Consider the following 47761-nt stretch of genomic DNA (forward strand, 5'->3'; position numbering starts at 1 on the left):
GCCGCACGCTATTCGACCCCGATCGTGCTTTCGCGGCACCCCTCGAGCTCGCGGCCTGAGCGCCTACTTGACCTACCAACGACATGAGATGTCTTTGACTATTCGGCGATGCTGTGGTCCCGGGTGGGCACCAGGGTTCCATCGACTACCAGCACGGCGTCTTGGGCGAACCGGCGCCGATGCTGGAATGCGATGAGCGGGCCGCCAAGATCACTTACGGGACAGCCCTTGCTCGAGGCTCTGGTACGCCACTGGTCAGCTGAAGCCGACTTCGGTGAAGACGCAGCCTCCACGCTCCGCATGGGACATTGCCTGTTGCGAGATGAGAGTCGGAGCCTGCCGGAAGTACTGGCGGTAGCCGGACGCGCGGAACTTCAACTCGAATGCATGCCCCTCGATGTGCCAGAGCGGCTGGTCTTGCCGGCCGTCGTCGGGTACCAGGCGGTGCAGGCTGTCGATCTCCAGGTCCGGAATCCAACCTCCCTTGAAGGCGAGGTCCCCTTCGAGGTCCCAGACGTCTTCGAAGACGAGCGTCGCCGGGGAAACCCAGAAGGAGAAATGCGTCTCCGGCGGGACCGGATTGACCCAGCGGACGATGTAGTCGAGGTCAAGGACGAGATGCGGCAGGATCTTCCCGGTCGCCTGCACAGACAGGCCGTGGACGGTGGCGTCGTGCCAGCCCATCTCCTCGAAGTCGGCATCGCTCCAGACACTCTTGGAGAGACCTGATTCCTGGTGGCCGCTGTTGTCCATATTCGTATCCAACCAGACCCTTGCGGAAGCCCGGTCATGGGCTGGAGGTGTACGAGAGCGGGCGGGAAATCAGGCCGTGTCGCTGGTCGGCCCAGGGTGAGTCGCGGAGCATGACTCCGACCATCGCCCTCGAATCATGGTCTCCGAATGGCCGGGCGGCGATGGGCGGTGATCCACGAGAACGTGCGCTCTACCGCCCACCCCTCGGCTGGTGGGGCAGGGTGCGAAGTCCTTCGGCAGCTGCCGCCAGGCACGCCCAGTCCGCACGAGGTAGAGGATCGCGTCCAGGATCCGCCGCCGCACGTGCTACTCCCCCCTTCGGCCCCGCCCGCCCGTAGTACCGGCACTTCGGGAGCCGCCGACAAATGCCGGCGGGGCGGACGGGCGGATCAGCGGAGTCCGGCGAAGAGATCGTTCTCGGGTATGGCCGCGTCGGTGGTGTCCTTGACGCGTACGAAGGTCTCCATGCCCATCAGCTCGCCGAACCTCTCCTTGCCCATCTTGAGGAAGAAGATGTTCTCGCCCTGGCTGGCGTGCGCGGCCAGCGCGTCGAACTTCTGACCGCTGAACGCGGTGGTGTCCACCCACGTGGTGATCTCATCGTCGGGGAGGCCGATCTCGGCCATCGCTGCCGCCTCGGCGGGGTCCGGCTCCGGCATGTCCTCGTGGAACTCGCGCATGATCTCCCCGAACCGCTGCATCCCCGAGCGGGGCATGGTCGTCCAGTACACCTTCGGTGTCAGCTCGGTCATCTCCAGCGCCGCCATCGTGATGCGGTGGGCCTGGATGTGGTCGGGGTGGCCGTAGAAGCCGTTCTCGTCGTAGGTGACGACCACATCGGGTCGGTAGTGCCGCATGAGTTCCGCGAGTCGGGCCGCGCCTTCCTGCACGGGGGTCTGCCAGAAGGATCCGGGGGCGTTGTTGCCCGGCCAGCCCATCATCCCGGAGTCGGCATAGTCCAGCATCTCCAGATCGCCGACCTTGAGGACGTCACAGCTCGCCTCGAGTTCTTGACGGCGCATCAAGGCGACCGCCGCCGGATCGTGCCCGGGATCGCCCGGCTTGACCCCTCCCGGTCCATCACCGCAACCGCCGTCGGTACAGGTCACGAGAACCGTGCGGATGCCTTCCGCCGCGTACCGGGCGAGGACCCCTCCGGTCCCGGTGGCCTCGTCGTCGGGGTGGGCGTGCACTGCCATGAGCGTCAAAGGCCGGTCAGTCATGAAACAGTCCTCCTGCAGGAATACGTCTTGGTCCAAGTGTGCGGCGGGGGTACGACAATCCTGGGACCCCGGCCCGGCGGGGCGAACGACCTCGTGATCGTGATTCCCCTGCGGTGCCGGTCCCTCGGTCGGTGCAACCGTGCGGGCCGGACCGGATGTTCCCCGCGCGACCTATGTCTCAGCGTCGCGCACACGGGGCGGGCGCCGGAGCGAGGGCCGACCAGCCGCTCGTCGTCGTCCGGCTTCTCTTCCGCGGCCGGTTAGGCTCGGGGCATGCGGATCTGCGTTTCCTCTGACATGGACGAGCCCGTGGCGCGCGCCCTCGTCGCACAGCTGCGCGACCGCGGACATCACGTGGTGACATACGGGGTGCTGAGCCCCGGCGCCGATCCGCAGTGGGCCGCCTGCTCGCAGGCGGCGGCCCGCGAGGTCGCCGCCGGGACGGCCGACCAGGCCGTCGTGTGCTGCTGGACCGGTACCGGTGCGTCGATCGCCGCGAACAAGGTGCCCGGCGTACGCGCGGCCCTGTGCACCGACGCCTACACCGCGGACGGTGCGCGCCGCTGGAACGACGCCAACGTGCTCGCCCTCAGCCTGCGGCTGACCTCGGAGCCGCTCCTCAACGAGATCCTCGACGCCTGGTTCGCCGCCGAGGCGAGCACGGAGCCCGAGGACCGGGAGAACGTGGCACGCCTCGAACAGCTCGACGACACCAGAACCACATCCTGAACAAAGGCAGATTCAGTCCACTCGCCGCCTGCGATGATGACAGCGTGCCAGAGCCAGGAACCACTGCCGTCGTCATCGTCCTGCCCGATGCCGCCCCGCTCCTCGAGGCGGCGTGGCGTATCGACCCGGTTCTGGTGCGTCGTGGGGTGCCGGCGCACGTCTCGCTGCTCTACCCGTTCGTTCCGGTATCGGCGCTGACAGGTCAGGACGAGAAGGTCATCCGTTCCCTGGCTGCGAGTTTTCCGGCAGCCGATGTGCTCTTGGAGGAGCTCGTGACGGCATCCGGCTTCGTCGGCGTCACCGTGCCGGAACTCCAACCGATGGTCGACGCGTTCCGCGCCCGGTGGCCCGCGGTGCGCCCGTACAAGGGCCGCTTCGGGGAGCGGCCCGCCGCCCACGTCACGGTCGCCATGGGTGCGGACGACCCGGCAGTCGCCTCCCATGTCCGCGCTGCGATGGACAGCCTTCTGCCGCTTCGTACCCGTGCGACCACGGTGCAGCTGGTGGTGCTGACGGAGGAAGGGTGGCGGCCGCGGTTCACCGCGCCGCTCGGCGGCCCAGACGGACGGTGACGGCCACCACCGGCCGCGCGAGGAAGAAGGAGAGACCAGCATGGCGATTCAGCGGATGGACAATGTCGGCATCGTCGTCGAGGGCTTGGATGCCGCCGTCGCGTTCTTCGTGGAACTCGGTATGGAGCTGGAGGGCAGGGCGGAGGTCGAGGGTCTCTTCGCCGACCAGTGCACCGGACTCGACGGCGTCCACTGTGACATCGCGATGGTCCGGACCCCGGACGGTCACAGCCGGCTCGAGCTGGCGAAGTACCGCAGCCCCGCTGCGATCAGTGCCGGGCCGCGCAACCGGCCGCACAACATTCTGGGCACGCACCGCGTCATGTTCGCCGTCGACGACATTGAGGACACCGTTGCCCGCCTGCGCCCTCATGGCGCCGAACTCGTCGGCGAGATCGCCCGGTTCGAGGACAGCTACCTGCTCTGCTACGTCCGCGGCCCGGAGGGCATCATCGTCGGACTGGCCGAGCAGCTGGGCTGAGAGGCCGGTGCGGGTCAGAGGAGGAGGGCCAGCAGTGGCAGCGGTGGGGGCATGGGCGTTCGGGCTGGTCAACTGCATCCTGTACCAGGCGATGTACCGGGATGGCCACGCGGTGCTCGACGAGGAGCTGGTGCGCCGGTACGCGACGGCCATGCAGGTCGAACCGCTCTACGACCGGCCGATGGCCGAGCAGGTGGCGGCGCTGCGGGCGGTGCTCGCCACGGACACACCGCTGGCGAGCACGTTCGACCCGTACGACGGTCAAGAACCCTTCGCTGAAGCCGAGTTCCGCGCCTTCTTGTCCCGGCTGGCCGACGAGCTCGAATCCCAGGGCCCTTGGCCCCTCGCCGAGAAGCGCCGCGGTGGCCGGCTGCGCCGCCTCCTGTCCCGACGGTGAACCGCGGGCTGCGGGAGCGGCGTGTCGCTGTCGGTGGCACCGTCTAGCCTGCGGTCCATGATCGAGGGGGAATACGCCGTACCGCCACCCGGTGCGCTCGCCGACGAGGTCGCGGCCGTGCTGGCCGACCGCCGCGGTCCGGGCGTGGAGACGTTCGAGCGGCTGCTCGGCGCCGTGGTGGTGCACGCCTACCGGGACCGGGAGGCGCTGGCCGTCGCGCTGGGCTCCGTCCCCCGCGAGTTCGCGGTACGGCCGGACCCGCAGGTGGCGTGCCTCGCCGGCTTCGTCGGCGCCGCGGTGGAATCCGTACGGCCCGGGGAGTCCTGGGAGAACGCCGGGGCGGGCTGGCTCGAACTGTGCCAGCACGCGGCGGTGGACTACATCGCGGGGGCACGCCTGGGCGAGCTCCGTGCACGGCTGCGGGCCGGCGACCCCGTCCCGTTCCCGCTGTCCGTGCCGAGCGGGCCGACCGGTGCGGTGGAGCCGCGCCATCTGGTCGAGCGGCTCGCGCGGTACGCGCGCCTCGGCGTCCGGCCCGGCCCGGCGGACCTCGGGCAGGCGCTGCTCCGGTGCGGCGGCCCTGTCGACGGCGAAGCCGTGCGCGCCGCCGAGAAGTTGGATCTCGCGGAGGGGCCCCGGGTGGCCGACTGGCTGCGGCAGGGCGGGCTGCCGCAGCCGGCGGGGTGGCGGGAGCGCGAGTCCGGTGCGCCCGAACGTCCCAGCAGGCGGCGGGGTGCACGCGTCGGCCGCCGGATCCTGGTGGGGCACGAGGCGATCGAGGGCCGCGGGGCGTTCCCCCGGCGGTTCTGGTCGCTGTTCCGGAAGTTCGAGCCGGGCATCCCCTGCCCGCACGGGTCCCTCGCGGACTTCCGGGACGCTCACACGATCGCGGCCCTGCCCTGGCATCCGGAGATCGCCGCGGCCCGGCTGCTGACGGGCGTCGCGTCGGCGGCCGACCAGGACGGCGGCCGCGGCGCACCCGCCTTCCTGGAGGCGCTCGCCGGCGCCGACGGGCCGGCCGGGCCGGCCGTGCACCTCGCCGTCGCCTACGGGCTCGCCTCGGTTCCGCGGTCGGACCGGGACGCCGCCGTACAGGCGCTGCTCCTGCTGGCCACGCGAGGAAGGCTCGACGGGGGGCTGCTGGGCCGGGAACTCGCCGAACTCGTGGGACTGGGCACGCTGAAGGTCGCCCTGGTGACCGAGTCGCTGGGGGCGGCAGCCGCCGTCCCGCAGGGCGCCGCCCCGGTCTGGGCGGTCCTGGCGGGCGCGCTCCCGGGCCTCCTGGCCCGTACCAAGCCGCAGGCGCTCGGGGCGCTGCTGGCCGTCGCGGCGGACTCCGCAGGGCTGTCGGGTGCGCGAGGTGGGCTGCCCGAGGTGAGCACCCTGGCCGAGCGGCCGGGGTCATCCCGACTGCTCAAGGAGGCCCGACGGCTGCGCGACACGCTGGCAGGGCACTGAATCACGGGGCTGTCCCGGGGCCGTCACGGGGCCATCATGGGGCCCGGCGGTCGGCCGCGTCGAAGCGGGCGAGTGCGAGCGCACCGGCGTGCAGTGCCCGCTCCAGGACCGGGGCGGAGCCGTCGTCGAGGCCTCCGAGGGCCTCGGCGGCCTCCTCCACCGCGTCCCGGGCGATCTCGACGGCGACCTCCTCGAGCGGGGTACGCGGCCCGAGCTTGCTGACGGCTGCCGCCGCCCGGGCCGGGGTGAGCAGCGCGGCGACCTGGCCGAGGAGCCAGCCGGGCACGCCCGCCGCCCCTTCGGTGGGCGCGCGGTACGGGCGCGAGCCGTCGAAGCGGTCGTCCTCGGCGAAGGCGGGGTGCTTGAACTTGGCCACCGGGCGCGCGGCCGGGCCGGTGACGTCGGTGTCGTCCGGGGTCCCCCACTCCCCGGCGGGCTTGACCACAAGGCCCTCCGCGAGGTTGCAGGGCAGTTCGGGCAGGCCCAGCAGGGCCGGTACCCGGGTCGGGAACACCTGCGTCCGCTCCTGTACCTGGGCGAGCGTCCCGCGCGCAATCAGCGGGGCGCAGTGCAGGCCCGCGGCATCGGCGGCCGCGCGCAGCGCCCGGTCGCCGACCCAGCGGGTGCCGTCCCCGGCCGTCTCGACCGTGGCGTCGAACGGCAGCCAGAGCAGCCCCGGCGCGTACCAGACGCCGGTCTGCACCGGCTCCGCGCCCGGCGAGGGCGGCACGTCCGGGTGCGGGTAGCGCCCGCCGGCCAGTTCGCCGTAGACCGTGACCGGCGCCGAGGGACCGGTGCCGTACGCGCGGCGCAGGGCGGCGGCGCAGCGGTCCGCGGCGACGGCCAGGGCCGGCCAGATCCGTCCCACGCCGAAGAAGTCGTCGAGCCCGCTCTCGCCGAGCAGTTCACGGCGCTTGGCCGGGCGTGCTCCGGTGCTGTCGCACACGACGGCGAAGTTCGCGCCGTGGACCTTCTCAAGCGCGACCCACTCCCGGGCCGCCTGCGCCTCGCCCAGCCGGACCCGGGAGGGGATCTTGGGGTACGGCGACCAGCCGCTGTCAGCCGCCATGGCGACCGCCGCCGTGCTGGTGGTGTTCGGGCAGCAGGCTGTCGGGGTGCGCCCACAGGAGCACGTTGTCACGGCGCGCGTCGCCGAAGAAGTCGAGGACGTCCTGGTCCGAGTGGCGCAGGCTGAAGTGGGTGAGGACGAAGAGGTTGTCCGGGTGGGCCTCGACGACGGGCCGCAGCCGGCTCCACACGGTGTGCCCGACCCGGTCGGCCCGCTCCAGCTCAGCGTCGTCGAGATAGGTGCACTCGGTGATGATCACCGGGTAGGCGAAGATCCACGGGTTGTCCTCGAAGACGCTCACGTGGGTGTCACCGACGAACGCGAACAGCGGTTTGAGCACCTCGTGTTCCACCTCGGCACCCTCCTTGCGGCGCTGCGCGAGGATGCGCCCGAACTCGGCGCCGCCCCGGCCCCGTCCGGCGAGGGAGCGCCGCAACTCCTCGTACTCGGGCAGCAGTTCCCTGCGGCGCTCGGAGAACGCGTAACCCACGCACGGCACCTTGTGCACGCACTCCACCACCCGTACGTGGTGCCCGCGGCGGCCGAAGGTGAACTCGTCGCCGCCGCGCACCCCGTGCAGCCGGCAGTTCGCGGCGAGAGCGGGGTCGTAGGCCGTGCCGTGGTTGAGTTCGGCGGAGGCCCGCAGGAAGCGCTCCACGTACGGGACGGCGGGGGCGGGCAGGTGGATGTCGACGCCGGCGGGCCTGGCGGCGAGGTGGTCGAGGTCCTTGGAATGGTCGTGGTGGGTGTGGGTGAGGAAGACGGTCTCCGGCTGGCGGCCTTCCACGAGGCCGGCGTCGAGCGCGCAGCGCAGTTCGGGGACGTGGAAGAACGTCTTGTCGTTGGCGCGCGAGTACCCGGTGAGGGTCAGCTCGGTGCCGGGTATGCGCCAGGTCTTCCACTGGCGGAACGGGTGTCCCCGCTCGAGCCGTTCGGGGTGGGCGGGGTGGGCGGGGGTCCGCTCGGGGGCCTGTGCCATCGGTGCCGTGCCTCCGTCGGACCGCCGTGATCAAGGTGAAGGGCCGATCGTAGCGGTCGGGGTGGCGGGACGGCCCGTGGTTTTCCGCCTCCGGCGTTGCCGCTCGGGGGCGCTCGCGCCGGTCCGGCCGCTGCCCGTTCACAGCCAGCCGGAGCGCTGCGCCTGGAGGCCCATCTGGAAGCGGTTCTCGGCGCCCAGGCGGGCCATCAGGATCTGGAGCCTGCGGAAGAACGTGCGTCGGCTGACGCCCAGTTCACGGGCGATGACCTCGTCGCTCGCACCTCCGGCGAGGAGGCGGAGCAGTCGGCGGTCGGCCGGCGGCAGGCCGGCCGGGCGGCCGGAGCGGCCGTGCAGGGGCAGGGCTGCCTGCCAGGTCTGCTCGAACAGGGCGAGCAGCGCGGAGAGCAGACCGCACGGCTGTACCACCAGCATCGTGTTGTGCACGTCCGCCTCCCTGATCGACAGGGACACCAGCGCGTACGCCTCGTCGATGATCACCAGCTTGACCGGCACCGACGGCGCCACCCTGGCCTGCTCGCCCGCCTCGATGCACGGTTCGATGGCCGTCTCCAGCTGCCCGGGCACTTCCAGCGACGCCCTCGAGTAGACCACCCGCTGCGTCACGCCGCGGGCGAGCGTCGCCAGCGCGTCGTCGGTGGCTCCGGCCAGCGGGAAGTACGGCGGCGAGTCCAGCTGCCGGATCTGCTCGCGGGCGCTGGCCCACGCGTGGCGCATCCGCGGGCCGATGGCGTCACCCGTCACCACCTCGACGAGGTTGTCGTTGTACGCCGCGAGCCGCTGCCGGCGGAACGACTCGAACGCGCCGCCCACGGTGATGCGCGACTCCTCCAGCTCCGCCGCCCGGTGCCGGGCGAGGATCTCCAGGCCGGCGGCGGGTGGCACCGGCGCCACCACGTCCGCGCCGGCCTCGGCAGCGCTGGCCAGTCCGGCGTCGACCAGCTCGCCGTAGGCGGCGGCGAGCTCGGCGCCGTCCACTCCGGCCGCCTCCCCGATCGCGCCGAGCGGGGCGGGGGCCAGTTCCAGGAGTGCCAGGTACACGCGGCCCGCCACCGGATCGATTCCCAGCAGCGTCAAGGCCTCGCCCAGTTTCGTGTTCGCCATGCACCGCATTATCGACGCCCGCGGGGCAGGAGTGGCCGATCAGTGCCACTGGCACGACGGGTACTCTCCCGCGCGCCGCACCGCAGTACCGTCCGGGGGTCGCCGAGGCCTCGCGCGGCAGTCGAACCCATCCGGAAGAAGGTGCACGACGTGGCGAAGGCTCGGAAGAACGGCCTCTACCCGGGGATCTCCGAGGAACTGTCCGCCCTGATGAGGACGGGCTGGGCGGACACCGAACGGCACGACGTCCCGCTCGACGAACAGGCTCCCTACGCGGCCCGCCGTCGCGCCGCGCTCTCCGCGCGCTTCCCCGGCGAGCGGCTGGTGATCCCGTCCGGCAACCTCAAGGCCCGCTCGAACGACGACACGTACCCGTTCCGCCCGTACTCCGGCTACGTCCACATGACCGGGGACCAGGCCCGTGACTGCGCGCTCGTCCTCGAACCCCGCCCGGACGGCGGCCACGACGCGTACTGCTACCGGCTGCCGCGGGACGGCCGGGACACGGACGAGTTCTGGCTCGGCTACACCGCCGAGCTGTGGATGGGCCGGCGTTCCTCCCTCGCCGAGTCCGAGCGCCGGCTCGGGCTGTCCTGCCGCGACGTCCGTACCGCGGCGGGCGAACTGGCCGCCGCCCCTGACGCGCCCACCCGCATCGTCCGCGGCATCGACCCGGTGCTGGAGGCCGCCGTCACCACCGACGCGGAGCGCGACGCCGAACTCGAAGAGGCTCTGAGCGAGCTGCGCCTCGTCAAGGACGAGTGGGAGATCGGCGAGATGCGCAAGGCGGTGGACTCCACCGTGCGCGGTTTCACCGACTGCGTGGGCGAGCTGTCCCGGGCGGTCGCGTCCTGCGAGCGGTGGATCGAGGGCACCTTCTTCCGCCGCGCACGGCTGGAGGGCAACTCCGTCGGCTACGGCTCGATCTGCGCCGCGGGCGACCACGCCACGATCATGCACTGGACGGACAACGACGGGCCGGTGCGCCCCGGCGACCTGCTCCTGCTCGACGCCGGCGTGGAGACGCACACCCTCTACACCGCCGACGTCACCCGCACCCTGCCGATCAGCGGCACGTTCACGCCGGTGCAGCGCAAGGTGTACGACGCGGTGTACGAGGCCCAGGAGGCGGGCATGGCCACCGTGAAGCCGGGCGCCGCGTACCGCGAGTTCCACATGGCGGCGCAGCGGTACCTCGCGGAGAAGCTGGTCGAGTGGGGCTTCATCGAGGGCCCGGCGGAGCGCGCGTACGCACTCGGTCTGCAGCGCCGCTTCACCATGGCCGGCACCGGCCACATGCTCGGCCTGGACGTCCACGACTGCGCCGAGGCCCGCAACGAGGAGTACGTCGACGGCGTGCTGGAGCCGGGCATGGTGCTCACGGTGGAGCCGGGCCTGTACTTCCAGCCTGACGATCTCACGGTGCCGGAGGAGTGGCGCGGCATCGGGGTCCGGATCGAGGACGACCTGCTGGTGACGGCCGACGGCCACGAGAACCTGTCGGCGGGTCTGCCGCGCTCGTCGGACGAGGTCGAGGCGTGGATGGCCCGCGTCGCGGGCTGACGGTCCCGCGGGGCGGCTCCGGGCGGACGGGTCTCCGTGGTGGGAGCCGTCCGCCCGGGCCGCGCACCTGGGTCAGGGGGCCATTTCGTATGCCCCGGCCAGGGATTCCACGCGGGCCCAGACGCGGGCCGCGCGCTCGGTGTCGGTGACCGGACGGCGCACTGCGGCCAGGGCCCAGGCCTGCTGGGCCGCTGTGGCGGAGTCCTTGCCGTGGAGCTCGACCGCGTGCGCGGAGAAGTCGCGTACCAGAACGTGGAACAGCTCGTCAAGCACGTCCTCGTCCAGGCCGGTGAGGCGGGCCTGTTCCAGGATCAGCTGGCCGTGGACGACCAGGGCGAACAGCTGGCCCACCGCCAGGAGGAAGTCGAGGTCGCGGCTCTGCTGCTCGTCGGGGGCGGCGGTCTCGACGAACTCGCACAGGGCGTCGGCCTGTTCGCGGAACCGGGCGACGTTGGGCACGGCCGCGTACGCGTCGTAGGCGGGACGCCAGTCGTGGAAGCGGACGGAGCCCAGGCCGCGGGCCGGGCCCTGGGCGAAGAGGAAGGCGTCGTCGGCCGCATCGAGGCGGGTCGGCACAGAAGCGTACTCGGCCGGGGCCAGCAGGTGGTTGCGCATGAACTTGAGGATCAGCGCGAGGTTGACGTGGACCGTGCCCTCCAGCTTCGGCAGGCCGCGGATCTCGACGGCGGCGTTGGCGAAGTAGGTGTCCTTCTCGAAGCCCTTGGCCGCGATGACGTCCCACATCAGGTCGATGACCTTCTCGCCCTCCGTGGTCACCTTCATCTTGGTCATCGGGTTGAAGAGGAGGTAACGGCGGTCGTCGGGGCCGGCGGTGCGGAAGTAGTCGACGGCCCGGTCGCTGAACAGCTTCATCCCGACGAGCCGGACGTACGCGTCGGTCAACTCCCGGCGCACGTGCGGGAAGGCGGTGACGGGGCGGCCGTAGAGGATGCGGCCGTGCGCGTGGGTGACGGCCTCGTACATCGCGTGCTCGCAGATGCCGATCGACGCGGTGCAGAGGTTGAACTTGCCCACGTTGACCGTGTTGAGGGCCGCGTCGAAGGCGGCGCGGCCGGTGTGCAGGACGTCTTCGGCGCGGACCGGGTAGTCGGCGAGGCGGAACTCGCTGACGTACTTGGAGGAGTCGACGACGTTCTTCACGAGGTGGTACGCGGCGTGCCGGCTGTCGGCCGCGAAGAAGACGTAGCCGTCGGGGCCTTCGACGTCGGTCCGGCGGCCGAAGACCGAGACCAGCCCGGCGGCGTTGCCGTTGCCGATGTAGTACTTGGAACCGGTGGCACGGAAACCGCCGGAACCGTCGGCGGACGGCTCCAGCAGCATGTCGGTGGAGTAGATGTCGGCGCCGTGGGTCTTCTCGGAGAGACCGAAGGCGAACACCTCACCCTCGGAGAGGAGTTCGGCGGCACGGCTGCGGGCGGCGGCGTTGTCGCTCTGCCAGACCGGGCCGAGCCCGAGGATGGTGACCTGCCACGCGTACCAGTAGTCCAGGCCGTAGAAGCCGAAGATCTCGTTGAGGGCGGCGATCCGCGCGGTGTCCCAGCGCTTGTCCGGCTCCCCCTCGCCGGCGGCGGCCGCCGGGGTCAGGAAGGTGGCGAACAGCCCCTCCTTGGCGGAGAAGGCGATGAAGTCACCCAGCCAGGCGCGGGTGCGGTAGTCCTCGATCAGCTTGCGCTTGCCGCGCTCCTCGAACCAGTCGACGGTGGCGCGCAGCAGCCTGCGGGTCTCGGGGTCGAAGTGCGCCGGGTCGTAGGTGCGCGGGTTGAACAGCAGCGGGTCGCTCATGGAGGTTCGCCTTTCAGCCAAGGGATGAGGGGTGAGGAAAGGAGGAAGGATGAGGGGTTGGGCGGGGCAGTCAGGAGGCCGCCAGTCGGCGGAGCGTGGCGAGTACGTCCTCCAGCCAGGCGAGCTGCATCCGCTCGTAGGCGATGCCGCCGCGCAGTACCACGTGCTGGAGCTCCTGCCCGGCGTCGCGCGTCGCGGGTGCCTCCGGGCCCGTGAAGTCCCGCAGCTCGCCCGCGAGGTAGTGCGTGAGCCTGTCGCGGTGCGCCTGCTGGTGCCGCTCGACCTCGCGGATCAGCGCGACCGGGTCGTCGAAGGCCGCCCCGCGGATCTTCACGGCGAGCTCGTGCCGGACGCTGTCGGGCTGGATCGGTTCGTGGAGCCAGGCGGAGAGGGCGGCCCGGCCGGCCTCGGCGACGGAGTACACCTTCTTGTCCGGCCTGGCCTGCTGCGGCACGTCGAGGACGTCAAGCCAGCCGTCGCCCTCCATGCGCTTGAGCACGCGGTAGATCTGCTGGTGGGTCGCGGTCCAGAAGTAGCCGATGGACCTGTCGAACCGCCGGGCCAGCTCATAGCCCGAGCCCGGCTTCTCCAGCAGGGAGACGAGGATCGCGTGCTCAAGTGCCATGCTCCCGATCTTTCTATGCAACTTGTTGCATAGACAAGTGCCACCGCTCGTGTGAGACGCGGCTCACCCGGTCCGACGGGGAACGCGACGGGTTCAAGGCCGATCTGGCAGGATCATGGACATGACGGACGCGAGGGCGCGGCGTGTCGCCGTGAAGCACGTCGGTACGACACGGGCGGCCAGAGGCCGGATCCATGCCATGGACGGCGAGCGGTTCCTCCTGGACAGAGGACGCAGCCTGGCGGTCCACCGGCGTGACGCCTTCCTCGCCCTGGGTGCCGTACGTCCCCTGTCGAGGGTGGAACTGCCGTCCGTGACACGGGGCACGGCGACGCCCGACGGCGGTTTCGTGCTCTGCGGGGAATTCCGCGTCTGGTGCGCGGCCCCGGACGGCACCACCCGCTGGGAACTCTCCGACGGCATCTGGCCCGACGGCGTCCGCGGCGACCGGGTCCGGGGAGACGTGACGGTGAGTCCGGACGGATCGCTGGCCGCGGTGGTGAAGTCGACGCTCGTCACCGATCCCTCCCTGCCGGCAGCGCGCGTCGACGACGGTCCGCCGGAGCGCCGGTACGGCCGGGACGTCCTGCTGCTCCTGGACACCGCAACCGGCGAAGTGCTCGGCCGGCAGCCGCTGGACGTCCCGGCGCTGCTCACGACGAGTCACGTGTGGCATCCGGACGGATCCCGGCTCGCCGTGTCCTGCTGGGACTTCTGGGACAGCTGGATCACCCACTGGCTGACAGCCGGTGGTGACGGGCTGCGGATGCTCGGCCAGACGACGATGGAGGAGGCCACGGCCTTCCTCCCGGGGTCGACGCGGCTGCTCACCATGCGGCGGGCGGAGGGCTTCGGCGGGTCTCGGGAAGCCAACGAGCTGGCGTCGTACGACACGGACACGTCCGAGCGCCTCGCGGTGCACGACGTCGGGGACCTGCTGGGAGGCTGGGGGGACCCGAGCGGGACGCATCCGTACCTCCTGGACGCCGAGCGGCTCATCCTGACCGTCAGCCCACGTGACGGGAACACGGACAGCCGGAGCAGGCACTGGCTGTGCGACGCGAACACCCTCCGCCCGCTCGGCCTCCTGGACTACTCCGTGCACCCGGGCGCCGGGCACGCGGTGACACCCCTCGGAGACGGCACCTGGCTCACCCGGCGGGGCAGGCAGGTGGACCGCTGGGCCCTCGCCTGAGGGCAGACGGCTCTCGTCCGCTGAGCTCCGGGCGCGCCGCCGTGCTCACTTTCCGAGGGCGCGGTAGGCCTCCGCCGTCCGCTCCAGCGCCTCTTCCACCGGGGTGGCGACGGCGCCCAGCCGGTCCCGGGCGAGGCTGGAGTCGACGACGAACGGCTCGGCGAACTCGTACTGCATCTCGATGAGTTCGCGCACCGTGCGGTTCACCGCGCCCATCGCGTACAGGGCGAAGGCCGGCATCCATCCTGCGCCTCGCCGCCGGCGGTACCCGCACCACCGACGACCACATCACCCAGGCCTGGCGCCGCCTCCAGACAGCAGCCGACAGCCTCCTCGACGCCCCGGGCCCCAGCCCGCACGCGTAGCCCCGCCCGCGGACCACCAGCCCGGAAGACCCTGAACTCCCTACCGTCCCCTAGACCTCAGCAACCCCACCCGCCACTGTGCGATTCGGGTTGTTTTCGTCAGTACACGACGTTATTAGCACCTATGATCCATATTTATGACAGAAAGTCAGAAGGCCCGGGCGGACCAGGACTCAGGGCTGGCCCTCGGAAACCTCTTACTCGCAGCCGGAATCGACTGCGTGATCCTGGAACGCGCCGCCGGCGCGGACAGGAGCACGGCGTCTGCGAGTTCCGCACCGAGGACAGCCGCTTCCGGCTCGACTACAGGCTCCTCGGCAGAGGCGAGCAGCACACCGTCTACCCGCAGCACGAGTTGGTCACGGACCTGATGACGCAGTATCTGCGTCACAGGCAGCACCGGGGAGCCCATGTCGTCGAGGCCGCACGCCGACACCTTGACGCGGTCGGCGTCGGCGCCCGGTGCGCCTACCAGGTGGGCGACTTCGCCAACGTGCCCGCGAGCGGGGACGTGTACGTCCTGTCCCGCGTGCTGCACGACTGGGACGACGACCGCTGCCGGGAGATCCTGCGCCAGTGCGCCCGGGCCATGCCGGCCCACGCCGACCTGCTGGTCGTGGAGCGGCTGCTGCCGCCGGACGGCTCGCCGTCGCTGGCGACGGCCTGGGACCTCCACATGATGTGCAACGTCGGCGGTCGCAAGCGCCGGGCGGACCACTACGAGGAGTTGCTCGGCCATGCGGGCCTCCGGCTCGTCGGCCACTCACTGCTGCCGCTGGGCGCGAGCGTCCTGCACGCCCGCAAGAGCCTGGCGAAGGCGTCGCCCTGACGGCATGCTCAGTGCCCAGGCCCGGCAGCCCGGACACTCACCAAGCCCCTGCTATCGCACCACGCCCAGCGAACGGCCCGTCACCACCCGGTACGCCCCTGCTCAGATATGGGAGAACCCCTGGTGCTGCAGAGCCCGGTCCAGGTACCAGAAGGTGCGATCGATCGCGTGCCGGGGGAAGGTGCTCGTGTACGGGGCGGCCGGTAGCGGAACCGACTCGCATCCGTCCTCCGCCAGCACGAGGACCCGGTCGAATCCGTAATGGCCTTGGAACAGCCCGATCTCGTGGATCACGTTCTGGCGCGCCACGAGTTGGCCGTCCCGCGTCGCGTCCTCGGCGGTCAGCACGCAGATTGCGAAGCTGCACCGCTGCAGATAGTCGGTGAGGGCCTCGGTGACGGGTCGGCTGCCCCAGGAATCCGATTCGAAGGAGTAGACGGGAAGCCCGAAGCGCCGCTCCACGAACGCCTTCACGGCGAGCCATTCGTGGCTGCGGCCATGGGCGATGAACACTCCTGCCGGCAGGGCGGCCGCCCGCCGGGCGGCATCATGGGAGCGGATGAAGTCCTTGGTGACCGAGGCGAGTTGGCCGTGCCCGTGACTGCCGACGTACCGCAGCTTGTGTCGCGCCAGCGTCATCCCGAGGAGCGAACCGAGCTCCACCTGGAGCCGGTCGCTGGTCAGCACCGCCAGTAGACCGGCCGCGAACACGTCCCCCGCCCCGGTCGCATCCTCGATCTGGTCGTCGGCGAGGACGACCTGCGGGTAGAAATCCTCCACCGCCTTGCCGTTCTCGCTGCGCCAGGCGTGGATCCCCGTACGCCTTTTGACGAGGATCACGCTCCGGTTGCTCGCGAGCCGGAGGAGCAGGCGCCCGGCCACGTCCTCGTCCGAATCGCCCTCGCCGAGCTGCCCGAACTCGTGGAACTCGCGGTGGTTGAGCAGGAGATAGTCCGAAAGCGCGCAGATCCCGAGGATCTCCTCGGTGGGCTCGGTGCACCACACGTGCCCGGGATCGAAGCTGATCAGAGTGCCGGGGTTGGCCTCCTTGACCGCGTCCAAGAGAGCGAGCAGCACCGTCGGCGTGCGCTCGTCGAGGAACGAGGTCACGTGCACGACGCGGGCAGTGGTCAGATACGTGACGACCTCGTCGAAGGAACGCGTCAGATGGTCGGCCATCGCACTGTTGGCCCCGGCATGGGTGAGCAGCGTACGGTCTCCGTCCTCGGTCAACGAGAAGCAGATCCCGCACAGGTGCTCGTCGTCCCGGAAGACGAACGGGTGGTCGATGCCGAGCGTCTCCAGCTGGTGGACGGCCGAAAGCCCGGGACCGGGTACACGGCCGGCGACCCCGACGTACCCCAGGCGCAGACCCAGCTGGAGCTGTGCGAGGACGTTCACCGCGTTGTAAGCGGAACCCCCGAGCGAGGTCTGCAGCGTGGAGGCGTTGATCGCCTCGAGCGCCGCGAAGACCGTGGCCTCGTCCACCGCTGTCTCCGTGCCCTGCTCGGGCACGGGTGCATCACCGTCGAGCAGGTCGGCGATCTGCGCGATGAGCGGTCGTTGGTGGTCCTGCCCCGCGGTGCTACCGGCGTGGGTGATGTAGTCGAGGTTGAGCGCGCCGATTCCTACGACGTCCAGGGCGAAGTCGGTCCGCGGTCGGTTCGTCGGGGCAGCGGTCATGTGGGGTGTCCTCCCCGGGCCAGGATTTGTTCCCGGACCAGCATGCGTTCCAGTTCTACGAAAGTGATGTTGATCCGGCCGGGCGGGAAGTCCAGCCGGATCAGGCCTGCGTTGTTGGAGAACGCCTCGCACCCCTCCTCCGCCAGGATGGCGACCCTTCCGAAGCCGTAGTAGCCCTGAAAGACGCCGACCTGGTGAACAGTGCTCTCGCTGGCACGCCTCTGGCCTGCCGCCATCACCCGGGTGGCGGACAGGACGCAGATCGCGAAGGCACAGCGGCCCAGCTGTTCCCGCATCAGCTGCGGGTTCGGCGCGCCATCGGCGCGCGGGTGGCTCAGTGTGTGCACCCGCAGGCGACAGTCGTCTTCGAGGAAGGTGCGCAGCGCGTCCCACTCGGCGTCCTCGTCGTGTGCGACGAGGACGGCTCCGGAACCGGTGCCGGGCCGGCTCGGGGCCTCCGCCGACTGAAGGAAACCCTCCCCTCCCAGTACGGGCAGTGCGGCAACGCCCGTATGGGGCGCCTGTACGGCCCGCAGCCGTGACAGGCTCAGCCCGAGAAACGCCCCGAGCTCGACCTGGAGCCGGGCGGAGGCGAGTGCGGCGATGACGGAAGCGGAGAAGACGTCACCGGCCCCGGTGGCATCCTCGATGGCCGTTTCCCGGACCGGGCGGCGCAGCTGGAACCGCTCGGCGAGAACGGCTCCTGCCTGCCCGGCGCGGAACACCTCCACGCTGTCGTACCGCTTGGTGACGAACACTGCGCAGGTCGGCCGGCACCGGGCCAGCACTCGCTGGGAGAGTACGTGGTCCGATTCGCCGAGTGCGTAGTCGCCCAGGGCCTTGAACTCCCGGTGGTTGACGAAGAGGAAGTCGCTGAGCATCAGGATGCCGTCCACCGCCTCGCTGCGGCTTGCGGCCCAGGCGAACCCGGGGTCGAAGCTCACGAACAGGGCGGGGTTGAGCAGGCGGGCCCGCTTCAGCACATCGAGCAGCACCCGCGGGGTGCGCTCGTCGAGGAACGATGTCACGTGCACGATCCGCGCCTGTGCCAAGTACCGGACTATCTGGTCGCCGTGCTCCTCCAAGTGCTCGGCCATGAGGAAGTTCGCGCCGGGATGCGTGAGCATCACCCGCTCGACGTCCTCCAGGTACGAGAGGCAGGCACCGGCCAGGCGTTGCGGCTTCCGGGCCACCCAGCGCCGGTCGATGCCGAGCAGGTCCATCTGGCGTACGAATGACAGCCCCGGTGTTTCGATACGGCCTGCCACTCCCACGTACCCCAGCGACAAGCCAAGTCGCATCTGGGCGAGCGTAAAGATCGTCAACCAGGCGGAGCCGCCCAGCGAGGCGTCCAGCGAAGACGTGCCGAGCCTGCCGATCGCCTTCGATATCGCGATCTCGTCCACCGGTCCTTCGGTGTTCCATTCGAAACGCGCGGTGGATTCGGTGACTTGCCCGGCGATGAGTGCTGACAGCCGTGAGGCACTCGCGATGTAATCCACGTTCAGCGCCCCGACACCGACGATCTCAGGGCTGTGCAGTCCGTCGTCGGCATGCCGCGCAGCGTCCATGGCGTCCCCCAAGCCAGACCAGACCACTGGATCCGTACCCCAGCCATACCCCGTCCGCCCCGAAACTCACCCCTGGGTGCTCTTCTGCGGCTGCTGCCCGGCCAGCAGTGCCCTGATGGCGTTGCGGTCCGCGGGAAGGCCGACGTCGTCGAACCACGACGCGACGAGGTGGGTGTACCGCCAGCACACGTCACGGTCGGCGAGAGCCGCCAGGTATCGGTGCTGGGCCGGAGTGAGCTCGGCACCCTGGTGGTAGCCGGAAGGGAATGCCGAGGCGAGCAGCGGTCCCCAGTCTTCGGCGATGGTGAGGTTGCTGCTGAACGGTACGGAGGCCAGGGCGGCCGGCAGGAGTTCCTCGAAGTCGCCGGCGCGGTCGATGGCCGTGGCCAGAAGGGCGTGCCGCAGGCGGCCTGTGATGTGCGGCAGCGGGTCTGCGGCCCAGGGGTCGGCGGGGGTGGGTTCGAGGAGCCAGGAGTCGATGCCCGCGGGGTCGAGCAGGGCGCGGAGGATCGTGCGCGTCGCCTCGGCGTTGCCGGCGCATCCCGGTGACAGGGCGGCGCAGGCACGGATGGCGGGGTCCGGGTCCGCGAGCCAGCCGGCGGTGTCCTTGCCCCAGGCGCCGATCGTCAGGACGAGGGACGCGCGTTCACGCCGGTCGGTGCTCCGGGCGAGCAGCCGCCGGAGGATCTGGGTGGTTCCGGGGATCCGACCGGCCAGTTCGGGAGCTTGCAGGAGTGAGGTGGTGGCGCTGAGGGCGGCCTCGCGGACGGTGGGGTCAGGGGCCAGGAGGTGCCTGGAGACTGCGCCGTGGATCAGGCCCCGGACCGCGCGGACCGCATCGGTGACGCCCGGACCATTGCCGTCCTCCACGCCGTCCTCCACGTCGGTCTCCTCGCCGTAGGCCGCCGAATCCGCGATCTGGCCCAGCCATCGCAGCAGGGCCGCGCGCAGAGGCCGAGGTCTGTCGTCCCAGGTGGCGTAGTGCTCGTAGACGGTCAGGGTGCGGGGGTCGTTGAGCACTGTCGCCACGTACAGCGCGGCCGGCGCCGCCGCACTGTACAAGGACCCCTGATGCAGGACGGACATGTCCAGCAGCCCCAGCGCTCCCGCTTGAACGTCCGGGTCTTCGTCCAAGAGCTGGAGCAAGCGAAGGGGCGTGTCCTTCGCTGCCCCGTAGGCATGCTCCAGCGCGGCCCAGTCGGTGCCCTCGATCACGGAACGCGGATCAGGCAGTCGACCACCCACGCCCACGGCCTGACCGGATATCGGGTCCTCGTCCTGGGTCGTCACATGGAAAGCATCGCCCCTACCACTGACAAGCGTCGCGGTCGGACCCCGGGAGATCATCAGCGGACGCGCCCCTGACGTACTGCAGCGACAGCGCCCGCGGAGCCGGCCCCGCTGGTGATGGCGCGCTTCCTTCTCGGTGCGGCCTCGTTGACCTGGTCACTCGACCAAGGAGGCCCCGCCCATGCACAGGACACCCCCCACCCGCCGACTCCCCGTGGTTCTGGTGGCGGCCTCCGTCATTGCGGGTACCGCGGGGATCAGCCCTGCGCACGCCGCGGAGCGCTGCAAGGTGTCGTCCAAGACCATCGACAATCCCGCCTACAGCGGACCCTGGCCCGACAACTGGGACTTCACCGTCAAGGCCTGTGTGACCGAATCCGGCGCGAACATCCGGCACTGGGCGACGATCACCTGGGACCTGCCGGAGGCTTCCACCCACCAGGGCACCATCTTCCATACAACCGGTACGAACGCCGAGGTGACCGCGATGATCACCGAGGGCGGCATCGCCGTAACGAGGCGCACCGATCTGGCCCAGCGCCTCAACAAGGCGAAAGACGGGTCCATCACCCCCGCGTCCTATTCCTCCCACTGGCCCCACCGCCACCGCCTCTTCACCGACGTGATCCTGTTCCTCGACTGGAAAGGCGATGGGAAAGGCCCCCAGAAGATCCACTTCGATCCCTCCCCCACCCTGCCCGGCTCGGCACGATGAAGCCGCCTTCCGGGCGACGGTCCTCCTCGAATTACGAAACACGTGCGGGAGACAGGCGGAAATCAGGCGGTGAGCCGGCGTTGACAGTGGGCGGGGCTCGGTTCGATCGTCGGGGCATGACGGACCTCGGCGGCGACAGCGAGCGCGACAGGGCATGGCAGGGGACTCTGAACACCTGGCGACCGCCGCATCAGCCTGGGCACTGGGCCAGTCCTGCCGTGTGGGACGTGCTGAAGTTGGCGGCGGAAGATCCGGCGCTGCGCAGGTTGTTTCCGTGGACGAGCATGAACGAACTGCATGTGTCGGCGACGGGCGACTTCGGTGATTACACCGCGGAGCCCTTCCCTGCGATCGCCGCCTCGACCGGTGGCTTTGTCGTGATGACGCATCCGTGGGGGCCGGATCATGTGGTGCTCGAGACCACGGACCCAGCAGCGGCGCTGGCGTGCATGGTCCGCCTGCTGGAGGACCATGCAGGACGGACGACGCCGTAGCCGGCCTCCCGATCCTGCTCCACGACAGGGTGCAGTGGGCTCGTACTCTCTCAGCGCGGTGGGATGAGCGGCGACTGGATGCCTATTCCGAATTCGCCCGCACGCTCAAAGCGGTCCAGTTGCTCGCGACCCGTATCACGGCGCAGTCCCGCCCCACGTCGCGCTCGCTTCCGATCGATCGCACCACGGGACTCGAGTTATTGACCCAAGCCGATGCCCGGCACACCACGGCGTGGGAGGGGGTGCTCCTGCTGGGCGACGCCGATGCGGTGGATGCTGCACGGGAGTGGCGCACGGCGGTGATGTCCCTTGGACTGGCCGCACGCGGTACCACCAGTGATTCGTTCGACTGGGTCGCTACCGTGCGTCGCGCCGATCACGGCCGAGACCGCTTTTACGTGGCGGCCAGGGCCAGCCTCACCGTAGGTACCGGCGATGTAGCCCAGGCGCGCTGGCTCGACGCTCGACGACCGAGCCCTTGAGTCGCTGAGCCGTTGGTTCTTGGAACCGAGCGGGCGTCCGAGGCGAGTGCGGGTGGGCCGGACTCGCACGGAAGGTGCGCATCAGTGCTGCCCGCCCACCGCAGGCCACTCACCGGTGCTGGTCAGCGCCGCCACCTTCCGCGCCGAGGCCTCCGCACGCGCCCTCGCCCGTGTAGCTGCCCGCTCGGCCTCCCGGTGGCGGGCGGCCGCCTGCGCGCTCGACGCGCGTGCCGACTCCAGCCGCTTCCTCGCGGCCCGTACGTCTTCCTCGGCCGCGAGGACGGCAGCGGCCGTACTGTCCACCAGCTCCTGGACGGCTACCCGCTCGGCCTCCATGCGCTCCGCTTCGGCCCGGGCCTCGGCCGCCTCCGCCCGGGCCGCCTTCACACGCTCACGCCGCGCCTGCCCCGCCCGCGCATCCGGGGCCGGAGGCTGGTCGCGTTCCGGGGCGGGTCCGGCGGGCCGGGGTTGTGTGCGTCGGGGTGGGACGGCGCCGGGCAGCGGTTCGAGGCCGGTGAACCCCGTCACCGCGTCGGGGGCCTTCACCAGGCGGCCCTCCTCCCACTGCGCGGCGACGTCGGCGTCGGCGAGCACCGCGTGCAGGATCTGTTCGACCTCGTGCACCACCGTCTCACTCACGGGCTGCCCTGCCTCGTCGGCCAGAGCGCGCGCCGTACGCGCGAGGTGCCCGATCACCGCGTGCTGGTCATGCGAGAGCTTCCTGAGTTGCTCAGCGTCCAGGGTCCGGTGCGCCGTACGGAGCGCCTCGCCGAGCTCGACCAGGCCGTGCGCCTCCTTCGGCCGGCGGCGGGCGAGCAGCCCGGCCGTCCACGCCGCGAGCGTCGGCTTCCGCAGCGCGGCGATCCGCGCGGCGAGCTGCTTGTCCCCGGCCGTGCGGGCCTTGGCCACGTACTCGTCACGGGCCGCGGTGAACTCCGCCGGGCGCAGCGCCCACAACTCCACCGCCACCGACTCCACATCCATGCCCGGCAGTCTCCCGCCCCGACGCAGGGGCGCCGTGCACCTCACGGGACACCGCGCGTCGGCCATGCCACAGCGCGACGGCACGCTGTGGCATGGCGGTGGGACGCGGGGATGATGCAACGGCTTCGCGCGGTGCTGCTAGCCGAACTGGGCGTAGTTGTAGTACCTGTCGAACCTCGGCACCCAGATGGTGGGCCAGGGCGTACCGCTGACGCCGCAGGCGCCGAAGATCACGGGCGAGCGGCGGCCGGTGTCGTGCAGGCACATCCCGGTGCCCACCTCGACGATCTCCCAGTGGTCGTTGTTCGCGCCGCCCTGGAAGTTCCACGTGAAGGTGGCGCAGCCCCAGCCGTTGGCCTGGATGAGGGCGGCGCCCGGGTAGACGTGGCCGCCCTGCGCGCCGAGGCAGTACGCGCCGCCCCAGGTGCCGATCACGAAGTTGCCGTTGCCCACGCTGTGGAAGGTGAAGCGCTGGTGCAGCGCGCCCTTGCAGTCGTAGGTCTGGATGATGGCGCCGGCGCTGGTGGACTCGCCCCGGATGTCGAGGCACTTCCAGCTGTAGCCGGCCCGCACCTCGTAGATGGCCGCGTTGTACGGGGTGGTGGTGTAGCGGATCGTCGGGTTCTCCGCTGCCTGCGCGGACGCGGGCAGCAGCATGACGAGCAGCGCCGTGAGAGCGGCTACGGCGCCGCTGCCGAACCGGCGGAATTTTTGCGCCACGTTCCCTCCTGACTGGAAACAAGTGACCGGGGATGACCTTGACGCCGGAGAAGCTACCGAGATCCACTGAGCCTCCGGTACCCACCCTTTCAGGGGGGTGTGTTCACTGCGGAGGCTGTGGTGAGGGTGGGTTCGGGGCTGCAGCGTGCCCAGCGGTTCATGATGCTGGCGACCGGCCTGTACCGGGCCAGCCACCTGACCGCGGGCTTCGTGGCCGTGCTGCGGAGGGCATCGGGTGAGGTCGCTCCCTGGGCGGTGTTCGGCGGGATCCTCGCGTTCAGTGTGTGGCTGTACGGGAACGCGTACGCCAGGGGCTGGTTCGACCGGCGCTGGGTGTGGGCCGACGTGCTGGTGACCGGGTGCGCGGTGCCGCTGTTGGTGGCCCTGGCCAGCGGCGGGCGGACCGGCGGCGGCTGGCTGCCCGGAGGCGCCGACGTGGCCCAGTACGGCTGGCTGTTCCTGCTGGGCGGATCGGTGAGCGCGGCGGCGGGGGTCGCTCTGGCGCCGCGCCCTGCGGCGGGGGCCGTCCTGCTCCTGCTCGGCACCACGCTGGCGGCGTACCTGTGGGTGATCGGGCCGCCGGGGGCTCCGGGGTCCGCCAACGTCGGGCACCTCAACTCGGTGGTCTCCTCGGCCGTGATGGCCAGGGTCTTCTGGTGGTACCTGCGCCGCCAGGGCACCCAGTTGGACGAGGCCAAGGAGCGGGCGCTGACCGCCGAGGCCGCGCGGGCCCGGCAGGCCGAGAGGATCGCGCACCACCGGGCCCTGCACGACACCGTGCTGGCCACCCTGACCACCATCGCCGCCGGGCGGGTGGACGCCAACGCGGCCCAGGTGCGCGAGCGGTGCGCCCGCGAGGCGGCGTACCTGAGGCGGCTGATCCAGCGCGAGGACGCCCCGGAGAGCACCGGTGCGGAGGCCGCGGAGGTGGCGGTCGGGGCCGCGCTGGAGGAGGCGGTGCGCTCGGCCGAGTGCCTGGGCCTGAAGGTCACCGCCCAGTACCACGCACTGCCGCCGGTGCCCCGCCCCGTGGCCACCGCGCTGGCGGCCGCCGTTTCCGAGGCGCTGAACAACGTACGGTGCCATGCCGGGACCGGAGAGGCCTTCCTGACGGCCGTCGGGGCCGGCGGGGGCGTGTCCGTCACGGTGGTGGACCGGGGTGCCGGCTTCGACCCGGCGGTCCCCGTGGGCGCCGCCTCGGACGGGTCCGGTACCGGGCTGCGGCGCTCCATTCACGCCCGGCTGGCCGAGATAGGCGGGCGCTCCGAGGTCGACAGCGCCCCCGGCGAGGGCACCAGCGTGGAACTGCGGTGGCCCGCGTGATCACCGTGGCCGTCGTCGACGACGACCGGATGCTGCGCGAGGGGCTCCGCTCCTGGCTGGCCGGGGTGGAGCGGCTACGGCTGCTGGCCGCGGTCGAGACGGTGGACGCGCTGCTCGCCGTCGGCGGCCTGACCCCCGACGTGGTGCTGCTCGACCTGGCGCTGCGCGACGGCTCCGTCCCCGAGGAGAACGTCCGGCGGCTGTGCGCGGCGGGCAGCCGGGTGCTGGTGATCAGTACGGTCGCGGACCGGGCCCGGATCGTCGGGACGGTGGCGGCCGGGGCGGACGGCTACCTCACCAAGGACCACTCGCTGGAGACCCTGGTGGGCGCCGTGGAGGCGGTGGCCGCGGGTGGTACGGCGCACTCCGCCGAGCTGGCCTTCGCCTGGGCGCACGACACTGGCCCGGCCCGGCCGCAGCTGGCGCCGCGAGAGCTCCAGGTACTGCTGGATTACGCCTCCGGGCTCACCCTGAAGGCCACCGCGCGGCGGGCGGGCGTCACCCCGAACACCGCCAAGTACTACTTGGACCGGGTCAAGGAGAAGTACCAGCAGGTGGGCCGTCCGACCTACACGAAGATCGACCTGGCGCTGCGGGTGCGGGAGGACGGGCTCGGTACTCAGGGCGTGAGCACGCCCTAGCCAGGTGTATCGACCCGGAGCGTTGTTGCCGCGGCTGATGGGCGAGTGGTACTTGGGGGTAGTCCAGTGGTTGGTACGGAGGCTGGTGGGCCCTGCGGCACGGGCAGGGCCCGCGCTGTTGGTGAGCCGACCAGATCCACTGACCGCACCTGCCGTTCCCCGGCCAGCCCGGGGCCCTGTATCCGCCGCATGCATGTTCGGTTAGGCTGGCCTTGCCTGGCGCGCGGACCTGGACGTGCAGGTTCGGGTTCCAGTGCCGCAGGTCGGAGCCCACATGACGGAACAGGCAGAGGCGGGGCGCAGGTGAGAGACGGTGATCGGGCTTGTGCGCGTCGTGCCTGCTCGGGCGGGACGCCCATGCAGGTGACGAGGGACGCGGGTTCCGGCCCGGTGCCCGGAACGAGGCGTCGTGGATAAGATCGCGCTCACTGCCGGAGCCCTGTACCTCATCGTCCTGCTCCGCGCCGGAGGGACGTTCGCCGTCGGGTGGCTCGCCGGCGCCGGTGCCCGGCGCAGCCGGTTCGCCGGGCGGATCTCCTCGGCGAAGTTCCAGCGCGCCGAGCGTGCGATCCAGCGGTGGGGCGCGCCCGTGGTGGCCGTCTCGTTCCTGACCGTGGGTTTCCAGACCGCCGCCAACTTCCTCGCGGGCAGCATGCGCATGCCGTTGACGCGCTACCTCCCCGCCCTGTTCTTGGGCGGAGCCGCCTGGGCGCTGATCTACGCCACCGCGGGGCTCGGCCTGCTCGAAGTCCTGGGAAGGCTCTTCGCCGAGCGGACGGCCCTCGGCGTATCCGCCGTGGCCGTCCTCCTCGTCGCGGTGTGCGGGGTGATGGTGTACCGCAGGAGAAGGGCGGCCCTGTCCTCCGGCGACGCCGTGGCCGACGACTCGTAAGCCCGTCCTGCTCGGCCGAACATCTTGCGCTGCAGCGTCTTGATCGGGGTGGCATGGCCTTCGACGACCCCGGAGTTCCAGGGTTGTGAAAGTGCGGCGGTGACGGCGTCGAGGTCGCGCTCCGCGTATTCGTCGCGACCAGCATCCACGAACCCAGAGCGGACGTCGGCCGGTTGCCGCATCACCTGATGCTGGGCTTGCTGGCTGGCTGGTTGTGGAATGTTGCCGGGTTCCAGGAACGCCCTGCTGACCCGTGTCGCGCGTCCGGTCCAGGGCGGTACAGCGTCAGAACGTGCGATCGATAACATCGCGCCGTGGCAGTGGCCCGACGAGGTGGGGAACTATGAGCGATGACGTCCTGTCGATCATTCCGAGTGATCCGAGGTGGCAGCCGGATCAGGCTGCGGTTGACCGCGTCATCGCGCTCGTTGAGGACCTGACTCCCGGGGCTGCCGATGGCGTGGACGTGGAGATCGACGTGACGTGGCACGACGTGGTGACCGTCGTCGACTGTGGGGGCAACCTGGAGAGAATCGGCTGCCCCTTGTGCTCGGCCTCCATCGACACGGAGTGGTGGGGCGACCTCCTCGAATCTCACTGCGACGACGGCTTCACCACGCTGGCGATCGACGTCCCGTGCTGCGGAGGATCAACCACTCCGGACGCCTTGGAGTACGACTGGCCCTGCGGTTTCGCCCGATTTGAGATCGCCATCTGGAACCCCGAGCGCCTCTGGTTCAACGAAGACGAGCTGACGGCGCTGGAGGAGCGACTGGGCCACCCGGTCAAGCAGATCAGGGCCCACATCTGAGGCTCGGCGGCTCAGCCGATCATCTGCTGCTCCGCGTGTGCTCGGGTAGTAGCCATGTGCTGATCCGGCGGTTGCCGGGAGCGGCCCTGGACCGGCAGCGGCTTCGAAGCCGCGTGTAGCTCGCGAGCAACAGCCGCAGCCGCTGGAGGACTCGGCAGACAGTAGCCGGAGCGGTCCCTGGGCAGCGGGCGAGCTGCCGCACGGTGAGGTTTAGCGATCGACACCGAGGCGGTCTCCCCACCGGGGAGACCGCCTCGGCCCATTCTCTGCACAACCCCCGAAGGGGGGCAGCGCCACCTCCGGACGGTTCGAACGCTCCGTCACGGAATGGCGGCCGGGCGGGACTTGGGCTCAGGCGCTGAGGTCCGCGATCACATTGGCCACGACCCAGGTGGCCCACAGCAGCGGCACTATCGCCACATAGGCGAGCGGGCGGGCGTACACGGGCGGGCCCTCCTCCAGCTGCTGGCGGCCCGGCGCCGGCTCGGAGGGCTCGAGCTTGCCGAACTTGATCGAGGCGATCAGGTTCCAGACCAGTGTGAAGGGCGTGAAGAACACCAAGGAGAACGGGCTCCACCAGCCCTGCCACAGCGTCTTCGTGGTCATGATGCGTACCAGCGCCCGACCGCACTGGCGGCAGAACGGACCGTCGACGCTGTGGAAGCGCATCACGATCAGCACGCCCACGTGGGCACGGACCGCGAAGTTCGCCGCCTCCAGAGCCCCGCAGTTGCGGCATCCGGGCGCGGGCGCCTGGGCGTAGGGGTACGGGGCCGCGTACTGCGGGTGCGGCGACTGGGGCGGGTAGTAGCCCGGGGCGGCGGGCTGCCCGTACGGGTTGCCCGGGGCGGCGGGCTGCCCGTACGGGTTCTGTGCGGGCGGAGCGCCGGCGTACGGGTTCGGGGGAACAGGTGCGCCGGAATAGGGGTTCGGCGGGGAGGTGGTCATTGCAGGCTTTCGGGATCGGCTCGGACAGGGAAGGGGCGGCCGTCGCCACACCCCCGAACGGCGCCTGCTTCCGGGCGTTTCCACGGAGGAGGGGGGCTCCGACCACCCGTGCCCTCGTATGGCATGAACGTATCAGGCACTCGGGAGTTGAACGGCATCGCTGTTCACGCGCAGCGTTCCGGGGGCGCGGTTGTCGTGTATCCCTCGGACTTGCCCACGCCGTTGTCGGCGGCCGCCACGAGCTCTCTGGCCGCTCGTCAGCTATCGGGCAGGCTGAGGAAACGCCGCGGGCTCCGGCTCCGAAATGCAGGCCGGCCCGTTGCTTACCTTACGGGTCGACCCGTAAGGTAAATACCCATGAGCTCCTCTCTGCCCTCCAGGGGGCGTCCCAGGGATCCCCGATCACACGAGGCGATCATCCGCGCGACGGCAGACCTGATGGTCGAGGTCGGCTACGCCGCGACGTCGATCGGGGCGGTGGCCGCGCGGGCCGGTGTCGGCAAGGACACCATCTACCGGCGGTGGCCGGGCAAGCCGGAGTTGGTCTTCGAGGCCGTGTTCACGACCACCGATGATGTTCCGCCCCCGGACACCGGAACGCTGGCCGGGGATCTGACCGTGCTGGTACAGGGCCTGGTCGACGAGTTCCGCGCGCCTGCCGCCGCGGCGGCACTCCCGGGGCTGCTGGCCGACTTCGCCGCAGATCCGGAACTGAAGGCACGCATCCGCGGCGACTTCCTGGCCCCGTCGAAGGAACGGCTGCTGGTTGTCTTCGAACGCGCCGTGCTGCGCGGGGAGATCGCGGACGAAACGCCCGTTGACCTGGTCCTGGACACGCTGGCAGGAGCCGTGTTCTTCCACATAGGGCTGGTCGGGGAGCACCCGGACCAGGACTTGGCCGCACTGCTGGCCGCTGTCGTGGCCAAAGGAATCGAGGTCCGATGAACGGCTGGCTTCTCGCGGCAGGGATCACCGCTCTCGGCGTGGCCGCGATACACATCGCCGGCGGGCACCGCGATGTGGTGCGCCCGCTGCTGTCCTGCGGACTCGCGGACGAACCCAAGCGTGTCCTGCACGCCGTGTGGCACATGGTGAGCGTTGACCTGGCGCTCTCCGGACTCGTCCTGCTCTACCTCTCCCTGACGGACGGTACGCCGGGTACGGGTCTGGTGGCGTGGTTCGTGGCCGCACACTTCACCGCGTACGCGGCGGCCTTCTTGGTCGTCACGCTGTCCGTCGACTGGCCCAGACCCCTACTCCGCCTACCGCAGTGGATCCTGCTCCTGCCGGTCGCAGTGCTGGCAGCGGCGGGCGCCCCGTAGCCACACGCCTGGAGAGCTCACGCGGCCGCCGCGTCCAGCCGTTCGTGCATGCCATCGAGCCTTCATGAACCAGGCTCATCCGCGGATCGGCTGGGGTGCGCCACGCTCCACTTCGCTGATCCAGACGGGCAACAAGTGACCTGTGCGCTCGCGGACCAGCGCGGTGAACCGCTGCGCGATCTCACGGGCTCGGGCCATGTCCGGGCAGGCCAGGCAGACCTCACTGAGCCGGACTTCGTCGCCGTCACTCAACGACACAGAGCCGCGCATGACCCAGGATGTGATCGCGCGTGCGCGCGTGGGCTCGGAATCGGCGCTGGTGCGGGTATGGCAGTGCCGTCTCGCAGCGTCGCGATGTATCGGCGGACGGTCTGATCCGTACCCCCGATGCCACGCGCGCGGACTTCACGGAAGAGCCGGCTCACATCCGTGCAACCGTTGAAGAACCGGGCTTGCCGGCAAGGGTGGCAGGGGGCGAGGAGCCCCGTTCGACGACGCCGGGCGGATCCGATGAGCACGGCGACATCGGTGTCCCGGAAGTGCCGCACTGTCTCGCGGTCCATGCCCAAGCGGCGCGCGATCGCGCTGATCGTCCATCCTGGCTATCTTCTGGTGCCATCCCCACGCAGTGCAGCACGGACCAGAGCAACGTCCACAGCGGGGACAGCAAGCTCCCAGTAGCGATCAGCGGCTTGCAGGGACAGCAGACGGAACATCCCCTTGTCGACCGCTTGACTGCCCGGGCCGACGACCGGACCCGCCCCATGAACGTGGAACGGAGCAACCAAGGCAACGCTTTCAACGGATCCGCCAAGCACCCGAAACGGCCGCCACACCACTGGCGACGCTGCGGCAGGATCCAGAGTCAACGCCCCCTGCCGGAAACGACGGCCGTCCCGGACGAACGCGGAAACCTCGCGAGCCTCTCCCGCGTTCAACGCTACGACGTCCGCCTCGGCGCGAGGCCGAGCATCCCCTACGAACTGCTCGATGAGACGCCCCGGATGCCGGAGCACATCCGTGAAGGACAGCGTTCCCGCAGCCCGCCCCACTCTTCGTCCCATCGCTGCCCTCCCCGCACCGCGGTCGTACCCAGGCTAGCGACGGAGGTGTGCGAAATTGGCTGCTCAGCCGAATTCCTGCCGGCGGCTTGGCACTCATCGTCAGTACATCCTCGGCAACAAGCCTCCAGGAACACCTCGCCCCGAACGGTGAAGACGCACGGCGACGACAGTCATCGGACGCCGGCTGGCCGCCCTTCGTCGCGACTGACGCCGGCTGAAAAGTCCGTCATGCCGGGCGTCGTCTTGGTTGCCCGACGACCGAGCCGCACGGTGGTAGCCCCACGCGCGGGCTGGGAAGTCGGTAGCGTTCTCGCCGTGCTGGATGGTTCTGACGTGTCAGTGGTACTCCAGGGCGGGGTGCGGTGTCACTCCCAAGCCCTGGACTTCGTGCAGTGGTTCGCCGACGTCTGGGCAGGCCGTCCACTACAACGGGAAGACGGCTGCTCTGAGGAGGAGTTGGCCGCCGCAGAGGCCTGTCTGGGCTTCGCGCTTCCGACTGCCTTGCGTGACGGTTACGCGCTCCTCGGCCGTCGGGACGACCTGACACGCCAGCAGGACCCACTGGTCCGGCCGGCCGGGCTCTACGTGGACGAGGCCCCGAGCGGCGTACTGGTCTTCCGGCACGAGAACCAGGACTGCGCCTACTGGGGAATCCCCCTGGCCCAGATCGAGCAGGAAGACCCACCAGTGGTGGTGGAATCACGCCAGGGCTGGATTCCCTTTCTCGATCGGATGTCCCAGGCCTGGGTGGAACTCGTTCTGAGCGAATCCCTCTTCGCCTCGGACAGCCACTACGACGCCTGCGAGCTGCCGGATGCGCTGCTGCCGGCCCTCCACACGTGCTACTCGCGGGTTGACCTGCCGGACCATCCCATGTGGGCGAGCGAGGACGACTCGCCCGTGCGCTGGTACTCGGCTCCCGGTCGGCTGGTGCGCCGGGACGGAGTCCAAGACCAGTCCTGGATCCACGCACGCGGGCGCACAATCGCCGATCTCGAGAGAATCCGTGGAGACCTTCCAGGCTCTTGGGTCCGCTGACGGCCGGAGGCCGGAGCGGCCGAGCTCAACTACACGTTCCTACCGAAGGCGTGGGAACCCGGATACGACGTCAAAGCGTGCGCGGCAGCGCTCGACTGGTTCGCCGGTGCGCTTCCCGGCGAGCCGGTGGTGCTCTGCACCCGCATCGCCAACGACCGCTCGATGCGCCTCACGGCAAGCTGGGGTTCGTCGAGGTGGAGCGGTTCGAGCCGAACTGGATTCGGCCCCAAGTCCGGCCTCGACATCACGCTCTCAAGTGCAGTAGTGCTCGCGGCAGGCGCACAGCGCTCGTCGGGGGGCGCGCCCGCAGGGCGTGGAAGGGGCGCGAAGTGTCGAAACGATACATCAGCGGTCATTGGAGTGAACGGCCGTTCCCGACAGTGCCTCTGAGCGGTTGGACCGGCCGACGCACGTATCGATCTTCGCGTCTCGTTCCACACATCCTTAGGAGAGTCATGCGTTTCCGTTCTGCTGTCACCGCGTCCGTCCTTGCCGCCGGCATCCTGCTGGGCGGGGCCGGCGCCGCCCTGGCCAACGACGGGGTCGACATCGAGCACTTCTCCGGCGGTCACGGGTCCTTCTCCTCGGACTGCTCCTCGATCGCAGCCGTGCCCGCCAGCCGCCCGGCGTTCACCGGACCCGTCTACGGCTCGACCTGTGCCGCGGGAGGCGAGAAGGACTGGGCGGCGGGTTACCACCTGGGTGCCTGACCCCGGTAGCTCGTACAGCGGGGGCGGACCGACGGCTTCTGTCGGTCCGCCCCCGCGGCGTTTCGGCACCGGGTGCCGCGGTCCTTCGCACAGGGTTGGGATGCGCGCAGGAACTGCTGCTCAACGCCAACGGCCGCCCGAGGGAAGGGCTTCCGACGGCAAGTGCCACATCGGCGGAACCGGCGCCTGCGACATCGGCGGCGGGCAGGTCACCAGCCCCAGTCAGTTCGCGTGGCCCCCCCCCACTTCTGGAAGTTCATCCCGTTGCAGTCGAACGCCCTCAGTCCGTACGCGAAGCTGTCGTCCATGCAGCGGCGGGTCGCGTTGTTCTGCCCGTCGAAGTGGAAGATATCCGCACCAGCGTGCGCAGGCGTGGCCACTGACAGCGCGGTGACTACGGCGGTGGCAGCGACAACGGCCCATCGACGTACAGCGGCTATCTACCTGACCCCTCCAGATGGATGAGGAACGACGACCGAGGAATCGTCTCCGGACGACAGACACGTGCGGGCCGATCTCCGGCCGGGGCCGCGTCTGTGTCCCGCAACGTAGGCGTCGTGCCTCGAGGGTGATTGGAGCCTGTGCCTGGACCTGGGGCGGGCTCGCGCGTGGCCTGCGCTTGGCATACTTCCCGAATGGAGATGCAGGCCGTGGAGGCGGCGAGGCGTTGGCTGGCTGATCAGGGCGTCAGGCCGGTGCGCGACGGGTGGGTGAGTGACGAGAAGCCGGAGGTGTTGCTCACTGCCAACCAGGTGGCGCAATCCTGGGCCGGTGATGTGTTTGCCGAGGATCTGGATGCGGCTGACCAGGTGCGGTTGGCCTTCGGGCTGCTGGACCTCCTCGACGAGTACTGGGTCACGTGCGAGATCAGGTTCGCGACCGAGGGTGCGGAGGGTCCCCTGCCGGCCGACGTGCTGTGGGACGGCTACCGTCGGCGATTGGAGGCGGACCGGGACGTCGAGGCCGTCACCTACTCGCTGTGGGTGGACTGGTTCGAGGACCACACCACTTCCGCGGAGGCCTTCGCCGAGGTCCTCGGTAACGACATCGACCGAGTGGTGGCCGAGCGATCGGAAGCCCTGCTTCGCCGAGCCCGTCGCGTTCTGGAGTGTTCGGGCCCGGTGCGCTGGACGGTGAAGGAGTCGACGTACCGCACCGCCATACGGCTTCCCGCCCTGCACGCAGCCGTCTTCCGCGGCCTTCGGGCGAGCTTCCACGACGTGTACGGCGACCTGGAACCGGCGGCCGCGCTGGCCCTCCTCGACCGGCTGGATCTCCCCACGGACACCCAGCACCTTGCCGAACTGCGCCACGTACTTGCCGAGGGGCACGAGAACCACTACCGCAGCCCTGGCGCTTGGGACGATGCGGTTCGCTCCTGCTCCTGAGCCGTGCTGCCGCAGCGTCGTGGGGGCTCGATGAGGTCTCCCCCAGTCACCAGGAGGGTGGCCGCGGCAGTCGCCGTGTGACGTGAACGTCAGCCCTTCACCCGCCGGCTCCAGAAAGCACGGCATCGGGCGAGGTAACGGCCGGCGCCGCCTCCGTGGGCATTGCCCCCTGCGGCTTCGTCACCCAGCTGCGTGCCGCGGAGGTAGTCATACAGCTGACCTACGGCAGTGTTGAAGCTGACCCCGGCTTTGAGTTCTGTTCGCGCAGCCACATGCGGTCCTGTCGGCGCGCGGTGAACCACGCGCCGAACAAGACCCCTACGAGGCCGAAGCCGGCCCCAATGGCCACGGACAGGACGTTCCCCATGGTCAACTCCCCCTCGAGTCAACGCCACGCTTTGGGAGTAGGAGCATACGGCGACTTGTCCGTCACCCCTTCGATCGGGCGGGCTCGTACAAAACCCGTTCGAGAGCGCTCAGCCACGCGCTCGCCACCCATCACCCCGCCCTGGCACCCGGCGCGTCATCCATCCGAGGGGCGCGTGAGCTGGCCTGCTCGGAAATCGGCCCTCAGCGACCGTGCCCCGAGGCTGTACGCACCGCCGGGGAGCGGGGCAGCGGTGGGGGCTTACACGAGTGCCGACTCACCGGCCTGGGTGGCGGAGATGAGACCGGCCAGGGAGGTGCGGGTTTCCGATAGCGCGGAGATCCGGTCGTCCAGACCTTGGAGGTGCTCTTGGAGGGTCTCCAGCTTGCATGCGGCGACCATGCCGTCTTGGCGGACGCACGGCTGCAGGTCGCGGATCACCCGGGTCGGCACGCCGGCGTCCAGCAGCGCGCGGATGCGCCGGACCAGGGCGGGGGCGCTGTCGCCGTAGCGGCGGTGGCCGCTGTCGAGGCGGTAGGACTCCAGGAGTCCCTGCTCCTCGTAGTAGCGCAGCAGTCGGACGGAGGTGCCCGTCGCGGCTGCGAGCTCACCGATCTTCATGTGGTGCTCCTCACAACCCCTTGAATCTCACATGGGTGCGAGATCTTAGCGTGAGGGCCATGACGCTGGCGCCGGCAAGATCGGGTCATGGGATTGAACATTACGGTCGGTGTGCTCGTCGATGCCGATGACGACTACACCAAGATGGTCCGCGCGGACTTCGCTTCGATCAGTGAGCTGCTGGGCCGTGCGGGGGCCCGAGGGTGGACCGAGCCCGATCTGGCTGGGGGCGAAGGCGCTCAGTTCGAGATGCGGGGCTACTCGGGCTTGCACACCGTTCGTCGGCTTGCTGTCCACCTCGCAGCGAGCGGGTGCCTGCCCGAGCCGTTGGGTTCGGACCAGTGCGCGACCGACGACCCGCTTCTCAGCGAGGTCTACACGAGCATCCCCGAGGATCCGCCAGGACCGTTCGACCATCTGATCCATCATTCGGATTGCGAGGGCTACTACGTCCCTGTCGAATTCGCCCACGTCATCGTCGACGAGAAGGCGCCGGGCGGCTACCTCGGTTCCTCCGTGCGGCTCTTGACGGAAACCCGTCGGCTCGTTGAAGCGCTCGGCCTTCCCGAAGACCTCGATCCATACTCCGAAGACGTCTTCGGAGCCGCCGACGCCGAGGAGCCGGCGACCGAGGGATGGCAGCGGTACGGTGTCGAATCGTACGTCTGCCTGCAGCTCCTCCACGCCGCGAAACTCTCGATCGCGACCGGAGCAGCCATCGCCCTCACCTGAGCTACGCCGCCCGGGCGACTGGCTCAGTAGGTGACGACGATCCGGCGGGCCGGGCCGTCCACCCGGATTCGTCCTCCCATGGGGACCACGAGTTGCGGGTCGGTGTGGCCGAGGTCGACGTCGAACACGACCATGGCGGCGGGGGCGTACTGCTGCAGGGCCCGCAGGACGGCTTCGCGCTGCTGCCGGCGGAAGTGGACCCTATCGTCGGCACTGAACCGGTTCTCGAACGACCAGCTCTTGGCCCTGCCCATCAGCAGTGCCGGGAACTGCTGCAGCAGCCCGCGTTCGCCCATGTTCCTGAGGATCCGGTAGACCTCTTCGGCGCGCGGCATCTCTTCGGAGGTCTCCAGGAAGAGCACGTTGCCGTCGTAGGAGTCGACCGGCAGCATCGCGCGGTCGGCCATCAGGAGCCAGGAGATGATCTCCAGGTTGCCGCCCCAGCCGGCCCCGTCGACCACCTGGTTGCCGTTGTGCCAGGACCAGCCGTCGGCGGGTTCCATTTCCGGTTCGGAGTCGAAGGTGCGCGGGTCCTCCCATGGGCGGTTGACGTCCCCGTAGTCGCCGGACGGCGTGAGTTCGTACTCGCCTGACGTGAACAGCGCCGCCCGGAGGGAGTCCGCAGTGAGCGGGTGCATCGCGCCGGGCCGTCCGAGTTCGACCATCACCGAGCCGCCGTGATAGCTGACGATGCCCAGGTTCCGGAGGAACAGCAGCAGGTTGGTGTTGTCGCTGTAGCCGAAGAACGGCTTGGGGTTGGCGCGGAGGAGGTCGCGGTCGAGGTGGGGCAGGACGGTGATCTGGTCGTCGCCGCCGATACTGGCGATCACTGCCTTGATGTCGGGGTCCGCGAAGGCCGCGTGGATGTCCGCGGCCCGTTCCTCGGGCGTCGCACCCATCTTCCGGGTCGTTGGATATTCCACTGCCTTCAGGCCGAAGTCGTCCTGGAGCCTGCGCAGGCCCAACTCGTAGGGCAGAGGGAAGAGGCCGGGCAGACCGGACGCAGGGGACAGCACCGCGATCCGGTCTCCAGGGCGGGGCTTGGCGGGGTAGAGAAGATCCGTCATCTGGCGATCGTAGAAGTCGGCAGGTCTCGTGTCGTACGAGATTCATCCCGGTCCTCGGTTCCCCGTGCGTGACCGGGCATCGGTGTGACTGAGCAGCTCACTTGGCGGCGCTCGCCGGCTGAGCTGCTCAGCTCGCCGAGCCGGTCAGGCCGGTCGAGCCGGTCGAGCCGGCAGTGCGGCGCCGGGTTTCCGCGAGGTGGATGCCGATACCGGCCGAGGATCAGCGGGTCCTGGGGGTCGTCGGCCTGGAAGCTGATGCGGCGCAGGAGGCTGACTCCGTCGAGTGCGATGCCCTCGCGGGCGAGGACGAAGACGAGGGTGAGGAAGGCGGAGCGGGCGTTGCCGTCGTCGAAAGGATGGAAGAAACAGACATCGAGGTAGGCGCGGGCGGCTCGGGCGGTCAGGCCGAGAGGCCGGTCGGCGTCGGCTGTGCTCTCGGCCAGGCACGCGTCGAAGCGGGCACGTGTGTCCGGTCCGATGCCGTAGCGCTCCCGGCTCCCCTTGGCGAAGGCGGGCGAGCTGCGGAACCGCGGCGGCTCCGGGGTGCCCAGGAGGTGCTGCTGCCAGCTGCTGAGCACTTCGAAGTCGAGTCGTGCTCCGCGCGCCGCGTCGGCTCGTACCAGTTCCAGCGCGGTGAGCAAGCCCTCGGCTCGGGCGGGGTCGATGGCGCCGTCGAAGGCTCGGATGTCCTCCGTCGCGCCGTCGCGGAACGGAACCACCGGTCCGTCCGCGCCACTGTCCGGGATCTCGTGCCACGGCACCGACGCGCGTACGGCGAGCCAGCGCTGCAAGTGGTCCGGAGCCGGCGCGTCCGCGCGTATGCCTGCGTCGCCCGGCCGCAGGGAGAGCGCGAGCTGCTCCGCGACGGCGTCGACCACCACCGTGTCGGGGCCGGTCCAGCTGAGGAACCGTCCATCGATCGCCTCGTCCACCAGGACCCGTGCCACGTCGGGCGCGACTCCCCAGCGGCTGAGGAACCAGGTCAGCACTTGGTGGCAGTGGCCGTACCAACCGCTGCCGCACCCCGTGCGGTCGACGACCTGCAGGATCAGGCTCCGAGCCGTACGCTCCCACAGGATCCGCTGGTCCTCGATGTCGGTCAGGTCCAGCGGGTACGCCTCGAACCAGCCGGCGAGGGTCTCCACCCACCCGCGCCACTCGCACAGAGCCTCGACGACATGGGCGAGCGTCTCCTCCGGCGTGGTGATCGAGTCCCGCGGACAGCACCAGTTCCCGACCGGCCCGCCGTCGAAATCCCCCTCGTCGTGCGACCAGCGCCATCCGACGGTCCAGCGGCCGTAGTGATGGACGAGGGCGTACGACATCGCGTCGGCCCAGGACGCGGCCTCGCCGTGGCTCCATCTGCTCATCGCCGGGTCGCTGAACGGGACGTCGGGACGGCTGGGCACACGCCGGGCCGCGCCGAGGGAGCGCACCGCCTGCGCTGCAGACGCTCCGTCGAAGGCGTGACGGGCGGGGTCCACTTCGTCCCAGCTCAGAGAGCGAGGCGCCAACTCTACGATCACCGCGCAAGCTTGCCATGTCCACCCAGTGCGTGCTCAGTCCCGGCGTCTGGCCGGTTCGCCGAGCAGCTCGGTGAGTTCCCCTTCGATCGCGGAGAGGAGTGAGGGTCCCCAGACCGTGAGGGTTTGCTCCCAGGGGTGGCCGAACGTTCCCAGGCGCAGGTCATGGGTGACGTGGAGGTAGTAGTCGCCGTCGGGGTACGTGCCCTTTCCGGGACGGGGTGGACGTTCCGGGATGCCGGTGCGGCGGGGGTCGTAACGGTAGCCGTCGTGCTGCCAATCCAGCCAGTACACGAATTCGCCGGCCTCGGTGGCGGCGAGCAGTCCGCGTTGGACGATCGCGTCGAGCTCCGCGTTAAGGTCCGTGACGATCCGATGGTGGGAGTGCAGGTTCCAGACGGCCGAGGGAGACGGCTCCGTGATCGCCGGCCGGTAGGTGGTGCTCGGCTTGAAGTCGAAGTCCGCGTAGAAGCGGTCCCACAGGGGCCCGTCGTCGTGGAGCCAGTCGAGGAACTGCGCGGGCCGGCTGGACTCGGGGATGCCCGGCGGGCTCCAGTGGTAGGAGCGCACGGTGGTCGCCTCGATGAAGCCGAGTTCCAGGAGGCGCGCGCGCAGGGGGCCGTCGGCCTCGGCGAGGAGGGGGCATCGGAGCCAGTTCAGTCGGCGCCAGTGGTCGGTGCAGGCCCGGACGAACTCCTCGTCGTCACTGGTCAGGCCGCCGACGACGGTGTACGGCTGCTCGTCTCCGTGGGCCCAGGCGACCGCGGTGACCAGACCGTCGTCTCCGAGCAGGACCTCGATGAACACGTCCCCCTCGTTCGAGGCGCCGTCCGCGATCATCTCGGCGTAGGACATCGCGTGGGGGCCCGGGGACCCGGCGGCGACCGTCCATGCCCGTTCGGCCTGATCCCGCACGCCGTACAGGTTGTGCACGCCACGTCGGGGCGGTTCCCCCGCGCGCTCGGCCACCTGGGCGGGCGGAGCCTCGCGTTCCGCGGGAGGCAGGGCCTCGGCGATCAGCACCGAACGCTCCCAGCCTCCTGTGAACCCGGCCTCCGTCAGCGCCGCGCCCAGCTCCGGCGAGTCGTGCCCGTACACCTTCCACTCCACCGGCTCACCACGCTCCGCGAAGGCCTCCTGCTGCCGCCGCACCAGCGCGGCAAGAGCGGTGCCGGGTGGGAGCGGGGCGTGCTCGACGGTGCCGTGCGTCCCGTAGTGCCGGCGCACGACCGGCCCGTCGGCCTCGACCACCACCCCGACCGGATGCCAGGCGGGAACCCGCCCCCGCAGCCTGTTCCACTCCGTCCAGTGCGCACCCATGTCCATGATCGGAAGCCTAAACGTCTGCAGGACCGCCTCGACGAGGTCGTCGCCATGCTCGGCCCGCGGGCCTCGGACCTCCTGCTCGCCGAGGAACTGGTGGAGCTCGCCGCAGGCGGCGAGGAGTTGCTTCGGTCCGGAACGGTGGACGGTGCCATCGCACTCGCTGAACGTCTGGTGCGGCGCGGCCAGCCGCACCGGGGCCGTCCTTCGCCTCCGTGATCGTCTGGACGGACCGAAAGTAGTGCGCCTGTAGCGCCGGCACCGGAGCCTCGGCCTCCTCGAAGATGCCGTGTCCCCGGGTTCGCTTCGCCGCGGCGATGGGGCCGGAAGTTCGCGGTGCTCTTGCGCGTTGTCTCCGGGTATGAAGATCAGCGAGGCGTCCAAAGTCAGCGGTGTGAGCGCGAGATCGTTGCGGCACTACGAGGATGAGGGCTTAATCGTCCCCGGCCGTTTCAGCAACGGGTTCCGCGACTACTGCCAGTCCACGATCGACCGCGTGCTCGTCATCCGCACCCTGCTGGATTCCGGGCTGCCTGTGCGGTTGATCAGGGAACTCCTGCCCCGCCTCACCGACGGCCCCGATGCCGGCACCGACGCGGTGTGCACAGAGTTCCTGCAGGAGGTCCAGAGCTATCGCGATCGGCTCGCCGCCCGCATTGCCGTTCTCAGCGATCAGCAGACGGCACTCGACACCTACCTGCGACAAGCCCGCCGCACCGATCTCTGACCGCCGCTTGACCTTGACGTAAGTGTCAGACTCCTAGGTTCGCGACATGGAGATCAACGAGCAGCAGAACAGCACTGGGCAGACGATGCGAGCACTGGTCCAGCGGTCGCACCGGGGACCGCAGGACCTGACCCTCACGACCGATCGGCGCCGCCCCACTCCGGGGCCCGGCGAGTACCTGATCCGCGTGGGCGCCGCCGGGGTCAACTTCGCTGACGTCATGCAGACCCGCGGATCCTACGGAGGAGGCCCGCAGGCCCCCTATGCGGCGGGCTTCGAGGCCGCCGGCGAGATCGTGGGGGTCGGCCCGGACGTCGAGAGGCCGCTGCCGCTCGGCACGCACGTCATCGGAGCCGGCCCGGGGGCCTTCGCTCAGTACATGACGATGCCGGCGGCGGGTGTGCTGCCCGTGCCGGCCGGCTGGAGCGACGCCGCCGCCCTCGGTCTCGTGTTGAACTGGGCCACCGCCTTGGCGGCCCTGAAGCCGCTGGGCGAGATCAAGACGGGTGACGCGGTCCTCGTCCATGCCGCCGCCGGAGGCGTGGGGCAGGCCGCCGTTCGCCTCGCCCGCCACTACGGTGCGCGCGTGATCGCCACTGCGTCACCGGCGAAGCACGACACCGTCAAAGAGCTCGGCGCCGACGAGGTCCTGGACAGCCGACGCCCTGATCTGGCTGCGGAGATCACCCGCCTGACCGGCGGTGTCGACCTGGTCCTGGAATCCGTGGGACAGGCCACCTTCAAGACCAGCCTGTCGGTCACCAAACCCTTCACCGGACGCATCGTCGTGTTCGGCGCCGCCTCCGGCGACGCCACGTTGACCACACACGACCTGGTCTTCACCCACCAGGTCCAGGTCAAGGGTCTGCACATCGGTGCACTGGCGGTCGCGGCTCCGGCCCTCTACCAGTCCCTGCTCGTCGAGATCGAGGCCCTCATCGCCCAGGGCGTGTACGCGCCCGGCAACCCCCGGGTTCACCCCCTCGCCGAGGGCGCGGTGGTGCTCCAGCAACTCGAAGGGGGCCAGACACGAGGCAAGTTCGCCCTCGATCCCTGGCGTTAGGGCCGCGCCGCGCCGGGCCACTGTTCGCGGTCTTCCGGAGCGCGGAAGAAGAACCAGCCTGGGGTGACGTGGTAGGCGCCTTCGCAGGTCTCGACGTTCGCACTGTTGTCGACCGCCGTGCGGTAGGCGATGCCACTTCCCAGGTAGTCCATGGTGTCCGCTCCCACGAGGAGAACGAGCGTCACGGCAAGGTGGAGCACCGGGCGCAGCGGACGGCGTGAGGGTGTTCTGACGGCCCGGACCGTTCCGGTGACGGACACGGCCGCGGCTGTGACGATGAACAGGACTGAAGCCAAGGAGAGTGCCTTCAGGGATCCTGGGTCTCGACACAGGATGTAGAACTGGGGCGACGGAACCGCGGCGGGTGCCCGCTCGTAGAGGGCCAGCCAGACGGCTGCCATCCCTGCGGCGGGGATGATGAGCCACAACCGGTAGATCCTTGAGGGCCGTTCGGCTATGGGTTCGCCCTGCATGCGTCTTCCTCATCCGGCACCGGGCTCAGTCGGTGGCGACCGTCGTCCATTGCTCGATGGACCTGTGATCGCGTCAGCTTACGGCCGGCTGCGAGAGCATGCGTACGACACGACAGGCTCGCGGCTTCCGGCGCACGGGCTCGTCACATCGGGAGAGACAAGAGACGTACTGGCTCAGCAGGCCAGTGCGCGTCGTCGTCAAGGGGCGTCACCATCGTCCGCAGCGGCATGGCGACCAGGCGGTCTCCGGGTTGTTCGACGAGTACGTCCTGGTCGAGCGGGCGCCATCCGAGGCGCTGGTACAGCGGCACGAGGGGAGGCCGGCAGAACAGGAGTGCGTGCCGAGGACCCATCGTGCGCGCGTGGTCAAGTGCCGCTGCGACGACGAGCCGTGCCAACCCCTGGCCTCGCACGTCGGGTGCGACGGCCACTCCGCCGACGCCCACCACCTCCGTCTCGGCAGCGCCGATCGCGACGGGCAGCCGTAGCACTCCGGCGTGGGCCACAAGCCGGCCGCCGGAGCCGCCGTGTCTGATGCCGAAGTGCTCTTCCTTGGGCAGCCAGGTCAAGCCGGCCGCGGCAACACCGAAGGGATCGTCGCCGTCGCCGAGGATCTCGGCCTGCTCCTCCTTCGTGTACCGAGGGAGCCGTACTACGGTCGGTGTGACAGAGGACTGATTCTCAGACATCCCCACATGATGATCTCTGCTCCGCGGACCGGCCAGGCGTTGCCGATGCAGTCGGCCTGATCGTTCCCACGTCGGGTGGTCGGATCAGAGCGCCCACGGCAGTCGTACGGCCTCGATCTCGGGGTCGGCGAAGAGCGCTTCGACGAGTGGGGCTGGGCCGGCGAGCTTGCTGACCCACAGGTCGTAGTCCGTGCACAGGACCCAGGACCGGTCGTGGGCCCAGAAGTTGGACGGGGTCCACCACGCTTCGTCAGGGTGGTCGTACAAGGCCTTCGCGTCTGCGAGTCGTCCGGCCCGGACGTGGAGGTTGTCGAAGTCCTCGGCGCCTTGGCCCAGTGGGGTGTAGTAGGCGAGGCAGCGGGTGTCCGGCCCCTGGGGGCTGCGCTCGGTGAGGATCTCGACCAGCCGGTTCCAGTCGGAACGGTCCAGTCTGCCCTCGGACGGACCGGTGATGCCGACCGGCCAGCCGCCCGGTTCGCGGAGCGACGGGAAGGACGTGTAGCAGGGCAGGCGGCCCTCGGCGGCCACGGGATCTCCGGTCCGCCGGGCGAGCTCTGCCCAGCGCAGGCGGCGCCAGCGTGGTCCGGGGTGCTCGCCCCTGGACGGGGCGAAGGTGTCCGAGGGGTCATCGAAGACCTCCGTTGGGTCGAGGCCCGGGATGATCTCGGGCCCGCCGCCGTTGAGCACGGCCCGTCGGTACGCGGCGAAGGACATGTCAGTGGGACCGAGTTCGTGTTCGTACATGGAGTGGAGCACCCATGCCGCGTCGGGCAGGGCCGGCGGCATGAAACCGGTGAGCCCGTCGTCATCGGCCAGCTCCCGCAGCCAGTCGGTCTCCCCGGACGCGGCCAGCGGCCAGCCGGCGGCCGCCTCAGCGGCAGATGTCTCGTACATCCCCTCAGGATCTCACCCGACGCCGGAACGGCCCGTAGCGGGAGCGGATCGGCGGGATGCCGCGCATCGCGACCGAGGTCGGGCAGCGGGAGGCCGCAACGGTCCCCCGCCGCCCGGGCGGCCTTGATCAGGCCAGGGTCACCGGTGCCTGCAGTTCCGTCACCCAGTCGTCACGGTTCTCGGGGCACTCCAGGTTGACCTCGCGGGGGTATCCGTTCGACCGGTAGCCGTTGGCATCGATCCATCGGGCCAGGGTCTGGGCGGTGGGGAGCACGGTGTCCATCGAGCCGCGGTGCACGATGGTCGCAGCCTGGTCGAGGGACGGCAGGTCGAGGATGCGGAAGGTGCCGTCCTCCTGGAGAGGGGCGGAGACCTGGACGGCGGCGTGGACGGTGATCCTGCCGCCACCCTCTGGGGCGTCCTCGTAGTAGGCGACACCGGGGCCCGTGGGGGTGATGCCCGCCGAGCCCAGGCACCGGAACAGCTCGTCGTAGAGCGGCCCGATGACCGGGCCGATGTCCTCGGGCTCGTAACTCGCGGCGGTCGCGGTCAGCTCCGCCACCCGGACAGCGGGGATGCTCTTGATGACAACGTCGTTCGTGGGCATGTGCCCCTCGCTCTCGATCGCTCGGAGCCTCGCCTCGACCTTGACCAGCCGTGCTCCCGCGGCAGCCACGGCGGTCTCCAATTCGGCCCGCCGCAGCCGCAGCATGCCGCGGAGCTCCTCGGCGCTGACCTTCTCGTCCACGATGTCCTGGACCTGCTGGAGGGTGAATCCGAGGTCCTTGAGCGCGATGATCCGGTTGAGGCGGGCCAGCTGCCCAGCGGTGTAGTAGCGATAGCTGCTGGCGGCGTCGACGTGGGCCGGGCGCAGCAGGCCGGTCGCGTCGTAGTGACGCAGCATCCGGACTGAGACGCGGCCGTGCCGGGCGAAATCTCCGATGGTGAACATGATGTCTCCAAGCTGACCGCCTGACACGGGGTGAGGGTCAAGAAGCTCTTTGCGAGGAGTCTGTGACGAGGCTTCAGGCGCGTGAGACGTCCTCTTGGCCTGCGGCCGAGCGCCAGATCTGAATCAGGCAGTACTGATCCGTGCCGTCCATCTTCTCCGTGAGGCCCGGCGGCATGAGCAGCGGTTCGCTGATTCCCGCCAAGGGAGAGGTGAACTGCCCGCGCTCACGGTTGAATACCCACTGCCATCGCATCTTGTACAGACCGGACGAGGGCAGGACCAGGGGGAGTTCCTGCCGGCCTCCGTCGATGGTTTCCAGCGCGAGCTCACCCCCGGGAAGCTCCACTTCAACGTCCTGCGCGCCGGACCATGCGGCATCGCTTGCCGGAGGAGCGGTGGACCAGCTCTCCACACGGACCGACGCCCGGATCACCTGCGGCGGCACTTGCAGATACACCATGCCACGGGCGGAAAGGAGCCATTTCGTGCGGTCCGCGTTCGGCGAGTACGTATCCACGCTCGTATCGACCAGCCCGAATATGCGGTAGCTCGGAGAAACCGTGGTCTCGAAAGCGTCCAGCAGCCTGCTCAAGGGTCACCTCGCGTGTCATCAGTCGCGTCGCGAGGAGCAGTATGCCCTCGGATGCGTGGACGGATTTGTGCGCGGCAAGTCGCCGGCGAACCCGTCATCGGTGGGCCCCCGTGTCCAGCAGCTCCAACCGGCGTTGCACCGCTTGCGTGGCACCCGGGCGCTGCCCGGGGACGTGGCGGCGCAGCGCGGCCAGGTGTGGGCCGAGTTCCCGGGCCCGCTGCGGGTCGGGGATCTGCTGCCATTGGTGGTGGGCCCTGTCCACGGGGGCTACGACGGCGGGGTCGTCCGGGTGCTGCCGGAGGGCGAGGCGGGCGTCCGCGGCGGCCATCCACAACTCACAGCTGCGGGCCGGATCACCTGCGATGCGGGCGAGGTCGGCCCGGACTTCCAGCCAGTGGATTGCCTGGGGGGAGCCTGGACCGTAAGCGTGCAGCGCCCGGCTTTCCCACTGCTCGGCGAGCGAGGCGGCTGCGTCGTGGTGGCCGGCGTGTGCGGTGGCGAGGATCGCGGGCAGCGGGTCCTCGGCCGCCGACGTGGGCCGAGGAGGTGTCCGCGTCGGGGCTGCGGCCGGAAAGGCGTCCGTCGCGAGGAACAGTGCCCCGTCCTGTCCCGTCTTCGAGGCGGCCTTGGCGTGGAGTTCGGCGATCGGCGGGTTCAGTCCGCTGCGCCATGTGGTGGCGATCGCCTTGAGGTAGGCCGGTTCTGCGACCCGGCGGTGGGGCGGCGGCGGGGAGATGCGGCCGTACAGGGCTATGCCGGGGCCCAGGGTGAGGCCGTTCGCGCAGATCTGCTGCCAGGGTTCGGGTGCGGCGATCAGGTCGACGAGGACGGTCGTGGTGCCCGGGCGGCGTGGTTTCAACTCGCTTGCCAGCCAGTTCCAGGGCAGCCCGGTGTAGCGGAGGGTGGCCCGCGTCGCACGGGCCAGGGCCACGTGGAGCAGGTGCTGCTTGGTGTCGAGGTGGAGCTGCCCTGCGAGGCAGACCGTGAGGGGGCCGGGCGCGGCGGCCGCGGCACGGATGCGCGTGAGGACGGTCTGCTGGTCCGTCGGGTCTGCGAGCTCGACGATGGTCCCGGCCGGGGTCCTGGTCAGGGTGGCGGGCGGGACGGCCGCAAGCGTGGGCAGGACGCCGGCTGCGTCGATGAGCCGGCCCTTGCCGATCGGGGCAGCCGCAAGCAGCAGTGCCGTCCCTCGTGGTGTCGTGTGCTCGGTGTTCATTGCCACAGCAGCACCGTACGCCCTCATCCGCTCCTGGCCAGACGCGTGGTGTGCCTTGAGAGGACGGGCACCCAGAGGTCGGCAGGCTTGGCCGGCGGGGCCGGTCACTCCATGGGTCGGCTGGTGACGTAGACGGTACGCAGGACGATGGCGGCGGAAAGCACCAAGAGGTTGCCGCCCATCAGCGCGTACAGCCCGAGGCTCTCGCTCACGCGCGGCCCGCCGTCCATCCCCAGGAGTTGGAGGCCCGCGAACCCGAGGAAGATTCCGACGAAGGCGTGCACGACCCGCCCGACGAGCTCGCCGACGACCCGCCGGTCGCGGGGGTCGGCGAAAAGCCGTACGTTGAGCCCGAGCCGTCCCTCCTCGAGGGCACCGCCGAGCCGGTCGAGGCGGCGCGGCAGGCGTCGTAGGACGGGCAGCAGCGCGATCAGCTCGTCGCGGGCCGTGTCACGGACGTTCTGCGGACCCAGCCGGTCGGTGAGCCGGGCCGAAGCGTACGTGCGGGAGGCCTCCAGCATGTTGAAGCCGGGTGAGAGGCGGACCAGTGTGCCCTCCAGGGTGGCCAGGGCCCGGAACACGGCCGCGATCTCCGGCGGAACCGCCAGCCGGAAGTCGGCCACCAGCCGGAACAGATCGCTGAACATCTCCACGTCGGGCGCGGATCCGTGTCCCAGGTGGCGGGCGCTGAACTGCCCCAGCACGCGCAGCAGTCGCTGTTCGTCGACCTCCTCGGGACGGTCGGTGATCTCCAGGAGTGCCTCGCGCAGGGCGAGCGGATCGCCGCGGTCGACGGCGAGGAAGAGACCGCCCATCGCCTCGCGGAGCCCGGCGTCGATCCGGCCGACGGATCCGAAGTCGAGCAGGGCGGCCGTGCCGTCGGGCTGGAGCAGGATGTTGCCGGGGTGCGGATCGGCGTGGAAGACGCCGTCCAGCATGATCTGGTCGAGCAGCGCGGTGAGCAGGTTCTCGGCCAGCTCGGTGCCGTGCCGGGCGTCGTCGGGGACCGCCTTGCCGAGCGAGGTGCCCTCGACCCGGCTCATGACCAGGACGCGTTCGGTGCTGAACTGCCCGTGCAGGACGGGGACGGTGACGCTGGAGTCGCCGCGAGCCTCGGCGGCCCGGCGCACCCCGGTCATGTTGCGGGCCTCGACGCGGAAGTCCAGCTCCTCGCGCAGCGCGACGGCGAAGCCCTGCGCCAGCTCGTTCAGCCCGAGACCGCTCCCCCAGGCGGTACGGTCGCTCAGGGCGGCGGCCAGGCGCACGACGATGTCCAGGTCGCGCTCCACGAGTTCCGTTGTCCCGGGCCGCTGTACCTTGACGACAACCTCAGTGCCGTCGTGCAGGACGGCCGCGTGCACCTGCGCGATGGAGGCGGCGGCCAGAGGTTGGCGTTCGAACGTGGCGAACAGGTCCCGCACCGGAGCTCCCAGGCTCTCCTGGAGCTGTGTCTCGACCTCGCTCCAGGGCGCGGGCGGCACTTGGTCCTGGAGCAGACTGAGCTCCTCGACGTACACCTCGGGCAGCAGGTCCCGCCGGGTCGACATCAGCTGCCCCAGCTTCACGAAGGTGGTCCCGCCGGCCTGCAACGCCTGCCGCAGCTCCCGCGCCAGCAGCTCGTGCCGCACCCCGGGCGCGCTCCTGCGCCCACGCACGTACGGCCCGAGCCCGTGCCGGGTGGCGATCCGCACCACCCCTGAGTACCGCCGTGCCCGCGCGATCCTCCCCCGCACCGACTGCGCCCACCCGAGCGGCCGTACGGCCCCCGTGGGCACCACGATGTCCAACGCCACGAGCACCACCATCGAGGCGAGCATCCCCACCCCGACCATCAAGGACAGCAGCGGCGCGAGCTCCCCCGACTTCTCCAGGCGGGGCCCGAACAGCCCCCCGGACACGGCGAGTCCGAAGAAGCCCGCGGCCCCGACCCGCATCACCCCCGCCCGCACGCCCAGCAACCGCCGCCCCACCACCGCGGGCGCCACCACCACGAGTAGGAAGACGAGCGCCCCGACCAACGCACCGATGATCCACATGCCGTCATTCAACAGCACGCGTGTGCGAGCGGTGTGCCTGTCGCCACTACCCGGTCCCCGAGCGCGGGGGACCACTCAGCCGGCCGACTGCGACGCTCAGCGGGTAACCGGAAGAGCGTTCTGGTCGGTTGGTGGCGGAGTGGTCCCGGTCGGTGTCCGTCAGGAGGACATGATGAAGCGGAGTGCGAGGCCGGAGGCCGTGGTCCAGTAGGTGACGCGGGCACCGTCGTCGAACTCCACCTGGCCG

48 protein-coding genes and 3 pseudogenes are annotated in these 47761 nt (G+C 70.2%); 23 read left to right on the forward strand and 28 right to left on the reverse strand.

The features are described from left to right. Positions 1-101: 101 nt before the first annotated feature. The 4 genes and pseudogenes from AB0O21_RS35410 to AB0O21_RS35425 all read right to left on the reverse strand — a co-directional run. Positions 102-203: pseudogene (locus AB0O21_RS35410) on the reverse strand (IS5/IS1182 family transposase); the annotation flags it as partial. Positions 204-255: 52 nt separating this feature from the next. After that, positions 256-753, reverse strand: coding sequence for a hypothetical protein (locus AB0O21_RS35415; protein WP_365178431.1), 498 nt, complete (start codon positions 751-753; stop codon positions 256-258). Between the two features lie 69 nt (positions 754-822). Further along, positions 823-1056, reverse strand: coding sequence for a transposase (locus AB0O21_RS35420; RefSeq protein WP_365178434.1), 234 nt, complete (start codon positions 1054-1056; stop codon positions 823-825). 86 nt (positions 1057-1142) lie between these two features. Next, positions 1143-1976 carry a PIG-L family deacetylase gene (locus AB0O21_RS35425; RefSeq protein ID WP_365178437.1) on the reverse strand — a complete coding sequence of 278 codons (834 nt, stop codon included), beginning with the start codon at positions 1974-1976 and terminating at the stop codon, positions 1143-1145. Positions 1977-2249: 273 nt separating this feature from the next. On the opposite strand from AB0O21_RS35425, the gene AB0O21_RS35430 reads away from it, so the two are divergent. The 5 genes from AB0O21_RS35430 to AB0O21_RS35450 are packed head-to-tail and all read left to right on the forward strand — an operon-like array spanning position 2250 to position 5613. Beyond that, positions 2250-2705 carry an RpiB/LacA/LacB family sugar-phosphate isomerase gene (locus AB0O21_RS35430; RefSeq protein ID WP_365178440.1) on the forward strand — a complete coding sequence of 152 codons (456 nt, stop codon included), beginning with the start codon at positions 2250-2252 and terminating at the stop codon, positions 2703-2705. Positions 2706-2749: 44 nt separating this feature from the next. Beyond that, a complete protein-coding gene (locus AB0O21_RS35435; protein WP_365178443.1) occupies positions 2750-3277 on the forward strand; it encodes a 2'-5' RNA ligase family protein in 528 nt (175 codons plus the stop codon). Between the two features lie 40 nt (positions 3278-3317). After that, positions 3318-3758: a VOC family protein gene (locus AB0O21_RS35440; RefSeq protein WP_365178446.1), complete on the forward strand. Its 441-nt coding sequence runs from the start codon at positions 3318-3320 to the stop codon at positions 3756-3758. Between the two features lie 34 nt (positions 3759-3792). Further along, positions 3793-4155, forward strand: coding sequence for a hypothetical protein (locus AB0O21_RS35445; protein ID WP_365178448.1), 363 nt, complete (start codon positions 3793-3795; stop codon positions 4153-4155). A gap of 57 nt (positions 4156-4212) precedes the next feature. Next, positions 4213-5613 carry a hypothetical protein gene (locus tag AB0O21_RS35450; RefSeq protein WP_365178451.1) on the forward strand — a complete coding sequence of 467 codons (1401 nt, stop codon included), beginning with the start codon at positions 4213-4215 and terminating at the stop codon, positions 5611-5613. 34 nt (positions 5614-5647) lie between these two features. Here the strand turns inward: AB0O21_RS35450 and AB0O21_RS35455 are convergent, their stop codons facing one another. The 3 genes from AB0O21_RS35455 to AB0O21_RS35465 all read right to left on the reverse strand — a co-directional run bounded on the left by AB0O21_RS35455 (position 5648) and on the right by AB0O21_RS35465 (position 8783). Next, positions 5648-6682 (reverse strand): RNA ligase family protein, encoded by a 1035-nt coding sequence (locus AB0O21_RS35455; protein ID WP_365178453.1) that lies wholly within the window; start codon positions 6680-6682, stop codon positions 5648-5650. Next, positions 6672-7661, reverse strand: coding sequence for an MBL fold metallo-hydrolase (locus AB0O21_RS35460; RefSeq protein ID WP_365178456.1), 990 nt, complete (start codon positions 7659-7661; stop codon positions 6672-6674). The genes AB0O21_RS35455 and AB0O21_RS35460 overlap by 11 nt, the downstream gene beginning before the upstream one ends. Before the next feature lie 138 nt (positions 7662-7799). After that, positions 7800-8783, reverse strand: a complete 984-nt coding sequence (locus AB0O21_RS35465; RefSeq protein ID WP_365178459.1) for a helix-turn-helix transcriptional regulator — start codon at positions 8781-8783, stop codon at positions 7800-7802. A gap of 150 nt (positions 8784-8933) precedes the next feature. Between AB0O21_RS35465 and AB0O21_RS35470 the strand changes: the two genes are divergently transcribed. Then, positions 8934-10346 (forward strand): aminopeptidase P family protein, encoded by a 1413-nt coding sequence (locus AB0O21_RS35470; RefSeq protein WP_365178462.1) that lies wholly within the window; start codon positions 8934-8936, stop codon positions 10344-10346. A 72-nt stretch (positions 10347-10418) separates the two neighbouring features. Here the strand turns inward: AB0O21_RS35470 and AB0O21_RS35475 are convergent, their stop codons facing one another. Both AB0O21_RS35475 and AB0O21_RS35480 read right to left on the reverse strand, forming a co-directional pair. Further along, entirely contained in the window at positions 10419-12149 is a 1731-nt protein-coding gene (locus AB0O21_RS35475) for an acyl-CoA dehydrogenase family protein (RefSeq protein WP_365178464.1), read from the reverse strand. 70 nt (positions 12150-12219) lie between these two features. Next, positions 12220-12774: a PadR family transcriptional regulator gene (locus AB0O21_RS35480; RefSeq protein WP_365178467.1), complete on the reverse strand. Its 555-nt coding sequence runs from the start codon at positions 12772-12774 to the stop codon at positions 12220-12222. Between the two features lie 121 nt (positions 12775-12895). Here AB0O21_RS35480 and AB0O21_RS35485 point away from each other — a divergent pair, with 121 nt between their 5' ends. After that, the gene (locus AB0O21_RS35485; RefSeq protein ID WP_365178470.1) at positions 12896-13969 is read left to right on the forward strand and encodes a hypothetical protein; all 1074 of its coding nucleotides are present in this window, start codon (positions 12896-12898) and stop codon (positions 13967-13969) included. 45 nt (positions 13970-14014) lie between these two features. On the opposite strand, the gene AB0O21_RS35490 is transcribed toward AB0O21_RS35485, so the two are convergent. Next, complete coding sequence (locus AB0O21_RS35490; protein ID WP_365178473.1) at positions 14015-14209, reverse strand: hypothetical protein; 195 nt, start codon at positions 14207-14209, stop codon at positions 14015-14017. A gap of 534 nt (positions 14210-14743) precedes the next feature. Here AB0O21_RS35490 and AB0O21_RS35495 point away from each other — a divergent pair. Then, positions 14744-15163: pseudogene (locus AB0O21_RS35495) on the forward strand (methyltransferase); the annotation flags it as partial. A gap of 102 nt (positions 15164-15265) precedes the next feature. Here the strand turns inward: AB0O21_RS35495 and AB0O21_RS35500 are convergent. From AB0O21_RS35500 to AB0O21_RS35510, 3 genes are all read right to left on the reverse strand, one after another. Beyond that, positions 15266-16846: a PfkB family carbohydrate kinase gene (locus tag AB0O21_RS35500; protein WP_365178476.1), complete on the reverse strand. Its 1581-nt coding sequence runs from the start codon at positions 16844-16846 to the stop codon at positions 15266-15268. Continuing rightward, positions 16843-18417: a carbohydrate kinase family protein gene (locus AB0O21_RS35505; protein ID WP_365178478.1), complete on the reverse strand. Its 1575-nt coding sequence runs from the start codon at positions 18415-18417 to the stop codon at positions 16843-16845. Before AB0O21_RS35505 ends, AB0O21_RS35500 begins: the two co-directional genes overlap by 4 nt. Before the next feature lie 66 nt (positions 18418-18483). Next, positions 18484-19707, reverse strand: a complete 1224-nt coding sequence (locus tag AB0O21_RS35510) for a HEAT repeat domain-containing protein (RefSeq protein WP_365178481.1) — start codon at positions 19705-19707, stop codon at positions 18484-18486. A gap of 181 nt (positions 19708-19888) precedes the next feature. On the opposite strand from AB0O21_RS35510, the gene AB0O21_RS35515 reads away from it, so the two are divergent. After that, positions 19889-20422 carry a hypothetical protein gene (locus AB0O21_RS35515; RefSeq protein WP_365178483.1) on the forward strand — a complete coding sequence of 178 codons (534 nt, stop codon included), beginning with the start codon at positions 19889-19891 and terminating at the stop codon, positions 20420-20422. Positions 20423-20538: 116 nt separating this feature from the next. After that, positions 20539-20916: a DUF6193 family natural product biosynthesis protein gene (locus AB0O21_RS35520; RefSeq protein WP_365178485.1), complete on the forward strand. Its 378-nt coding sequence runs from the start codon at positions 20539-20541 to the stop codon at positions 20914-20916. A gap of 563 nt (positions 20917-21479) precedes the next feature. Here the strand turns inward: AB0O21_RS35520 and AB0O21_RS35525 are convergent. Beyond that, positions 21480-22382, reverse strand: a complete 903-nt coding sequence (locus tag AB0O21_RS35525; RefSeq protein ID WP_365178488.1) for a hypothetical protein — start codon at positions 22380-22382, stop codon at positions 21480-21482. 138 nt (positions 22383-22520) lie between these two features. Next, positions 22521-23102: an RICIN domain-containing protein gene (locus AB0O21_RS35530; RefSeq protein ID WP_365178491.1), complete on the reverse strand. Its 582-nt coding sequence runs from the start codon at positions 23100-23102 to the stop codon at positions 22521-22523. A 120-nt stretch (positions 23103-23222) separates the two neighbouring features. Between AB0O21_RS35530 and AB0O21_RS35535 the strand changes: the two genes are divergently transcribed. The 4 genes from AB0O21_RS35535 to AB0O21_RS35550 all read left to right on the forward strand — a co-directional run bounded on the left by AB0O21_RS35535 (position 23223) and on the right by AB0O21_RS35550 (position 26769). Further along, positions 23223-24425: an ATP-binding protein gene (locus AB0O21_RS35535; RefSeq protein WP_365178494.1), complete on the forward strand. Its 1203-nt coding sequence runs from the start codon at positions 23223-23225 to the stop codon at positions 24423-24425. Beyond that, the gene (locus AB0O21_RS35540; RefSeq protein WP_365178497.1) at positions 24413-25066 is read left to right on the forward strand and encodes a response regulator transcription factor; all 654 of its coding nucleotides are present in this window, start codon (positions 24413-24415) and stop codon (positions 25064-25066) included. The genes AB0O21_RS35535 and AB0O21_RS35540 overlap by 13 nt, the downstream gene beginning before the upstream one ends. A 409-nt stretch (positions 25067-25475) precedes the next feature. Next, complete coding sequence (locus tag AB0O21_RS35545; protein WP_365178499.1) at positions 25476-25958, forward strand: VTT domain-containing protein; 483 nt, start codon at positions 25476-25478, stop codon at positions 25956-25958. Positions 25959-26301: 343 nt separating this feature from the next. After that, on the forward strand, positions 26302-26769 hold the full coding sequence (locus AB0O21_RS35550; RefSeq protein ID WP_365178502.1) for a hypothetical protein: 468 nt from the start codon (positions 26302-26304) through the stop codon (positions 26767-26769). A gap of 351 nt (positions 26770-27120) precedes the next feature. On the opposite strand, the gene AB0O21_RS35555 is transcribed toward AB0O21_RS35550, so the two are convergent. Beyond that, the gene (locus AB0O21_RS35555; RefSeq protein ID WP_365178505.1) at positions 27121-27717 is read right to left on the reverse strand and encodes a hypothetical protein; all 597 of its coding nucleotides are present in this window, start codon (positions 27715-27717) and stop codon (positions 27121-27123) included. A gap of 357 nt (positions 27718-28074) precedes the next feature. Between AB0O21_RS35555 and AB0O21_RS35560 the strand changes: the two genes are divergently transcribed. Both AB0O21_RS35560 and AB0O21_RS35565 read left to right on the forward strand, forming a co-directional pair. Continuing rightward, positions 28075-28662: a TetR/AcrR family transcriptional regulator gene (locus tag AB0O21_RS35560; RefSeq protein ID WP_365178507.1), complete on the forward strand. Its 588-nt coding sequence runs from the start codon at positions 28075-28077 to the stop codon at positions 28660-28662. Continuing rightward, on the forward strand, positions 28659-29039 hold the full coding sequence (locus tag AB0O21_RS35565; RefSeq protein WP_365178510.1) for a hypothetical protein: 381 nt from the start codon (positions 28659-28661) through the stop codon (positions 29037-29039). The genes AB0O21_RS35560 and AB0O21_RS35565 overlap by 4 nt, the downstream gene beginning before the upstream one ends. 75 nt (positions 29040-29114) lie before the next feature. Here the strand turns inward: AB0O21_RS35565 and AB0O21_RS35570 are convergent, their stop codons facing one another. Beyond that, complete coding sequence (locus AB0O21_RS35570; protein ID WP_365178513.1) at positions 29115-29309, reverse strand: hypothetical protein; 195 nt, start codon at positions 29307-29309, stop codon at positions 29115-29117. Between the two features lie 1109 nt (positions 29310-30418). Between AB0O21_RS35570 and AB0O21_RS35575 the strand changes: the two genes are divergently transcribed. The 4 genes and pseudogenes from AB0O21_RS35575 to AB0O21_RS35590 all read left to right on the forward strand — a co-directional run bounded on the left by AB0O21_RS35575 (position 30419) and on the right by AB0O21_RS35590 (position 33239). After that, positions 30419-31141, forward strand: a complete 723-nt coding sequence (locus tag AB0O21_RS35575) for an SMI1/KNR4 family protein (protein ID WP_365178514.1) — start codon at positions 30419-30421, stop codon at positions 31139-31141. After that, a pseudogene (locus tag AB0O21_RS35580) lies at positions 31142-31318 on the forward strand (GNAT family N-acetyltransferase); the annotation flags it as partial. It abuts the gene before it with no gap. Positions 31319-31596: 278 nt separating this feature from the next. After that, positions 31597-31851, forward strand: a complete 255-nt coding sequence (locus AB0O21_RS35585; RefSeq protein WP_365178516.1) for a hypothetical protein — start codon at positions 31597-31599, stop codon at positions 31849-31851. A 635-nt stretch (positions 31852-32486) separates the two neighbouring features. Then, positions 32487-33239, forward strand: coding sequence for a hypothetical protein (locus tag AB0O21_RS35590; protein ID WP_365178519.1), 753 nt, complete (start codon positions 32487-32489; stop codon positions 33237-33239). A 628-nt stretch (positions 33240-33867) separates the two neighbouring features. On the opposite strand, the gene AB0O21_RS35595 is transcribed toward AB0O21_RS35590, so the two are convergent. After that, positions 33868-34227: a MerR family transcriptional regulator gene (locus AB0O21_RS35595; protein ID WP_365178522.1), complete on the reverse strand. Its 360-nt coding sequence runs from the start codon at positions 34225-34227 to the stop codon at positions 33868-33870. An 87-nt stretch (positions 34228-34314) separates the two neighbouring features. Here AB0O21_RS35595 and AB0O21_RS35600 point away from each other — a divergent pair, with 87 nt between their 5' ends. Continuing rightward, a complete protein-coding gene (locus AB0O21_RS35600) occupies positions 34315-34959 on the forward strand; it encodes a hypothetical protein (RefSeq protein WP_365178525.1) in 645 nt (214 codons plus the stop codon). A gap of 23 nt (positions 34960-34982) precedes the next feature. Here AB0O21_RS35600 and AB0O21_RS35605 read toward each other — a convergent pair whose 3' ends face one another. The 3 genes from AB0O21_RS35605 to AB0O21_RS35615 all read right to left on the reverse strand — a co-directional run bounded on the left by AB0O21_RS35605 (position 34983) and on the right by AB0O21_RS35615 (position 39067). Further along, on the reverse strand, positions 34983-36026 hold the full coding sequence (locus AB0O21_RS35605; protein WP_365178527.1) for a S66 peptidase family protein: 1044 nt from the start codon (positions 36024-36026) through the stop codon (positions 34983-34985). Further along, positions 36023-37396 carry a Fic family protein gene (locus AB0O21_RS35610; RefSeq protein ID WP_365178530.1) on the reverse strand — a complete coding sequence of 458 codons (1374 nt, stop codon included), beginning with the start codon at positions 37394-37396 and terminating at the stop codon, positions 36023-36025. Before AB0O21_RS35610 ends, AB0O21_RS35605 begins: the two co-directional genes overlap by 4 nt. A 189-nt stretch (positions 37397-37585) precedes the next feature. Further along, a complete protein-coding gene (locus tag AB0O21_RS35615; protein WP_365178532.1) occupies positions 37586-39067 on the reverse strand; it encodes a DUF2716 domain-containing protein in 1482 nt (493 codons plus the stop codon). Positions 39068-39233: 166 nt separating this feature from the next. On the opposite strand from AB0O21_RS35615, the gene AB0O21_RS35620 reads away from it, so the two are divergent. Both AB0O21_RS35620 and AB0O21_RS35625 read left to right on the forward strand, forming a co-directional pair. Then, positions 39234-39599, forward strand: a complete 366-nt coding sequence (locus tag AB0O21_RS35620; RefSeq protein ID WP_365178535.1) for a MerR family transcriptional regulator — start codon at positions 39234-39236, stop codon at positions 39597-39599. A gap of 46 nt (positions 39600-39645) precedes the next feature. Further along, complete coding sequence (locus AB0O21_RS35625) at positions 39646-40662, forward strand: NADPH:quinone oxidoreductase family protein (protein ID WP_365178537.1); 1017 nt, start codon at positions 39646-39648, stop codon at positions 40660-40662. On the opposite strand, the gene AB0O21_RS35630 is transcribed toward AB0O21_RS35625, so the two are convergent. The 7 genes from AB0O21_RS35630 to AB0O21_RS35660 all read right to left on the reverse strand — a co-directional run bounded on the left by AB0O21_RS35630 (position 40659) and on the right by AB0O21_RS35660 (position 47514). Then, a complete protein-coding gene (locus AB0O21_RS35630; RefSeq protein ID WP_365178540.1) occupies positions 40659-41135 on the reverse strand; it encodes a hypothetical protein in 477 nt (158 codons plus the stop codon). The genes AB0O21_RS35625 and AB0O21_RS35630 overlap by 4 nt on opposite strands. 143 nt (positions 41136-41278) lie before the next feature. Beyond that, complete coding sequence (locus AB0O21_RS35635; protein WP_365178542.1) at positions 41279-41824, reverse strand: GNAT family N-acetyltransferase; 546 nt, start codon at positions 41822-41824, stop codon at positions 41279-41281. A gap of 84 nt (positions 41825-41908) precedes the next feature. Beyond that, complete coding sequence (locus tag AB0O21_RS35640; protein ID WP_365178545.1) at positions 41909-42718, reverse strand: hypothetical protein; 810 nt, start codon at positions 42716-42718, stop codon at positions 41909-41911. 127 nt (positions 42719-42845) lie between these two features. Next, positions 42846-43670: a MerR family transcriptional regulator gene (locus tag AB0O21_RS35645; protein ID WP_365178548.1), complete on the reverse strand. Its 825-nt coding sequence runs from the start codon at positions 43668-43670 to the stop codon at positions 42846-42848. Positions 43671-43743: 73 nt separating this feature from the next. Continuing rightward, positions 43744-44262 carry a hypothetical protein gene (locus tag AB0O21_RS35650; protein ID WP_365178551.1) on the reverse strand — a complete coding sequence of 173 codons (519 nt, stop codon included), beginning with the start codon at positions 44260-44262 and terminating at the stop codon, positions 43744-43746. Positions 44263-44356: 94 nt separating this feature from the next. Then, positions 44357-45478, reverse strand: coding sequence for a hypothetical protein (locus AB0O21_RS35655; RefSeq protein WP_365178556.1), 1122 nt, complete (start codon positions 45476-45478; stop codon positions 44357-44359). Positions 45479-45582: 104 nt separating this feature from the next. Next, positions 45583-47514, reverse strand: coding sequence for an AarF/UbiB family protein (locus tag AB0O21_RS35660; protein ID WP_365178554.1), 1932 nt, complete (start codon positions 47512-47514; stop codon positions 45583-45585). Positions 47515-47761: the final 247 nt, after the last annotated feature.

Source organism: Streptomyces sp. NPDC091371, assembly GCF_040684275.1.
GTDB lineage: Bacteria > Actinomycetota > Actinomycetes > Streptomycetales > Streptomycetaceae > Streptomyces.

Bases quoted from the DNA above. Each gene is read 5' to 3' on its own strand.
- AB0O21_RS35415 (WP_365178431.1), bottom strand. From the start codon at position 753: ATGGACAACAGCGGCCACCAGGAATCAGGTCTCTCCAAGAGTGTCTGG.
- AB0O21_RS35425 (WP_365178437.1), bottom strand. From the start codon at position 1,976: ATGACTGACCGGCCTTTGACGCTCATGGCAGTGCACGCCCACCCCGAC.
- AB0O21_RS35430 (WP_365178440.1), top strand. From the start codon at position 2,250: ATGCGGATCTGCGTTTCCTCTGACATGGACGAGCCCGTGGCGCGCGCC.
- AB0O21_RS35440 (WP_365178446.1), top strand. From the start codon at position 3,318: ATGGCGATTCAGCGGATGGACAATGTCGGCATCGTCGTCGAGGGCTTG.
- AB0O21_RS35450 (WP_365178451.1), top strand. From the start codon at position 4,213: ATGATCGAGGGGGAATACGCCGTACCGCCACCCGGTGCGCTCGCCGAC.
- AB0O21_RS35455 (WP_365178453.1), bottom strand. From the start codon at position 6,682: ATGGCGGCTGACAGCGGCTGGTCGCCGTACCCCAAGATCCCCTCCCGG.
- AB0O21_RS35460 (WP_365178456.1), bottom strand. From the start codon at position 7,661: ATGGCACAGGCCCCCGAGCGGACCCCCGCCCACCCCGCCCACCCCGAA.
- AB0O21_RS35465 (WP_365178459.1), bottom strand. From the start codon at position 8,783: ATGGCGAACACGAAACTGGGCGAGGCCTTGACGCTGCTGGGAATCGAT.
- AB0O21_RS35475 (WP_365178464.1), bottom strand. From the start codon at position 12,149: ATGAGCGACCCGCTGCTGTTCAACCCGCGCACCTACGACCCGGCGCAC.
- AB0O21_RS35480 (WP_365178467.1), bottom strand. From the start codon at position 12,774: ATGGCACTTGAGCACGCGATCCTCGTCTCCCTGCTGGAGAAGCCGGGC.
- AB0O21_RS35485 (WP_365178470.1), top strand. From the start codon at position 12,896: ATGACGGACGCGAGGGCGCGGCGTGTCGCCGTGAAGCACGTCGGTACG.
- AB0O21_RS35490 (WP_365178473.1), bottom strand. From the start codon at position 14,209: ATGCCGGCCTTCGCCCTGTACGCGATGGGCGCGGTGAACCGCACGGTG.
- AB0O21_RS35500 (WP_365178476.1), bottom strand. From the start codon at position 16,846: ATGACCGCTGCCCCGACGAACCGACCGCGGACCGACTTCGCCCTGGAC.
- AB0O21_RS35505 (WP_365178478.1), bottom strand. From the start codon at position 18,417: ATGGACGCTGCGCGGCATGCCGACGACGGACTGCACAGCCCTGAGATC.
- AB0O21_RS35515 (WP_365178483.1), top strand. From the start codon at position 19,889: ATGCACAGGACACCCCCCACCCGCCGACTCCCCGTGGTTCTGGTGGCG.
- AB0O21_RS35520 (WP_365178485.1), top strand. From the start codon at position 20,539: ATGACGGACCTCGGCGGCGACAGCGAGCGCGACAGGGCATGGCAGGGG.
- AB0O21_RS35525 (WP_365178488.1), bottom strand. From the start codon at position 22,382: ATGGATGTGGAGTCGGTGGCGGTGGAGTTGTGGGCGCTGCGCCCGGCG.
- AB0O21_RS35550 (WP_365178502.1), top strand. From the start codon at position 26,302: ATGAGCGATGACGTCCTGTCGATCATTCCGAGTGATCCGAGGTGGCAG.
- AB0O21_RS35555 (WP_365178505.1), bottom strand. From the start codon at position 27,717: ATGACCACCTCCCCGCCGAACCCCTATTCCGGCGCACCTGTTCCCCCG.
- AB0O21_RS35560 (WP_365178507.1), top strand. From the start codon at position 28,075: ATGAGCTCCTCTCTGCCCTCCAGGGGGCGTCCCAGGGATCCCCGATCA.
- AB0O21_RS35565 (WP_365178510.1), top strand. From the start codon at position 28,659: ATGAACGGCTGGCTTCTCGCGGCAGGGATCACCGCTCTCGGCGTGGCC.
- AB0O21_RS35570 (WP_365178513.1), bottom strand. From the start codon at position 29,309: ATGCGCGGCTCTGTGTCGTTGAGTGACGGCGACGAAGTCCGGCTCAGT.
- AB0O21_RS35585 (WP_365178516.1), top strand. From the start codon at position 31,597: ATGCGTTTCCGTTCTGCTGTCACCGCGTCCGTCCTTGCCGCCGGCATC.
- AB0O21_RS35590 (WP_365178519.1), top strand. From the start codon at position 32,487: ATGGAGATGCAGGCCGTGGAGGCGGCGAGGCGTTGGCTGGCTGATCAG.
- AB0O21_RS35595 (WP_365178522.1), bottom strand. From the start codon at position 34,227: ATGAAGATCGGTGAGCTCGCAGCCGCGACGGGCACCTCCGTCCGACTG.
- AB0O21_RS35600 (WP_365178525.1), top strand. From the start codon at position 34,315: ATGGGATTGAACATTACGGTCGGTGTGCTCGTCGATGCCGATGACGAC.
- AB0O21_RS35605 (WP_365178527.1), bottom strand. From the start codon at position 36,026: ATGACGGATCTTCTCTACCCCGCCAAGCCCCGCCCTGGAGACCGGATC.
- AB0O21_RS35610 (WP_365178530.1), bottom strand. From the start codon at position 37,396: ATGAGCAGATGGAGCCACGGCGAGGCCGCGTCCTGGGCCGACGCGATG.
- AB0O21_RS35620 (WP_365178535.1), top strand. From the start codon at position 39,234: ATGAAGATCAGCGAGGCGTCCAAAGTCAGCGGTGTGAGCGCGAGATCG.
- AB0O21_RS35625 (WP_365178537.1), top strand. From the start codon at position 39,646: ATGGAGATCAACGAGCAGCAGAACAGCACTGGGCAGACGATGCGAGCA.
- AB0O21_RS35630 (WP_365178540.1), bottom strand. From the start codon at position 41,135: ATGCAGGGCGAACCCATAGCCGAACGGCCCTCAAGGATCTACCGGTTG.
- AB0O21_RS35635 (WP_365178542.1), bottom strand. From the start codon at position 41,824: ATGTCTGAGAATCAGTCCTCTGTCACACCGACCGTAGTACGGCTCCCT.
- AB0O21_RS35640 (WP_365178545.1), bottom strand. From the start codon at position 42,718: ATGTACGAGACATCTGCCGCTGAGGCGGCCGCCGGCTGGCCGCTGGCC.
- AB0O21_RS35645 (WP_365178548.1), bottom strand. From the start codon at position 43,670: ATGTTCACCATCGGAGATTTCGCCCGGCACGGCCGCGTCTCAGTCCGG.
- AB0O21_RS35655 (WP_365178556.1), bottom strand. From the start codon at position 45,478: ATGAACACCGAGCACACGACACCACGAGGGACGGCACTGCTGCTTGCG.
- AB0O21_RS35660 (WP_365178554.1), bottom strand. From the start codon at position 47,514: ATGTGGATCATCGGTGCGTTGGTCGGGGCGCTCGTCTTCCTACTCGTG.